The sequence below is a fragment of the Myroides pelagicus genome (genome assembly GCF_009711055.1).
GTDB classification, from domain to species: domain Bacteria; phylum Bacteroidota; class Bacteroidia; order Flavobacteriales; family Flavobacteriaceae; genus Flavobacterium; species Flavobacterium pelagicum.
Map to the genome: position 1 here is coordinate 1 of NZ_WMJY01000009.1, position 57,671 is coordinate 57,671.

The 57,671-nt window shown below is 34.3% G+C and carries 54 protein-coding genes and 1 tRNA gene (1 of these 55 running past the window's edge); 37 read left to right on the forward strand and 18 right to left on the reverse strand.

Annotated elements, in window-relative coordinates; genetic code table 11:
• Positions 1–98 precede the first annotated feature (98 nt).
• On the reverse strand, positions 99–1,448 hold the full coding sequence (gene rseP / locus GJV77_RS05430; protein ID WP_155035346.1) for an RIP metalloprotease RseP: 1,350 nt from the start codon (positions 1,446–1,448) through the stop codon (positions 99–101).
• Between the two features lie 250 nt (positions 1,449–1,698).
• On the opposite strand from rseP, the gene serS reads away from it, so the two are divergent.
• From serS to GJV77_RS05455, 5 genes are all read left to right on the forward strand, one after another.
• Entirely contained in the window at positions 1,699–2,970 is a 1,272-nt protein-coding gene (gene serS / locus GJV77_RS05435; protein ID WP_155035347.1) for a serine--tRNA ligase, read from the forward strand.
• Positions 2,971–3,084: 114 nt separating this feature from the next.
• Positions 3,085–3,396 (forward strand): DUF4286 family protein, encoded by a 312-nt coding sequence (locus tag GJV77_RS05440; RefSeq protein WP_155035348.1) that lies wholly within the window; start codon positions 3,085–3,087, stop codon positions 3,394–3,396.
• Positions 3,397–3,406: 10 nt separating this feature from the next.
• Complete coding sequence (rsmA, locus tag GJV77_RS05445) at positions 3,407–4,186, forward strand: 16S rRNA (adenine(1518)-N(6)/adenine(1519)-N(6))-dimethyltransferase RsmA (RefSeq protein ID WP_155035350.1); 780 nt, start codon at positions 3,407–3,409, stop codon at positions 4,184–4,186.
• A complete protein-coding gene (mgtE, locus tag GJV77_RS05450; protein ID WP_155035351.1) occupies positions 4,176–5,528 on the forward strand; it encodes a magnesium transporter in 1,353 nt (450 codons plus the stop codon). The genes rsmA and mgtE overlap by 11 nt, the downstream gene beginning before the upstream one ends.
• Before the next feature lie 21 nt (positions 5,529–5,549).
• A complete protein-coding gene (locus tag GJV77_RS05455; protein WP_155035352.1) occupies positions 5,550–6,491 on the forward strand; it encodes a 2-hydroxyacid dehydrogenase in 942 nt (313 codons plus the stop codon).
• A 96-nt stretch (positions 6,492–6,587) separates the two neighbouring features.
• On the opposite strand, the gene GJV77_RS05460 is transcribed toward GJV77_RS05455, so the two are convergent.
• Positions 6,588–8,432, reverse strand: coding sequence for a GNAT family N-acyltransferase (locus GJV77_RS05460; protein ID WP_155035354.1), 1,845 nt, complete (start codon positions 8,430–8,432; stop codon positions 6,588–6,590).
• A 187-nt stretch (positions 8,433–8,619) separates the two neighbouring features.
• On the opposite strand from GJV77_RS05460, the gene GJV77_RS05465 reads away from it, so the two are divergent.
• From GJV77_RS05465 to GJV77_RS05475, 3 genes are all read left to right on the forward strand, one after another.
• Positions 8,620–9,381 carry an exodeoxyribonuclease III gene (locus tag GJV77_RS05465; protein ID WP_155035355.1) on the forward strand — a complete coding sequence of 254 codons (762 nt, stop codon included), beginning with the start codon at positions 8,620–8,622 and terminating at the stop codon, positions 9,379–9,381.
• Between the two features lie 33 nt (positions 9,382–9,414).
• Positions 9,415–10,320, forward strand: coding sequence for an OmpA/MotB family protein (locus GJV77_RS05470; RefSeq protein WP_155035357.1), 906 nt, complete (start codon positions 9,415–9,417; stop codon positions 10,318–10,320).
• A gap of 123 nt (positions 10,321–10,443) precedes the next feature.
• A complete protein-coding gene (locus tag GJV77_RS05475) occupies positions 10,444–11,748 on the forward strand; it encodes a mechanosensitive ion channel family protein (protein WP_317162547.1) in 1,305 nt (434 codons plus the stop codon).
• A 40-nt stretch (positions 11,749–11,788) separates the two neighbouring features.
• Here GJV77_RS05475 and xseB read toward each other — a convergent pair whose 3' ends face one another.
• Together xseB and xseA are read right to left on the reverse strand one after the other, a co-directional pair.
• On the reverse strand, positions 11,789–11,983 hold the full coding sequence (gene xseB, locus GJV77_RS05480; protein WP_155035358.1) for an exodeoxyribonuclease VII small subunit: 195 nt from the start codon (positions 11,981–11,983) through the stop codon (positions 11,789–11,791).
• Entirely contained in the window at positions 11,941–13,431 is a 1,491-nt protein-coding gene (gene xseA / locus GJV77_RS05485) for an exodeoxyribonuclease VII large subunit (RefSeq protein WP_155035359.1), read from the reverse strand. Before xseA ends, xseB begins: the two co-directional genes overlap by 43 nt.
• A gap of 827 nt (positions 13,432–14,258) precedes the next feature.
• Between xseA and dut the strand changes: the two genes are divergently transcribed.
• From dut to amaB, 6 genes are all read left to right on the forward strand, one after another.
• Positions 14,259–14,696, forward strand: a complete 438-nt coding sequence (dut, locus tag GJV77_RS05490; RefSeq protein ID WP_155035361.1) for a dUTP diphosphatase — start codon at positions 14,259–14,261, stop codon at positions 14,694–14,696.
• A gap of 21 nt (positions 14,697–14,717) precedes the next feature.
• A complete protein-coding gene (locus tag GJV77_RS05495; RefSeq protein WP_155035362.1) occupies positions 14,718–15,728 on the forward strand; it encodes a sugar phosphate nucleotidyltransferase in 1,011 nt (336 codons plus the stop codon).
• A gap of 81 nt (positions 15,729–15,809) precedes the next feature.
• The gene (locus tag GJV77_RS05500) at positions 15,810–16,592 is read left to right on the forward strand and encodes a DUF4292 domain-containing protein (protein ID WP_155035363.1); all 783 of its coding nucleotides are present in this window, start codon (positions 15,810–15,812) and stop codon (positions 16,590–16,592) included.
• Between the two features lie 16 nt (positions 16,593–16,608).
• Positions 16,609–17,865, forward strand: a complete 1,257-nt coding sequence (locus GJV77_RS05505) for a murein hydrolase activator EnvC family protein (RefSeq protein WP_155035365.1) — start codon at positions 16,609–16,611, stop codon at positions 17,863–17,865.
• 17 nt (positions 17,866–17,882) lie between these two features.
• Positions 17,883–18,416, forward strand: a complete 534-nt coding sequence (locus GJV77_RS05510) for a 3-hydroxyanthranilate 3,4-dioxygenase (protein ID WP_155035366.1) — start codon at positions 17,883–17,885, stop codon at positions 18,414–18,416.
• A gap of 257 nt (positions 18,417–18,673) precedes the next feature.
• Positions 18,674–20,221, forward strand: a complete 1,548-nt coding sequence (gene amaB / locus GJV77_RS05515; RefSeq protein WP_155035368.1) for an L-piperidine-6-carboxylate dehydrogenase — start codon at positions 18,674–18,676, stop codon at positions 20,219–20,221.
• A gap of 91 nt (positions 20,222–20,312) precedes the next feature.
• Here the strand turns inward: amaB and GJV77_RS05520 are convergent, their stop codons facing one another.
• The 3 genes from GJV77_RS05520 to GJV77_RS05530 are packed head-to-tail and all read right to left on the reverse strand — an operon-like array spanning position 20,313 to position 22,793.
• Positions 20,313–20,870: a DUF3575 domain-containing protein gene (locus tag GJV77_RS05520; protein WP_155035369.1), complete on the reverse strand. Its 558-nt coding sequence runs from the start codon at positions 20,868–20,870 to the stop codon at positions 20,313–20,315.
• Positions 20,871–20,913: 43 nt separating this feature from the next.
• Positions 20,914–21,648 (reverse strand): metallophosphoesterase family protein, encoded by a 735-nt coding sequence (locus GJV77_RS05525; RefSeq protein WP_155035371.1) that lies wholly within the window; start codon positions 21,646–21,648, stop codon positions 20,914–20,916.
• A 5-nt stretch (positions 21,649–21,653) separates the two neighbouring features.
• Complete coding sequence (locus tag GJV77_RS05530) at positions 21,654–22,793, reverse strand: DUF5929 domain-containing protein (protein WP_162521571.1); 1,140 nt, start codon at positions 22,791–22,793, stop codon at positions 21,654–21,656.
• A 166-nt stretch (positions 22,794–22,959) separates the two neighbouring features.
• On the opposite strand from GJV77_RS05530, the gene GJV77_RS05535 reads away from it, so the two are divergent.
• From GJV77_RS05535 to GJV77_RS05570, 8 genes are all read left to right on the forward strand, one after another.
• Positions 22,960–23,964, forward strand: coding sequence for an AAA family ATPase (locus tag GJV77_RS05535; RefSeq protein WP_155035373.1), 1,005 nt, complete (start codon positions 22,960–22,962; stop codon positions 23,962–23,964).
• An 86-nt stretch (positions 23,965–24,050) separates the two neighbouring features.
• Complete coding sequence (locus GJV77_RS05540) at positions 24,051–24,914, forward strand: DUF58 domain-containing protein (protein WP_155035375.1); 864 nt, start codon at positions 24,051–24,053, stop codon at positions 24,912–24,914.
• A gap of 2 nt (positions 24,915–24,916) precedes the next feature.
• On the forward strand, positions 24,917–26,539 hold the full coding sequence (locus tag GJV77_RS05545; RefSeq protein WP_155035377.1) for a BatD family protein: 1,623 nt from the start codon (positions 24,917–24,919) through the stop codon (positions 26,537–26,539).
• Positions 26,540–26,541: 2 nt separating this feature from the next.
• Positions 26,542–27,543 carry a vWA domain-containing protein gene (locus GJV77_RS05550; RefSeq protein ID WP_155035379.1) on the forward strand — a complete coding sequence of 334 codons (1,002 nt, stop codon included), beginning with the start codon at positions 26,542–26,544 and terminating at the stop codon, positions 27,541–27,543.
• A gap of 6 nt (positions 27,544–27,549) precedes the next feature.
• Positions 27,550–28,593, forward strand: a complete 1,044-nt coding sequence (locus GJV77_RS05555) for a VWA domain-containing protein (RefSeq protein ID WP_155035381.1) — start codon at positions 27,550–27,552, stop codon at positions 28,591–28,593.
• 12 nt (positions 28,594–28,605) lie between these two features.
• Positions 28,606–30,084, forward strand: coding sequence for a tetratricopeptide repeat protein (locus tag GJV77_RS14800; RefSeq protein WP_193563672.1), 1,479 nt, complete (start codon positions 28,606–28,608; stop codon positions 30,082–30,084).
• Position 30,085: 1 nt separating this feature from the next.
• The gene (locus GJV77_RS05565; protein ID WP_155035383.1) at positions 30,086–31,870 is read left to right on the forward strand and encodes a BatD family protein; all 1,785 of its coding nucleotides are present in this window, start codon (positions 30,086–30,088) and stop codon (positions 31,868–31,870) included.
• A 6-nt stretch (positions 31,871–31,876) separates the two neighbouring features.
• Positions 31,877–32,638, forward strand: a complete 762-nt coding sequence (locus GJV77_RS05570; protein WP_155035384.1) for a tetratricopeptide repeat protein — start codon at positions 31,877–31,879, stop codon at positions 32,636–32,638.
• A gap of 38 nt (positions 32,639–32,676) precedes the next feature.
• Here the strand turns inward: GJV77_RS05570 and GJV77_RS05575 are convergent, their stop codons facing one another.
• Positions 32,677–33,219 carry a CvpA family protein gene (locus tag GJV77_RS05575; RefSeq protein WP_155035387.1) on the reverse strand — a complete coding sequence of 181 codons (543 nt, stop codon included), beginning with the start codon at positions 33,217–33,219 and terminating at the stop codon, positions 32,677–32,679.
• A gap of 401 nt (positions 33,220–33,620) precedes the next feature.
• Here GJV77_RS05575 and gvpC point away from each other — a divergent pair, with 401 nt between their 5' ends.
• The 3 genes from gvpC (at position 33,621) to pheS (ending at position 35,554) form a co-directional block, all read left to right on the forward strand.
• Positions 33,621–33,710: a gas vesicle protein GvpC gene (gene gvpC, locus GJV77_RS15060; RefSeq protein ID WP_155035389.1), complete on the forward strand. Its 90-nt coding sequence runs from the start codon at positions 33,621–33,623 to the stop codon at positions 33,708–33,710.
• A 377-nt stretch (positions 33,711–34,087) separates the two neighbouring features.
• A complete protein-coding gene (locus tag GJV77_RS05585) occupies positions 34,088–34,444 on the forward strand; it encodes a hypothetical protein (RefSeq protein ID WP_155035391.1) in 357 nt (118 codons plus the stop codon).
• Between the two features lie 93 nt (positions 34,445–34,537).
• A complete protein-coding gene (pheS, locus tag GJV77_RS05590; protein ID WP_155035393.1) occupies positions 34,538–35,554 on the forward strand; it encodes a phenylalanine--tRNA ligase subunit alpha in 1,017 nt (338 codons plus the stop codon).
• Positions 35,555–35,711: 157 nt separating this feature from the next.
• Here the strand turns inward: pheS and GJV77_RS05595 are convergent, their stop codons facing one another.
• Positions 35,712–38,204, reverse strand: coding sequence for a DUF5686 family protein (locus GJV77_RS05595; RefSeq protein ID WP_155035395.1), 2,493 nt, complete (start codon positions 38,202–38,204; stop codon positions 35,712–35,714).
• A 142-nt stretch (positions 38,205–38,346) separates the two neighbouring features.
• Here GJV77_RS05595 and GJV77_RS05600 point away from each other — a divergent pair, with 142 nt between their 5' ends.
• Positions 38,347–39,399: a ferredoxin--NADP reductase gene (locus GJV77_RS05600; protein WP_155035396.1), complete on the forward strand. Its 1,053-nt coding sequence runs from the start codon at positions 38,347–38,349 to the stop codon at positions 39,397–39,399.
• A gap of 37 nt (positions 39,400–39,436) precedes the next feature.
• On the opposite strand, the gene GJV77_RS05605 is transcribed toward GJV77_RS05600, so the two are convergent.
• The 4 genes from GJV77_RS05605 to GJV77_RS05620 form a co-directional block, all read right to left on the reverse strand.
• The gene (locus GJV77_RS05605; RefSeq protein WP_155035397.1) at positions 39,437–39,676 is read right to left on the reverse strand and encodes a DUF6327 family protein; all 240 of its coding nucleotides are present in this window, start codon (positions 39,674–39,676) and stop codon (positions 39,437–39,439) included.
• Between the two features lie 9 nt (positions 39,677–39,685).
• The gene (locus GJV77_RS05610; protein ID WP_155035398.1) at positions 39,686–40,036 is read right to left on the reverse strand and encodes a hypothetical protein; all 351 of its coding nucleotides are present in this window, start codon (positions 40,034–40,036) and stop codon (positions 39,686–39,688) included.
• 15 nt (positions 40,037–40,051) lie between these two features.
• Entirely contained in the window at positions 40,052–40,393 is a 342-nt protein-coding gene (locus tag GJV77_RS05615; RefSeq protein WP_155035399.1) for a YtxH domain-containing protein, read from the reverse strand.
• A 115-nt stretch (positions 40,394–40,508) separates the two neighbouring features.
• Positions 40,509–42,191: a glutamine--tRNA ligase/YqeY domain fusion protein gene (locus GJV77_RS05620; RefSeq protein ID WP_155035400.1), complete on the reverse strand. Its 1,683-nt coding sequence runs from the start codon at positions 42,189–42,191 to the stop codon at positions 40,509–40,511.
• A 129-nt stretch (positions 42,192–42,320) separates the two neighbouring features.
• On the opposite strand from GJV77_RS05620, the gene folB reads away from it, so the two are divergent.
• A complete protein-coding gene (folB, locus tag GJV77_RS05625; protein ID WP_155035401.1) occupies positions 42,321–42,677 on the forward strand; it encodes a dihydroneopterin aldolase in 357 nt (118 codons plus the stop codon).
• Between the two features lie 87 nt (positions 42,678–42,764).
• Positions 42,765–42,835 (forward strand) — tRNA-Cys (locus GJV77_RS05630).
• A 114-nt stretch (positions 42,836–42,949) separates the two neighbouring features.
• Here GJV77_RS05630 and GJV77_RS05635 read toward each other — a convergent pair.
• The 3 genes from GJV77_RS05635 to rnr form a co-directional block, all read right to left on the reverse strand.
• Positions 42,950–43,633 (reverse strand): LysE family translocator, encoded by a 684-nt coding sequence (locus GJV77_RS05635; protein WP_155035402.1) that lies wholly within the window; start codon positions 43,631–43,633, stop codon positions 42,950–42,952.
• An 88-nt stretch (positions 43,634–43,721) separates the two neighbouring features.
• Positions 43,722–44,396: a head GIN domain-containing protein gene (locus GJV77_RS05640; protein WP_155035403.1), complete on the reverse strand. Its 675-nt coding sequence runs from the start codon at positions 44,394–44,396 to the stop codon at positions 43,722–43,724.
• Positions 44,397–44,398: 2 nt separating this feature from the next.
• The gene (gene rnr / locus GJV77_RS05645; protein ID WP_155035404.1) at positions 44,399–46,576 is read right to left on the reverse strand and encodes a ribonuclease R; all 2,178 of its coding nucleotides are present in this window, start codon (positions 46,574–46,576) and stop codon (positions 44,399–44,401) included.
• A gap of 349 nt (positions 46,577–46,925) precedes the next feature.
• Between rnr and GJV77_RS05650 the strand changes: the two genes are divergently transcribed.
• The 3 genes from GJV77_RS05650 to GJV77_RS05660 all read left to right on the forward strand — a co-directional run bounded on the left by GJV77_RS05650 (position 46,926) and on the right by GJV77_RS05660 (position 49,604).
• Positions 46,926–48,539: an AMP-binding protein gene (locus GJV77_RS05650; protein ID WP_155035405.1), complete on the forward strand. Its 1,614-nt coding sequence runs from the start codon at positions 46,926–46,928 to the stop codon at positions 48,537–48,539.
• Between the two features lie 48 nt (positions 48,540–48,587).
• Positions 48,588–49,019: a ribose 5-phosphate isomerase B gene (rpiB, locus tag GJV77_RS05655; RefSeq protein WP_155035406.1), complete on the forward strand. Its 432-nt coding sequence runs from the start codon at positions 48,588–48,590 to the stop codon at positions 49,017–49,019.
• A gap of 444 nt (positions 49,020–49,463) precedes the next feature.
• On the forward strand, positions 49,464–49,604 hold the full coding sequence (locus GJV77_RS05660; protein ID WP_155035407.1) for a hypothetical protein: 141 nt from the start codon (positions 49,464–49,466) through the stop codon (positions 49,602–49,604).
• Between the two features lie 182 nt (positions 49,605–49,786).
• Here the strand turns inward: GJV77_RS05660 and GJV77_RS05665 are convergent, their stop codons facing one another.
• A complete protein-coding gene (locus tag GJV77_RS05665; protein ID WP_155035408.1) occupies positions 49,787–50,050 on the reverse strand; it encodes a DUF1294 domain-containing protein in 264 nt (87 codons plus the stop codon).
• A 56-nt stretch (positions 50,051–50,106) separates the two neighbouring features.
• On the opposite strand from GJV77_RS05665, the gene GJV77_RS05670 reads away from it, so the two are divergent.
• A complete protein-coding gene (locus GJV77_RS05670) occupies positions 50,107–52,230 on the forward strand; it encodes a Tex family protein (RefSeq protein ID WP_155035409.1) in 2,124 nt (707 codons plus the stop codon).
• A 268-nt stretch (positions 52,231–52,498) separates the two neighbouring features.
• Here GJV77_RS05670 and GJV77_RS05675 read toward each other — a convergent pair whose 3' ends face one another.
• Positions 52,499–52,711: a twin-arginine translocase TatA/TatE family subunit gene (locus GJV77_RS05675; protein ID WP_155035410.1), complete on the reverse strand. Its 213-nt coding sequence runs from the start codon at positions 52,709–52,711 to the stop codon at positions 52,499–52,501.
• Between the two features lie 192 nt (positions 52,712–52,903).
• On the opposite strand from GJV77_RS05675, the gene GJV77_RS05680 reads away from it, so the two are divergent.
• From GJV77_RS05680 to rfbD, 5 genes are all read left to right on the forward strand, one after another.
• Positions 52,904–53,785 carry a murein hydrolase activator EnvC family protein gene (locus tag GJV77_RS05680; protein ID WP_155035411.1) on the forward strand — a complete coding sequence of 294 codons (882 nt, stop codon included), beginning with the start codon at positions 52,904–52,906 and terminating at the stop codon, positions 53,783–53,785.
• 6 nt (positions 53,786–53,791) lie between these two features.
• Positions 53,792–55,285 (forward strand): GH3 auxin-responsive promoter family protein, encoded by a 1,494-nt coding sequence (locus tag GJV77_RS05685; RefSeq protein ID WP_155035412.1) that lies wholly within the window; start codon positions 53,792–53,794, stop codon positions 55,283–55,285.
• Positions 55,286–55,300: 15 nt separating this feature from the next.
• Complete coding sequence (locus tag GJV77_RS05690; protein ID WP_155035413.1) at positions 55,301–56,980, forward strand: DUF6909 family protein; 1,680 nt, start codon at positions 55,301–55,303, stop codon at positions 56,978–56,980.
• 99 nt (positions 56,981–57,079) lie between these two features.
• Entirely contained in the window at positions 57,080–57,628 is a 549-nt protein-coding gene (gene rfbC, locus GJV77_RS05695; protein ID WP_155035414.1) for a dTDP-4-dehydrorhamnose 3,5-epimerase, read from the forward strand.
• A protein-coding gene (rfbD, locus tag GJV77_RS05700) for a dTDP-4-dehydrorhamnose reductase (protein WP_155035415.1) crosses the window boundary here: on the forward strand, positions 57,625–57,671 show its 5' portion. Its footprint extends 724 nt past the window's final position; only the first 47 of its 771 coding nucleotides appear in the window; it begins with the start codon at positions 57,625–57,627; the stop codon falls past the right edge of the window. The genes rfbC and rfbD overlap by 4 nt, the downstream gene beginning before the upstream one ends.

Consider the following 57,671-nt stretch of genomic DNA (forward strand, 5'->3'; position numbering starts at 1 on the left):
ACTGAGCTAAGGAGGAAGGTGTGTTACCTTTATTGCGGTGCAAATATAAAACGTTTTTTAATATCTACAAACACAACAAGCATTTTTTTACATCTTTTTTATTTGACAAATATAGCTTTATAAATATCATTTCCATTTGCAAAGAGTAATAAAGCAATAAGTATAAAGAAACCAACCATTTGCGCATTCTCTAAAAATTTATCACTTGGTTTGCGGCCTGAAATTATTTCATATAATAAAAACACCACATGTCCTCCGTCTAAAGCTGGAATAGGCAATAAATTCATTACCCCTAGCATAATTGACAACATCGCAGTGATATTCCAAAATACTTCCCAACTCCAATATTGCGGAAAAATATCATAGATAGCCTTGAAACCACCAACCCCTTTATAAGCACCTGTCTCAGGTTTAATCATCTTTTTCAGCTGATCTAAGTACCCTAATACTTTTTCTTTACCTTTCACTAAACCGACAGGAATAGCCTCTAATAAAGAGTATTTTTCTTGAACAATTTTATAATACCCTAACTTTTCGTGATTACTAATCGGCAAAACTGGAGGGAAAGACACCGCTAACTTACCTTCTTCATTGATAACTAAATTAGTAGCTACTTCTGAACCATCACGCTCGACAACAGCAGCAACGGTTCTTCCTTTATTAATAGTCAATTGATCCATAACTACGTCAGCAAATGGTGTTGGCATACCATTGATACTAATGATGCGATCCATAACTTTTAAATTTGCTTCATTTGGAGAGTTTTCAGCAAAACCATTAACCACAAAAGGTACACGTAAACCAAATAAAGGTCCAGACTTCGCACTACTGCTTAATTGCCCTAAAAAATCCGTCGGTAAATCAATCGTAATCCTTTCACCACGGCGATCTACTTCAAGAGTATGCCCCATCAATACAGCATAGCTAACATCGTTAAAATGCTCAAACTCCTTACCATCCACACTAGCGATACGGTCACCATTTTTTAGACCAACCTCTTTCATCAAATCAGACTGAACCCAAACACCATGCTTCATATCTTTATTTGAAACATACAAATCACCATAAGCGTAAGTCATTCCAATATAAATAATAAATGCTAGCACAAAGTTAACAAAAACTCCCCCTAACATAATGATAAGACGTTGCCAAGCAGGTTTTGATCTAAACTCCCAAGGTTTTGGTTCGCTCGCTAATTGATCCGTATCCATACTCTCATCAACCATCCCAGCTATCTTCACATATCCTCCAAGCGGAAGCCATCCGATACCATAAACTGTTTCACCTATTTTCTTTTTGAACAAAGAAAACTTAATATCAAAGAATAAATAAAACTTCTCTACACGTGTTTTAAAGAGCTTAGCTGGGATAAAGTGTCCTAACTCATGCAAAATAATCAGTAGAGATAAACTCAATAAGAATTGAGATAATTTAATAAGTATTTCCATTTCGTACGTTTAGTAACTTAAATATAAGTAGACAAAAATAGAGTTTTACTTTTAGTAATTCATATTTTTTAGGTAAGAAATAGTTTTTATAGAGTAGAGAGTAAAACAATTCCAGATATACCACCTTCTCAACAGATAAAAAGTAACCTAAAAGGATAAATACAATAAAATAAAGTGATAGACTTAGACAAAAAGGCCTTTAATCGAAAACTATTTTCTAAATTTGCTTTATTAATTAATTACAATATATATGTTACAGATAGCTTTTATTAGAGAAAATCAAGAGCAAGTAGCTAAAGGATTAGCCAAAAGAAATCTTGATGTTACGGCGTTGCTAGAGGAAGTGTTAGCTTTAGATGAGAAAAGAAGAAGCACACAGGTGGAATTAGACAATGTATTAGCTGAATCTAACAAGCTATCCAAAAGCATAGGTGAATTGATGAAAAATGGTGAGAAAGCGAAAGCGGAACTTATCAAAGAAAAAACATCTAACCTACGCGAGCAAAGCAAAGAATTAACTGAAAAGTTAAACTCAATAAGTGCTGAGCTTAACGAAAAACTATATACACTACCAAACGTACCAAATGATATTGTCCCAGCAGGAAAAGATGCTGATGACAACTTAAATGTGTTTGAAGCAGGAGAAGTTCCAACACTTCACGAAGGAGCTATGCCACATTGGGAATTAGCGAAAAAATACGACATCATTGATTTCGAATTAGGTAATAAAATTACTGGAGCAGGATTTCCAGTATATAAAGGCAAAGGAGCAAGGTTACAAAGAGCCTTAATCTCATATTTTTTAGACAAAAATACAGAGGCAGGTTATAAAGAATACCAAGTACCGCACTTAATCAATGAAGCATCAGGCTATGGAACAGGTCAATTGCCAGATAAAGAAGGTCAAATGTACCATGTAGGAGTTGACGACTTATACTTAATTCCAACAGCTGAAGTACCTGTAACTAATATGTTTAGAGATGTAATCTTACAAGAAAGCGAATTGCCAATTCTATGTACAGGATATACACCATGTTTCCGTAGAGAAGCAGGATCATATGGAGCACATGTAAGAGGACTAAACCGTTTACACCAATTTGACAAAGTAGAGATTGTTCGCATCGAGCATCCAGACAATTCATACAAAGCATTGGATGGAATGGTTGAGCATATCAAAGGAATACTAGATGAATTAAAATTACCCTATAGAATTTTACGTCTATGTGGTGGTGATATGGGATTCACATCAGCCTTAACATACGATTTCGAAGTATTTTCTACAGCACAGGATAGATGGTTAGAAATTAGTTCAGTTTCCAACTTTGAAACTTTCCAAGCAAATAGATTAAAATTACGATTCAAAGACAGTGAAGGTAAAAATCAATTAACGCATACCTTAAATGGTAGCTCATTAGCATTACCAAGAGTACTAGCTGGGATTTTAGAAAATTACCAAACACCTGAAGGTATCGTAATTCCTGAGGCATTGAGACCTTATACAGGATTTGATATTATTGACTAATCTTATTAGTACAATTTCAATACAAAGCACCAAATCCTATCAAGAGCGACTTTGGTGCTTTTTTTGTCCTAATACTAACTGAAAACACCAACAAAAACTCAAACAAGAATACAAATGATTATATACAATATCACAATCAATATACATGATACTGCACATGATACTTGGATGCAGTGGATGGAAAACGCTTATATCCCTGGAATTTTAGCAACTGGAAAATTCGACAAAGCCAGAATGGTAAAAGTCTTGATCGAAGAAGAAATGGGGGGGCAGACTTATTCTGTACAGTTTGAAACGAAAGATAAAGCACATCTAGAACAATTCTACAAAGAAGACTTTGATAAATTTGAGAATGAAGCAAAAAAACTATTTGGTGAAATGATGCTTACATTTAAAACAGAACTAGCATTAATCAAAGAATACTAAACTAACCACAATGGAAAAAGTAAGAGCAAAAAAGCATCTAGGACAACACTTTTTAACTGATGAGAGTGTCGCTAAACGCATAGCAGATACACTATCATTAGATGGGTATAATAAAGTGCTTGAAATAGGTCCAGGAATGGGAGTATTAACCAAATACATTTTAGACAAGCCTATTGAAACATTTGTGGTAGAGATAGACACAGAATCAGTAGATTATTTAAACAAACATTACGAAAAACTACACGATCATATATTTGGACAGGACTTTTTAAAGTTTGACATCGTAGGAGCATTCAACCAAGAAGCATTTGCTGTTATTGGAAACTTTCCATATAACATATCAAGTCAGATCGTGTTTCGCGTACTTGAATTAAAAGACTACGTACCCGAATTTTCAGGAATGTTTCAAAAAGAAGTAGCCGAACGCATCTGTGAAAAAAAAGGAAGTAAGACTTACGGTATACTATCAGTATTAACACAAGCGTTCTACGACACAGAATATTTATTTACAGTATCAGAACATGTATTTAACCCGCCACCAAAAGTAAAATCGGGAGTAATGCGCATGAGACGTAAAGAAGATTACTCGCTACCGTGTAGTGAACGATTATTCTTCAATGTTGTTAAAACAGCATTTAATCAACGCAGAAAAACTTTGCGCAACAGCTTAAAAGGGTTTAATCTACCCGATGAAATTAGAGAACAAGAGATATTTAGCTTGCGACCAGAACAGTTAGACTATCTTCAATTTATAGAAATCACAAAAACAATAGAAGCTAATGGAGTTTAAAATCTGTAAAGAATCTATCGAAGCAATCGAAAGCTTAATCGCAGAAAAAAATGAGAAAGAGCTATTACTAATCCTCGAAGATTTGCACTATGCAGATATTGCAGAGATAATGAATGAGCTATCTGGTGATGAAGCAATTTATATATTCGATATACTTGATAGTGAAGTTACAGCAGAAATACTACTTGAGCTAGACGAAGGTATTCGTGAGAAGATCTTAAAAAGCTTGTCCCCAAAAGAAATTGCTGAAGAACTTGATGAATTAGATACGGATGACGCTGCCGATATTATCTCAGAATTACCAGATGATCGAAAAGAAGAAGTCCTATCGGAATTAGAAGATTTAGAACACGCTAAGGACATTGTAGAATTATTAAGATACGATGAAGATACAGCTGGGGGGTTAATGGCGAAAGAGTTTGTATCGGTCAATGAAAATTGGTCGGTACTAACATGCGTCAAAGAAATGCGAAAACAAGCAGAACACGTCTCAAGAGTTCACTCCATATATGTCGTAGATGATGAGAATCGATTAAAAGGACGTTTATCCCTAAAAGATTTGCTTACGAGCTCAACAACTACTCATATCAGTGATGTCTATATCAGTAACGTAGACTATGTAAAAGTAGATACTGAAGATATAGAAGTAGCACGTATCATGCAAAAATACGATTTGGAGGCAATTCCTGTTGTCGATGAAATGGGAAGATTAGTCGGGCGAATTACGATTGATGACATTGTAGATGTCATCAAAGAAGAGGCCGACAAAGATTACCAATTAGCAGCAGGTATCTCACAAGACGTAGAAGCGAATGATAGCATTTTAGACTTAACGAAAGCAAGATTACCATGGCTTGTATTAGCGATGATTGGAGGGTTCGTAGCGGTAAATGTTTCCAGAAGTTTTGAAGGAGCAATGGAAAAATTTGGTGTACTCTTCTTCTTTACACCATTAATTGCAGCTATGGCTGGGAATGTAGGAGTACAATCCTCTGCAATTATTGTACAAGGACTTGCTAATAATACTATAACAGGCTCGATATGGAAGCGCTTAGTAAAAGAAGTTCTACTTAGTTTACTCAACGGTTTTTTCTTAGCTATTCTTATGATGATAGGAAGTCATTTCGTACTTGGAGTAGATTACCTCATTGGAATAACAGTATCTATCGCATTAGTCAGTGTTATTATAATTGCCAGCTTGATCGGAACCTTTGTTCCTATCTTACTGAATAAATATGGTATTGACCCCGCTTTAGCTACAGGTCCATTTATCACAACGAGTAATGATATCTTTGGAATCTTAATATACTTCTCCATCGCGAAAGTAATATTGGGATTTTAACTAAACAAAAAGCGTACAACTATGTATACAAAAAAAGTATTGCACCTCGATAGTAACCACCCCTTAATGGTAGAGGAGCTAACTCTAATGGGATATACGAATATCGAAGATTATACCTCATCAAAAGAACAAATAGAAGAGCGTATAGACGAATATGTAGGAATCATTATACGTAGCCGTTTTAAGATTGATAAACAATTTCTTGATCGAGCAACTAATCTTAGATTTATTGGACGTGTAGGTGCAGGACTAGAAAATATTGATTGTGAATATGCCTCAACTAAAGGTATTAAGCTAATTGCTGGTCCTGAAGGTAACCGAACTGCAGTAGGAGAACATGCTTTAGGAATGCTCTTAAGTCTAATGAACAAGCTCAATTTAGTTGACCAAGAAATAAGAAATGGTATTTGGATACGTGAAAACAACAGAGGTGTAGAAATAGAAGGAAAAACTATTGGCATTATTGGTTATGGAAATATGGGAAATGCCTTTGCTAAACGCTTACAAGGTTTTGATTGCACAGTTATCTTTTACGATATACGTGAAGGGCTGACCAATCAATATGCCAAACAAGTTTCCTTAGCAGAACTACAAGCGCAAGCGGATATTATCAGTCTTCATACCCCTCAAACCTCTGAAACAATTGATATGATTAACAAAGAATTTATCAACATATGTAAGAAGCCTTTCTGGTTAGTCAATACTGCTAGAGGTAAATCAGTTAATACTAAAGATCTTGTTGATGCTTTGCAAGAAGGCAAAATAAAAGGGGCTGCACTAGATGTTTTGGAATATGAAAAATCAAGTTTTGAAAATATGTTTTCTGACCAGAGTTTACCAGAACCTATGAAATATCTAATACAAGCGAAAAATGTTTTACTATCACCTCATATTGCGGGGTGGACTGTAGAAAGCAAACAAAAATTAGCTCAAACAATTATTGATAAAATAAGAGATCTATAAAAAGAGAAAAGACCATGCTAATAAATGCATGGTCTTTTCTCTTTTTATATAAATATACCTTCTGATTAGAAGTTGTTTTCCATTATTTATACACAACTACCTATTAGCACTTTTTTCCTCACACTCCTTTTGAAGTATTTCCTCTTGAATTTTGCGCTCTAACTCGGCTTCAAATTCCTCCATCACAGGCTTTACAGTACTCTCTGGCAAATCTGCTATCTTGATATACATTAGCCCATCAATAGCATTATTAAATAGCGGATCTACATTAAAAGCGATGACTTTTGCATTCTGTTTAATGTATTTTTTAATCAATACTGGAACCCTTAGTTTTCCAGGCTCCACGTCTTCAATAATTTTATCAAACTTATTCAAATCCGCTTCTGTCTCATTGAATATTAAATCGCGATCAGACTCTTTCAAGTTCACTTTATACTCCATTTTTGGAGTAACGTACTGCGCAATAAAAGGATCAAAATAATGAGAACGCATAAACTCAATCATTAATGACTTAGAAAAATCAGAGAATTGATTGCTAATACTTACTCCTCCAATCAAATATTTATGCTCAGGATAACGTAATGTTGTATGTACAATACCTTTCCACAACAAGAATAATGGCATTGGTTTTTGTTGATATTCCTTAATAATGAAAGCTCTTCCCATCTCGATAGACTGAGCCATCATAGGGTAAAGTTCAGACTCAAAGCGGAATAATTCATTCAAATAAAAACCATTAATACCATGTTTCTTATAAATTTCTGATCCTAATCCCATACGATACGCTCCACAGATTTTCTCAGCTTCAACATCCCACAAGAACATATGGTGGTAGTAATCGTCATATACATCTAGATCTGTTGAATTATTCGTTCCTTCACCTACTTCCCTAAAAGTAATTTCCCGTAAACGACCTAATTCATTCATTATAGTAGGTATCTTATCTGCCTTACTTAAGAAAACCTCATAGTTTTTTGATTGCAATAAGCGACAGTTTTCTTGTCTCAACCCTTCAACCTCAGCCTTTATTCTATCAGTTGGGAATGGATCAGCAATATCTTTAACAGCTTTTGGAAATTTAAAATTAAATGAAGGCACTTTTATCCAGCGATTACTATCTCCTTTATAGGCATTAGATAACAAATAGGTCTTGAATCTTAAGAAGTTTCCGTAATCAGATAGGTCATAGTGTTCATTCTGTTCCTCAACAGATATAGGACGACCTATGCGAATCTTTATCGTTCTATTCTTTTGTGTCAATAATTCAGAGGGTAACTTGGCAGTACGTAACGTTGGATTGATTTTAGACAATGAGTAAAACAGCTTACTATTTTTTGCATGAAAATAAATAGGTACGACTGGGACATTGGCTTTTTTAATCAACTTAATTGCCCCTTCTTCCCATGGTTTGTCTACAACTAACTTACCATCTTTATATGTAGATACTTCTCCTGCAGGAAAAATACCTAACGGTTTACCATCACTTAAATGTCGAAGTGTTTCCTTCAGCCCAATTACACTAGACTTTACATCCTTGTTGTTCTCAAAAGGATTGACAGGCATAATATACGGCTTTAAAGGTTCAATACGATGCAATAAAAAATTAGCAATAATCTTGAATTCAGGATCATGCTCTAGCATCAATTTAAGTAATAGTATACCATCTATACCACCCAATGGGTGATTAGATATAGTGATATAAGGACCTTTTTTAGGTAGTCTTTTAAGTTCTTCTGGATCTATTTCAAAGTCTATTTGAAACTCCTCTAATATGGAATCAATAAATTCTAAATCACTTAAATGCTTATTACGGTCGTAGATCTTATTTAATGTAGTAATCTTAAGCGTTTTCATTAACATCCAACCCGTAAAGGTTCCTAAAAACCCATATTTATCTGCATTAATTGCCTTAGCTACTTCCTTAGCTGTTACTAAACCCATTTAACAATTATAATTAATAATACAAATATACTATTTTTTTTAGGCAATCTCTTTTCTTTCAACATTACGGAATGTTATTTACTTGTAAACCATTTAAAAAAAATATAAATATCTGATTAAAGCATACATAAGATATTATAATCCCAAACACATTTTTTCTATTTTTGAAGAATTAAAACAAACCGCAATGAAAATAATATCATATAACGTGAATGGCATACGTGCCGCAATAAAAAAAGGTTTCCTAGATTGGATTCAAACAGAAGCGCCAGATGTAATCTGTATACAAGAAACAAAAGCCAAAGAAGATCAAGTCCCTGTTGAAGACATTAAAGATGCTGGCTATCCATACCAATATTACTATTCTGCCAATAAAGCAGGCTATAGTGGAGTTGCCATTTTTAGTAAACAAAAACCTAAACAAGTAGTTTATGGTACAGGTATCGATTATATGGACTTCGAAGGACGTAACGTTCGAATTGATTTCGATGATATCTCTATCATGTCATTATATTTACCTTCTGCATCTAATATTGATCGCTTAGATTTTAAGTATAAATACATGGATGACTTTTTCGATTATATTACCCAACTAAAGAAAGAAATCCCTAATCTTGTTATCTGTGGAGACTATAATATCTGTCATACAGCCATCGATATTCACGATCCTGTACGCAATGCTAAAGTTTCAGGATTCTTACCTGAGGAAAGAGCTTGGTTAGATAAATTTATCAATAGTGGATTTATCGATAGCTTCCGTATGTTCAACAAAGAACCTCATAACTACAGCTGGTGGACCTACCGAGCAAATGCAAGAAACAATAATAAAGGTTGGCGTATTGACTATAACTTAGTCACAGAGTCTTTAAAAGACCGTATTCAGTCTGCTGCAATTTTATCTGATGTTGTTCACTCAGACCATTGTCCTATTGTTGTAGTAGTTAAATAAAAAAAAGTATCAACCTAAACTTATCATTACCCCATGAACATTCGTCCCCTATTAATTGGCTTATTAGTACTTCCTCTAGTATCATCATGTGTTACGCGCAGACTATACAATGATCTTGACGCACAATATCAAAGTATTTTAAGTGAAAATGACAATCTTACCAATGAATTAGCACTGATGAACTCTTCTAACTCAGAACTAGAAAACATAAAAAAAGATCTAGCTAAACAATTAAAACAACTCCAACAAGAGCGTAAAAATCTTGCTGCGGAAATAGCAACTGCAGAAAAACAACTTCTTGACCTAGAGAAGTCAAATAAAGAATTAGCTAGAACAAACAAAGAAGCTTTAGCTATTGAAGCTGAAAGACTTTCTAGAGCGAAGAGCGAACTAGCCGACAAGTCACTGCGCATTGCAGAATTAGAAGCTATCTTAGAGGCAAACGACAAACAAATGCGAGCGCTTAAAGATAATTTGTCTACTGCTTTGAATGCTTTTGAAGGAAAAGGGCTTACCATTAAACAAAAGAATGGCCGTGTATATGTCTCTATGGAGAACAAGCTATTGTTTAAATCTGGAAGCTGGTCTGTTAATAAAGAAGGGGAATTAGCTGTCGTAGAATTATCCAAAGTATTAGCTAACAACCCTCAAATTACAGTTTTAATTGAAGGACATACTGACAATGACAAAGTACTGGGTGACCTTGGTGAAGGTGTGAAAAACAATTGGGATCTATCTACAAAAAGAGCCTTGGCAATCGTAGCTATAATAACAGCAAATCAAGATATTATAAAAAGTAATATTACAGCTGCTGGTCGTAGTGAATACGCTCCTCTAATGTCTAATGATATTCCAGAAGGAAAAGCGAAAAACAGAAGAATTGAAGTTATTCTTACACCTAATCTAGATAAAATCAACTCCATGTTGAATCAGCTATAGTTCTAAAGGAAGAGATAACAATTGTTATCTCTTCTTTCTTTTACGCGTAAGGCTTTAAGTTTTTGTATTTAGAAAAAAAATCCTAAACTTGTGTAACCATACAATCCTAAAATATCCACAACAGTGAACACTGATACAATTGATCAAATACTTGATCCCGAAAATTTCAATGGCTTTTATAACTGGTTTTTTAATCTTTTATTAAACTTAGGTCTCTCTGAATACCAAACACACATTGCTACGACTATTGCTTTGTTATCAAGCTTTACCGTAGTTATGCTATTTATTGATTACATCATAAAAAACATCTGTATTGGACTAGTTAAATCATTTGCTATAAAAAGTAAAACCAAGTTCGATGACATTCTCATCGAAAACAATTTACTACAGAATGTAACGCATTTAATCCCTGTGTTTGTTGCCAAATTACTCTTTCCTATTTTCTTTAGAGGTTTTCCTAATCTCACAAAGTTTATGATGGGGATAACTGATATTTTTTTTATTGTTACCATTACATTAGTTCTTCGATCTATTGTATTGAGTTTCAGAGACTACTCTAAGACTAAACCTAGTCTAGCAGATAAGCCTATTGATAGCTATTCACAAGTAGTTAATATCTTTATCTACTTTTTTGCAGCAGTCTTTATTTATTCTACAATTACTGGTGACTCACCGAATAACTTATTTATATCACTAGGAGCTGCTTCTGCTATCTTAATGCTAGTATTCAAGGATACAATTTTAGGTTTTGTAGCAAGTATTCAAGTATCTACAAATGATATGGTACGCGTAGGAGACTGGATAGAAATGTCCAAATTTGGAGCTGATGGTACTGTTTTAGAAATCAATTTAAGTACCGTGAAGATTCAAAACTTTGATAAAACAATCACAACGATCCCAACCTATTTCTTAATTAGTGATTCTTTTAAAAACTATAGAGGAATGCAGAACTCTGGTGGTCGACGTATCAAGCGAAGTATTAATATCAAAATGTCTTCCATTCGATTCCTTGAAAAAGAAGAAATTGAAAACTTAAAGAAAATACAATTACTAGCACCCTATATTGAAGAGCGACAAAAAGAAATTGACGAATTCAATAAATCAACCAACGCTGATCAATCGATGCCTGTCAATGGTCGGAGAATTACCAATATAGGAATGTTTAGAGCATATGCTCTGCGCTATGCCCAACAGAACCCAAATATTCACAAGGAATTCTTTCTAATGGTTAGACATCTACAACCTACAGAACATGGACTACCTGTAGAACTTTATATGTTTACCAATAGTACACAATGGGTATTCTATGAGAATGTAATGGCTGATATCTTTGACCACCTCTTAGCCACAGTTACCTACTTTAATCTAGAAGTGTTTGAATTACCTTCATCAGATGATGTAAGGCATGCTTTCGGAAAGACAAATTAATCATAAACTAAAAACTCTCCTTTTTAAAAGGAGAGTTTTTCTATCCTAATTTATCGATAATTTCTTCAACCTTTCTTTCTGTATTTGTAAGCTTCTCCTTACAGTATACGATCAACTGAGATGCTCGTTCAACTTTCTCCGCCAAATCATCTACTGTTACTTCATCATTTTTTATAGCCTTTAATATCTCATCTAGTTCATTTGCGGCTTTTTCGTATGTGATTTTTTCATCCATTCCTCTACTTCTTTTATATTATCAATCGTTATCTGATATCGTTTATTGTATATTTCTACTTCTATTTCATCTCCTGACTCTAATGAAGTATGCTCTTTTATTGTCTCTCCATTAAAACGTATTATTGCAAAACCTTTTTTCAACAGAGAATCGAAATTAAAATAAGTAGGTATACTTTCTAAGTGCTCCAACCTTTTTTTTTCTCTATCAATAACTGATTTAGATTGCAAAAATATTGCTTCTTCCTTAGAAATTAATTCTCTTCTCGACGTCTGTAACTTCTGTTCCATAAAGAATGACAACAAGCTACCTTTTTCTCTTAACCTAACCTCTTCGGCTTGCAACTCTCTTAAGGGCTTATACTTTAATACTTGCTTTGCCACTTCTATTGTTGAAGTTTCCACGTGCAATCTATTCTTAGAATACATGACAGTCTCATTCATTGCTGCTAATAGCTTTCGCCTTTTTTCCAAAACCCATTGTCTTGTATAGGTATTAAAACTAATAGCCATATTATTCATTTCTAGTCGTTCCACTTCCAAAATATGCTTACTAGAAGATAAAATATGGTCAAAACTTTCTTGAATATGCACACTAAATTGATAAGCCTTTTCAACTATAAAAGCTGCAACAGCACTTGGTGTTTTAAATCGAGTATGTGCTACACAGTCTGCTATAGTACTATCTATCTCGTGTCCTATACCTGTAAATACAGCTGTGTGCATCTTGGCAATCGCTTCTGCCAAATTATAGTTATTAAACTCACTAAGATCTAATACAGACCCTCCTCCTCGAATAATAACAATTACATCGTAAATATCCTTAGGTATTTGTGATAGTTTTTCAATTATCTGTATATGTGCATTATCTCCTTGTACCCTACAATTGAAATAATCTATTTCAAATACAAAACCATAATCATTTTCTTCTAATTGATTGACAAAATCAATAAAACCTGCTGTATCTACCGACCCTACTAAAGCAATACGCTGGATTACTATTGGATAAGCTAACTGTTTGTTCAAGTCTATTAACCCTCTTTCATTTAACAACTTTAAGGTCTCCTGCTTTATCCTTTCAATCTCCCCTAAAGTAAAGCTAAAATCAACATCTAAAACATTAATAGACATACCATAGATAGGGCTATAAACCAATTCACAAAAGCACAAAACCTCTGTCCCTACCTTTAATACCTCACTAACTTCTTCTCCTAGCTTCCCGTATAAGTGGTTAACCGTTTGACTCCAGATTGTAGCCCTTGACTTAGCAACTATATAAGCACCGTTGTGCTCGACGAGATCTAAATAAATATGCCCTTTTCGGTCTTTCTTAAGCTGAGCAATTTCAACCTTTATCCAAAACGAATGTGCAGAAATCTGTTCATCAAATATCTGCTGTACACGTCCCAAGATTTTACTGAGTGTAAACCACTTATTCTCCTTCTTCACAATGCAATAACTTAAAAAACAAAGCTACGACCTTTCTTAGCAAAAATCAAAAACACTATTGCTAGTTTCCATAGCATAATAAAACGGTGTATAACTGTTAGCTGTTATAATAGGAGATCAGATGATATTTCTGCAACTAAACAACCTAGGGTAATTTAAAAAAACACGGTATGCTATCCTTTTTACTTCTCGAAAAACTACTACTATTTCTATTAATTTAGTAGTATGTGACTGAATGAGAAAACAATTTTTTGAAAACAAGCACCTTGTTTTAACTCATCAAAAAGTTAGAATAATAATATTTAGGGCCAAGCTACTGCAATAAGTGCAGTATACGTGCACTTATTGCAGTAGCCTGATTTATTAAAAAAACAACAGTAACTAACGTATTAGACAGCCTGATTGATAAAATACCTATAGATATCCCTGTGAGCTATGAAGGGAGATAGGTTAATTTCTCACAATAGAGATAATATAGAACGACTTATTATTGAAGTCTGTATATAGTTATGATAGTAAATGGAAATCCATTAAAAACTTAACATCAATTAGCACACAAATACCCTTTTGTACCCTATTAGTAGTTTATCGTATTACTTTATTCTATTAGATATACTATCTCTTAACTCCTCAAAAATCACATCGTCTATGATACCCCAATTATAAAAACTAAGAATTGTGTATAATTATTCCTTTATTGTCATTTACTATGACAGATTATCAACTAACCTTCCCTCTAGATAATCTATATTTCACACTAGAATCGAGTAATTGTTCTTTAAAGAGGCATATCTTTTTTATATTTGTAATCTATATAGTGAAAAAATATGACTACAATAAAAATTATCAATAAATCACAACACGCTCTTCCAAATTACGAAACAGCACAATCCGCAGGAATGGATTTACGAGCAAACTTAGAAACATCCGTAACCATAGGAAGTCTTGAAAGAGCTATTATTCCAACAGGCCTATACCTAGAGTTACCTGATGGATACGAAGCACAAATCCGTCCAAGAAGTGGATTAGCTGCCAAAAAGGGAATCACGTTATTAAATAGCCCAGGAACTATTGATGCTGATTATAGAGGAGAAATAGGAGTAATCCTAGTAAACTTATCTAAAGAGCCTTTTACCATTGAAAATGGTGAGCGAATTGCCCAGATGGTTATTGCACAATATGAACAAATAGAATGGAAACCTGTAGAAATCCTTTCAGAGACATCGCGTGGAGAAGGAGGTTTTGGTAGCACAGGACATAAATAAGATTAGTTAAAAAAAATATATATGAAAATTATTGTTCCAATGGCAGGAAGAGGTTCTCGACTACGTCCTCATACACTTACCGTACCGAAACCATTAATACCTATCGCAGGGAAGCCAATTGTTCATCGATTAGTAGAAGATATAGCTAAAGTATTAAATGACACAATTGACGAGATCGCCTTTATTATCCATGAAAGCTTCGGAAAAGACGTAGAAAAGGATCTTGTAGCCATAGCAGAAAAGTTAGGTGCTAAAGGTACAATCTGCTATCAAAATGAAGCACTAGGTACAGCTCATGCTATCCTATGTGCAAAAGAAGCAATGCAAGGACCAATCGTAGTTGCTTATGCAGATACACTTTTCAGAGCTGACTTCAACTTAGATAAAAATGCTGATAGTGTTATTTGGGTAAAGCAAGTAGAAGACCCAAGTGCATTTGGCGTTGTAAAAATGAATGAGCAAAAACAAATCATTGACTTTGTTGAAAAGCCAAAAGACTTTGTTTCTGACTTAGCGATTATTGGTATATACTATTTCAAAAGTGGGGAAACCTTACGCAGTGAATTAGAATACTTATTAGACAACAACATTATCAAAGGAGGAGAATATCAATTGACTGATGCTTTAGAAAACATGAAGCAAAAAGGTATGTTGTTTATGCCTGGGCAAGTAGATGAGTGGATGGACTGTGGAAACAAGAATGTAACCGTAGACACTAATAACAGAATGTTAGGTTTCTTAGAAGCAGAAGGAGCTAACTATGTATCTTCAACAGTTGTTAACGAAGGAAGTACGATCATTCCTCCATGTTATATAGGGGATAACGTAGTCCTAAAAAATGCTACTGTGGGACCAAATGTATCTCTAGGAAATAATACCGTAATAGAGAATGCTACGATTAAAAACAGTTTAGTACAAACTAATAGCATAATTCGAAATGCAAATCTAGATAATGCAATGGTAGGAAATCATGCTGTCTATGATGGAAAACATACCAGTATCAGTATTGGAGATTATTCAGTATTAGAATAATAAAAATATTAAATCCGTTTTAAAAACAATTTAAAACGGATTTTTTTTACCTATCTTGGTTGCAAAATCGATGCAATTACCATGAAAAAGTATATTACACTATTCTGTTGCCTTACTCTGTTGGTCGGATGTAAAAAAGATAAAACAGCTTTTAACCTTACTGAAGGCAGTGCCTCAACGAGTAAAACAGCAATTACAATACTCAATGAGCACAATAAAAATATAGCAGACTTCAAAACAGCAATAATTCGTAGCTCTGCCACCTATGACAGTGATAAACAAAGTCAAAAGTTTAGCATTGATATTGCCATCGAAAGAAACAAACAAATTGTTGTCAATATCAAATATATTGGCTTCCCAATTGTCAAAGCACTTATCACACCTGGACAAATCCAATACTATGACAAATGGAATAAAGAGTACTTCAATGGAAATTATGAAGTACTTAGTAAATGGTTGGGAACTGATCTTGATTTCTACCGTTTTCAAAACCTTCTGCTAGGTCAAGCAATGGATAACGAAACTAACAATAACAAATTATTGGTCTCGATAACAGAAGGATTGCACAAATTAGAATCAACAACTGAGACTGATATTCAATCAGCTTACTACTTCGAAGACAAGAATGCATTACTAAAAAAAGAAGAAATAACTGAAGCCACTGGAAATCGAAGAGTAACTATCAGCTACCCAAATTATCAGAAAATCGGCAAGTATACAACACCTACAGAAATTAATATTAAAGCTGAACAAGAAAAAAGCATAAATTTGAACATTCGTTACGATAAGGTCTCTTTTAATGAAGAAGCTAATTTCAACTATAAAGTACCTAATGGATATAACGAAATCAGTTTAAAGAATTAAGGAATCTCTACTATCTATGAAAACAAAATATATTACGCTATTACTACTATGCACCTCTACCTTTGCTTGGAGTCAACAAAAAGAGACACAGGTTCAACTAGAACGTAGAAAGCAACAGATCATGATAGAGATCAAATCTGTACAAAAACTATTACAAGTTGAAAGAACCAAAGAGCGTAATATCTTATCTGAAATAGGAGAATACAACCGTAAAATATCCTTAAACAAGCAGTTGATTAAAAATGTTCAACAGCAAATCAACACAACGAACAATACAATAGCAAAGACACAAAAAGAGATAAATACACTAACCGCTGAATTAGAAAAACTCAAAGCGGACTATGCAGATATCATCGAGAAATCATATAAAAATAAGTCTTCACAAAGTCGTATGATGTATATTCTTTCTTCTGATAATTTCTTACAAGCTTATAAACGCGTTCAATATTTAAAACAATATGCTGAATACAGAAAAGAGCAAGGTGAAGAATTAAAAGAAAAAACAATTGTACTCAATGAAAAGGTCGATAAATTAAACCTTGAACGTGAAAAACAGAAAGTCTTACTAAACGAACAACAAGCAAATCAAAAAGAGCTAGAACAAGACTTAATCGCTCAGACTGACTTAATGAACATCGTCAAAAAAGACCAAAAAAAGTATAACGAAGAAATCAAAAAGAAACAGCAGGAGACCAAAGAAATTGATCGAAAAATACAACAGCTAATTCGCGAGGCAATTGCTGAAGCCAATAGAAAAGCTAGAGAAGCAGCAGCGAAAGCAGGTAGTAAAACAACAAAGTCAAAATCGAGTAGTACATCTGCAGCATTTGAGCTAACACCTGAAGGTAAGTTAATTGCTGATGACTTTAAAGCTAACCAGGGAAAACTCCCTTGGCCTGTAGAAAAAGGGTACATTTCACTTCCGTATGGTGATCAGCCTCACCCAGTTCAAACACATTTGACGATTCACAATAGTGGTGTAGAGATAACAACCGAAAAGGGAACTAATGCGCGAACAGTATTCCAAGGTGAAGTACTTCAAGTACAAGTACTGCCAGGAGGTAATAAAGCCATTCTTATCCAACATGGAGATTATATTACTGTATATCAGAACCTAAGCGAAGTCTATGTGAAAAAAGGAGATAAGGTTAGCTTAAAACAAAGCATTGGTATTGTCAATACCAATAGCAGTAATAAGACAATATTAAAGTTCTTATTGACACAGAATGCGGACATAAAAAATCCTCAATCTTGGTTGAGCCGAAGTAACTAAAACCAATAGAAAAACAAATGACCACGACACAAAGTATCAATATATTCAAATGGATCAAAGAGAATAAAGATCTTCTTCGACCACCTGTAGGAAACAAGAACATTTACCCTTTGTCAGAGGACTATATTGTCATGGTTGTTGGGGGACCAAATGCGCGAAAAGATTTTCATTACAATGAAGCTGAAGAATTTTTCTTCCAACTTGAAGGAACCATCTATATCGATATTCAAGAGAATGGTAAACGAAAACGCGTTACACTTGAAGCTGGTGATATATTTCTATTACCTGCAAAAGTACCTCATTCTCCAATACGCACAGAAGGTTCTGTAGGACTAGTTGTTGAAAAAAAGAGAAAAAACAATGCATTAAAAGATGGGCTTATCTGGTATTGTGATCACTGTAATCATAAACTTTATGAAGTATATTTTGAATTAAACAATATTGAAACGGACTTCTTACCACACTTCAGAGATTTTTACACTTCAGAAGCACTGAGAACCTGCAGCAAATGCAATCACACTATGGAAAGTGATCCAAAGTATGTCAAATAATAAATCGCCATTCAATCACATTATCATTATAAAGGTCGTTCTTCAATAGAATAGACCTTTTTTCATATCCATACATTTGAAAGACGGAAGATATCTAAGTCTCCCCCAAGAAACAACTAACTAAAAGCATTTTCACGATACTGTTCTTAGTGATGGACACAAACATAAAAAAAGAAGTTAGCCCTTAAACGTACAAAACAATTGGCTATATTTTTTTATATTAGCATATAATCAACTATAAACTAATAAATTACAAAATGACCAATCTAAATAAAGAATTCAGTATCGATGAAGTTCTACAGCAACTAGGCTTAAAGGAGGTAAACCTTGGTTCATCAACGGGAGTTGATAATTTTGCTAATGGAACCATTTTAGAATCATATTCCCCAGTCGATGGAAAACTTATAGGTAAAGTACAAATAAGTACACCAGAAGATTACGAAAGAGTAATGCAAACGGCAACCGAAGCTTTCAAGTCTTGGCGATTAGTACCTGCTCCAAAACGAGGAGAAATAGTCCGTCAAATTGGGGAAGAACTACGCCAAAACAAAGAAAACTTAGGTAGATTAGTTTCCTATGAAATGGGGAAAAGCTTACAAGAAGGACTAGGAGAAGTACAAGAGATGATAGATATCTGTGACTTTGCAGTAGGATTGTCACGCCAACTATACGGATTAACAATGCACTCTGAGCGACCACAACATCGCATGTACGAACAATGGCATCCTATAGGCGTAGTCGGTATTATATCTGCTTTTAACTTTCCAGTAGCTGTGTGGAGCTGGAATACCATGTTAGCTTGGGTTTGTGGGGACGTCTGTATTTGGAAACCAAGTTCTAAGACACCTCTTTGTGGTGTAGCCTGTCAGCATATAATCGCGCGCGTGTTTAAAACAAATAATATTCCAGAGGGAGTGTGTAATCTTGTGATTGGAAATACTTGTGGAGATTTGATTAACAATGACAAACGAATTCCTTTAGTATCATTCACAGGGTCAACACGCATCGGAAGACATGTGTCTCAAGCAGTGGCTACACGATTTGGAAAAACAATTCTCGAATTAGGAGGAAACAATGCTATTATAGTATCGGAACATGCAGATATCAATATGGTTTTAGTAGGCGCTGTATTTGGTGCAGTAGGAACAGCTGGACAACGTTGTACAACTACAAGAAGGCTTATTGTACATGAAGATGTTTATGACAAGACGATTGACATCTTACAAAAGGCTTATGCACAATTAAAAATAGGAAATCCCCTAGATGCTTCCAATCACGTCGGTCCACTGATTGACCAGTCAGCCGTAAAAGATTACTTAAATGCTATTGAAAAAGCAAAACTTGAAGGAGGTAATATTATAGTAGAAGGAGGTGTATTATCAGGCGAAGAATATGAAAGTGGTTGCTATGTCAAGCCTTGTATCATTGAAGGAGAAAACCATTTCGAAATTATACAAGCAGAGACCTTTGCTCCTATCTTATACATTATGAAATATAAAGATCTAGAGGAAGCTATTGCTTTTCAAAATGATGTTCCTCAAGGATTATCCTCTTCTATTTTCACAACTAATATGATAGAAATGGAATTATTCCTTTCCCAAGCAGGTTCTGATTGTGGTATAGCAAATGTAAATATTGGAACATCTGGAGCAGAAATTGGAGGAGCCTTTGGCGGAGAGAAAGAGACAGGTGGTGGAAGAGAATCAGGATCTGATGCATGGAAAGTATATATGAGAAGACAAACGAACACGATCAATTATGGCACTGAATTACCTTTGGCTCAAGGTATAAAGTTTGATTTTTAACCCAGAAGACAATATATGCTCTATAAACAGAAAAGCAAAGGGGCTCTACAGTGTAGGAGCCCCTTTGCTTTTCTATTCTACTAATTCCTGATTAGAATCTATATCCAATATTTACACCTGCATTGAATTCAATTGCAGAAAAACGGTCGTTCACCTCACTACTGAAATTACGTGCTATGTTCGCAAAAGGATTAATGGTAAATGAATCACCTAAAGCCCATTTATAACCAAACCCCATACCGAAGATAAAGCTATTCATATCTACTTTATCCATATAAGCTTCATTATTTACATCGTTCCATTTTGTCTCTTCAAAATCACCAAAGCGGTATTTCATAAATGGCGTTAAAACATAACCACTACCATTAGCGTCATCCTTTCCACCAAAATAATAGTTATAATTCACTGCTAAGCTGTTTGTTTTAAACTTCTGATTTCTGCTTTTCTTTTCTGCATGATAAGAAAAACGATCATTAATATTAAAGTTTGCTCCTATTGATTGGTTATGATCAATAAAATGTTCATATCCCAACTCTACAGACGCCAGTACTAATGTATTCAAAACATTAACCTTAACCTCATTAACTGCTTGTGCTTTTGCACCAAAAGAACCAGCTAAAAATAACAGACCTAAAAGTACTCTTTTCATATTCAAATTTATTTTTAAAGCGCAAATATAATAAAATGCGAAGTTAATTGTGATTTCTTCCTACTTCTTCTGGATATAATGTATACACAGGGTCACTTTGCCAATACTCCTTCGAATCAACATCTAATATGGAAATCACTCCTTTGAATGCCGCTCCTGTATCAATATTCCAGACATTAGCGAAATGCTGTGGCTCAGAAAAACCAAATAACGTAACGGGTGTATGACCAATAAAAATCTCCGAATAATGTTTTAACCTTCTCGGATACAATTCATCTTTAACCGTTAAGTTGGGGTCTTTTGCCATTGCTAATTCCCAAAGTGTACGATCCCAATACAAATACTCTTCAAAGAACTCAGCATCAATTCCTTTAGGATTCGTAAAGCCCGCATGAACAAAAAGTCGATTATCACTATCAATATAATAGCGCTCTAATGACTCAAAAAAATCCATATGGCGGTCCACACTCAAAGGCTCCATCTCCTTGTAAACTTTCAACGTTGCATCTCCACCATGAAACTCCCAGAGCTTATTTACCTCCTTAGTAATTAGCCATTTGACCAAAAGAGTTTCATGGTTTCCTCTTAAAAAAACACAAGATTGTTTCTCCTTTAACTCAAGCAAGTAATCGACTACTTTATCAGGCTCACTCCAGCCATCAACATAGTCTCCTAAAAATATAAGTTTATCCTCTATTGTTACTTCTGCACGTGATAATACCTGACGTAACGCCTTGTATCCACCATGAATATCACCAATAACTAATGTTCTCCCCATAGACCTTATTCCATTTCATATTTAAGCTTACGCAAGATACGCATAACTTCCTTAAAACCATTAAACAACTGAGGGTCACGGTGTGCCTTTAAATAATCTTTAACCTCAATTAACTCATCAATAGCCTGCTCAAAACCGTTGAGATAACACAACATCATATTATAACATAACTTGTTTAATATACGCCCCTCCTTAGAAGTAAGCTTTAAGTTATTTTGGATTTTATAGATAACATTTAAACTATTCCTATAAATATGTCCCAATATATTTCTGTTATATGTTGGAGGTTCAAACAATACCGTGTTGTAAATCGCATAGGTACCATTTTCGAAAAAGTGAATAGCAACCTCTTCAAAAGGGTAATAAGAGGTCTTGTCATTTAGTCCTAAATTCAGGTACTCAGTAATAACAAACTCATTATCATCATAGTAAATAGTAACAGCATCTAAATCCGAGTAAAAGAGTTGTATTTGCTCATTGACAAATAAAATATCAACTCTAGAATAGAAAGGAGTTCCCCGTACCACCTTCTTCTTACCTGCCCAACAAATAATAAATTGCTCTTTAAACACACTATACTGTGCTTTCAAATCCTTATGTGTTCCAGCAATAAAACTAACAACCGTGTCCAGCAGCGTCTTGAAGTCAATCTGAGATACATTCTCTAAGCTCGTCACTACTTTACTATTATCTTCTCCTATGACTTCCTCATTGGGAACAGAAGTACTTCCTACTCTATAGAAAAACATACCTTCTTCTATATCGCTAATACTTCGCTTGAAAGAAGTCCGCAAATTATTCGGTTTAATAGTCACCAACCCGACCACTTTATCCTTTGGCAATAAATCAAAAGGAACATTGTCATAAACAATACTTGGTGCATTATCTAAATAAGCATTCACCAAGTTCTGAATTTTACTATCATCATAAAAATCTACGCCGATTATATAATTATCAGTATCTTCAATGCCGACAAGCAAATAGGAATTATTCTGAGGATTGGAGTTAGATAGTGCACAGATGTGCTTGAGAAACTTAGCTTTTCCTGATTTGGTGTGTAGGTTAAGTTGTCTTTTCTTATCGTAAAAGCTATTTTCATCATAATAGCCCAATATATTTTTGATAAGTAAACGCTTGTTAATCACGGCTAATTAATTTTAATTCTTAAAATTATAAAAAGAAAGTCACAATTGACACACAATTAAAAAAGAAGTATTTTAGATTTAACCATATATTAACAACTGTATAAAGAATATTTTTCCAATTTGCGTAAAGGTTTAAAAAAGAGTCTATTTAACAAAACAAATAAGTATGAATAATACAGCTTCAAATTATGATATCCGAGAATTAAATGAGTTAATAGAAAAAGAAAGTGCTTTCATTGATCTATTAACAATGGAGATGAACAAAGCTATCGTAGGGCAAAAGCATATGATTGACCGACTATTGATTGGATTAATAGGTAAAGGTCATATTTTATTAGAAGGGGTTCCTGGTCTTGCGAAAACCTTAGCGATAAATACACTCTCTAAAGCAGTACATGGTAGTTTCAACAGAATACAGTTTACACCTGATTTACTACCCGCTGACGTTATCGGAACAATGATCTACAACGTAAAAGAAAATGACTTTAGTATACGTAAAGGACCTATATTCGCTAACTTCATCTTAGCTGATGAGATAAACCGTGCTCCAGCAAAAGTACAATCTGCATTATTAGAAGCAATGCAAGAGAAACAAGTAACAATCAGTGACGAGACTTACTTATTAGATCAACCATTCTTAGTAATGGCAACACAAAACCCAGTAGAGCAAGAAGGGACATATCCATTGCCTGAAGCACAAATGGATCGTTTCATGCTTAAGACTGTTATTGACTATCCTAAACTAGAAGAAGAGCGATTAGTAATACGTCAAAACCTAGCAGGAGAAAAACCACAAATAAATCCGGTAGTTACACTTGATCAGATCAGAAGAGCACAAGAAGTGGTCAAACAAGTCTATATGGATGAAAAAATAGAAAAATACATTTTAGATATAGTATTTGCTACACGTTTCCCCGAAGAGTTCAAACTAGAAAAACTAAAACCAATGATTAGTTTTGGAGCTTCTCCTCGTGGTAGTATTAACTTAGCAACAGCTGCAAAATGCTATGCCTTTATCAAACGTAGAGGTTATGTAATTCCAGAAGATGTACGTGCCGTGGTCGTAGATGTACTAAGACACCGTATTGGGGTAACTTATGAAGCTGAAGCAGAGAATATTACTTCATTAGACATCATCAACCAAATTGTCAATGAAATTGAAGTGCCTTAATCAATAACAGCTTGAAGATAAAAAAGAACCTATTTATAATTTACTATGAATAGGTTTTATAGGTTAAACACTTTGAAAAACTAATTATGGAGACCAAAGACATTTTAAAAAAGGTCAAAAAAATCGAAATAAAGACAAAGCGATTAAGTGATCATATCTTCTCGGGTGAGTATCATACTTCCTTTAAAGGAAGAGGTATGACATTCTCTGAAGTGAGACAATATCAGTTTGGTGATGATGTTCGAGCGATTGATTGGAATGTTACTGCTCGATATAATGAACCATACATTAAAGTCTTTGAAGAAGAGCGTGAACTGACGTTAATGCTTATGGTTGATGTCAGTGGATCAGAAAACTTTGGTTCTACTGATACCTTCAAGAATGAAATAGTTACTGAAATAGCTGCAACTTTAGCCTTTTCGGCAACACAAAACAACGATAAAATTGGACTTGTCTTATTTTCTGATCAAATTGAGTTATTCATCCCACCTAAAAAGGGAAAGACACATGTCTTGCGTATTATACGTGAATTACTAGATTTCAAACCCAAAAGCCAGCAAACCAATGTATCATTAGCTCTTGAATACTTAACTAAAGTACTCAAGAAAAAGGCCATTGTATTTGTATTGTCTGATTATATTACACCTGACTTCGAATCTACCTTGAGAATATCTGCCAAAAAACATGATATCACAGGAATTAGAGTCTTTGACAAGCGAGAACGGCTCATTCCTAACGTAGGACTAATCAGCGTTTTGGATGCTGAAACAAAGGAAGAAACACTATTAGATACCTCTTCCAAAACAGTAAGAGATGAATACAAAGCTTACTTTGATAAAAAGGAACAAAAATTCTTCAAAGTATTTCAAAAGTGTGGGGCAGGAACCATCAATATAGAGGTCAATGATAGTTATGTAAAAAAACTCTTAGGCTACTTCAAATCAAGATAAGGATGATTAACAAGAAAATATTATATATACTAACTAGTTTACTATTCTTTAGTACAGCAATACAAGCTCAACCTATCATTGAGTCAAAAGTTGATACAACAGCAATAAAAATAGGAGGTAATATTCACTATACCATCACTGCCCTAGCAGATAAAGGTACACGTGTCCACTTCCCTGAAAATAATCAACTAGGAGCATTTGAAATAACTCAAAGTTATCCAACAGATACGATTGTTAAAAATGGCAAAGTAGAATTAGTTAAGAGCTATGACCTAACTAACTTCGATGAAGGGGCATACACTCTACCACAATTACCAATAATAGTAGACGCTTCTGTATTCAAAACAGATTCTATAAAGATCAATGTCTTAGGAGTTCAAGTTGATACTCTAAAAACACCGTTATACGATATTAAAGGGATTTCATATAATCAAGCTTCTTTTTCTACATATTGGTATTACATCATATTTGTTATACTCTCACTAGCCATTGGATTAGCTCTATACCTATTTATCAAATATCGTCAAGAAAAAAATCTTACTGAAGATGATAAATACAAGACACCTTATGAAAAAGCTGTAAAAAAGCTCAAAAAACTAGAAGAGAAGAAGAACTGGACACGTGGTGATGCTAAACCGTATTACTCTGAAATGAGTATTATCGTAAGAAACTTTTTAGAAGACACCTTTGACATCTCAGCTCGCGAGATGACAACACATGAAATAATGATGCTTCTGAAAAACACCTTGAATATCAAAAAGATAAAGCTAAAACCTGAAGTAGTTAAGGAGTTTAAACGTATTCTAGAAACTTCTGACCTCGTGAAATTTGCTAAGTCTCAGCCTTCAGAGAATGAAATAATTGGGGATACAAACAAAATTCAATCAATTATAGACAACTTAAATGAGGCTTACCCAATATCGGCTGCTACCCAGACTGAAAGAATTCGCTTAAGAGAAGAAAGAAAAAAACGTCGTATGCGATTTCGTATTTGGGTACCTGTAGGTGTATCAGTTGTATTAATGCTTATTACTGCAATAGGGTACTACTTTACAAGTGCTGGTGAAAGGGAATATAACTTATTCACTTTCAACAAGACAAAACGATTACTAGAAAAAGAGTGGATAACTAGTACCTATGGTTCAAACCCAGGGATAACGATCTCCACGCCAACCGTTCTTGTTAGGAAAAATGAGACAGTATTACAAGAAGCAAAGTTTGAAGGTTTAGAATCAATTCAACAATTCAAATTCAATACACTTGAAGACCCTTTCTGTATTATGCTAAACAATTCAATAACAAAGAAAGAATTCAAAGCAAAAGAAAAAGATATTATTGCAAATGCAATTAAAATGATTACTCAAAACTACAAAGTGACAGACATCGAATATGACACTAGTGATTACGACAATGCAAACGGAGTAGTTGGAACAATCATTGAGGGACACTTCAAGATAGAAATCGTAAACTCTGGTAAAATAGAGGAGAAACTATTTGAAGGTGTATTAACTCAATATGGTGAAAACAGAAGCCTTATCTTTGGCTTTTATCAGAATAATGATGAATTAGGATCCGAATTACTTCAACGAGTATTCGAGTCTATTCAATACAATTCAGAAAATTAAAAATGACAAACGTAACTTTCTTAAATCCAGAACTGTTTTGGCTTTTACTTTTACTACCCGTATTATTTTACGTGTGGTTTAAAACAAAAACAAAACAACGCCCAACCATAAAGCTTAGTTCTATCAAAGGAATTAAGAGCATTAAATCTTTCCGTATAAAGTTATTACCATTAACCATTGTATTACGCTTATTAGCTTTTGCTGGATTGATCACTGCTTTAGCACGTCCTCAAATCATCAGTGTAGAACATCAGGTTCATTCCACACATGGAATTGATATTATAATGGCAATGGATATCTCAGGAAGTATGCTTGCTAGAGATCTTCAACCAAATCGTTTGGAAGCATTAAAACACGTTGCATCAGACTTCGTACAACAACGTGTAAATGACCGTATTGGCATTGTAATTTATGCAGCTGAAGCTTATACAAAAACACCTGCTACAAGTGACAAACCACTTATTTTAAATGCCCTACGTTCTATTAAATACCGTAATGATATAGAAGACGGTACTGCAATAGGTGTAGGGTTAGGTACGGCTATAAATCGCTTAAAAGAAAGCCCTGCTAAAAGTAAAGTCATTATCCTATTGACCGATGGGGTAAATAACACTGGAGCTATAGATCCTATCATGGCGGCTAAAATTGCTGAAGAATACAAAGTTAAGGTCTATACAATCGGAATCGGAACAAATGGACTAGCTGATTCACCCGTGGGAATAAAAGCAAATGGAGAGATTGTATATGAAAAAATACCTGTAGAGATAGACGAAGAACTAATGAAAGAAATTGCTAAAATGACAGGGGGTAAATACTTTCGCGCAACAGACACTGAAAGCTTAAAAAGCGTCTATGAAGAAATTAACACACTGGAAAAAACAAAAATAGACGAACAAAAGTTTGTGAATACAGAAGAAAAATTTCATCTATTTGCTTTAATTAGTTTCTTCTTACTAAGCATCGAAATAGTTCTAAGAAAAACATTATTTAGAGGATTTATATAAGTCATTATGTGGGAATTAGATAATAAAAAATACTTTCTATTACTTATCATTGTAGCAATTGTCATTTTACTTATTGTTGCAGACTTTGTATGGAAGAAAAAAAAACAAACAACATTCGCCTCTAACAAAGCGATAAAAATATTGGCACCTAACCAATCTAAAAACAAAGCTATTATTAAAGCAAGTATTTATACCTTAGCCTTAATTTCGATTGTATTTGGATTAGTAAATCCCAAAATAGGTACTAAGCTCATTACTGTTAAGCGTCAAGGAATAGATATCGTGTTTACTTTAGATGTATCAAAAAGTATGCTCGCTCAAGATATGGCTCCTGATCGCCTATCTAAAATGAAGCAACTTGTATCACAGATCATCAGTAACCTAGGCCCTGATAGAATTGGTATTGTAGGATATGCTGGTACGGCTTTTCCGATGCTGCCAATCACTACTGACCACTATGCTGCTAAAATGTATTTGCAAACGATGAATACAGATATGGTTTCTTCTCAAGGAACTGCTTTTGAAGACGCTATTTTTCAAGCCAGCAATTTCTATGACAACCCCAATACTAGTAAAGTCATGATTCTAATTTCTGACGGAGAAGACCATGGAGAAGAAATGGATGGAGCGATTGCGATTGCTAAACAAAAAGGAATTAAAATAATTACTATTGGTGTCGGTACTGAAAAAGGAGGTCCTATCCCCATTCGAACTGCAAAAGGTACTGAATACAAAAAAGATTGGAACAATGAAATCGTTATTACTAAGTTGACACCAAATACCTTAAAACATATTGCAGAAAAAACAGGAGGAAAATATTATTACGGTTCAAATACACAAGAAATCGTAGACCTAGTAAAAAATGATTTGAACAAAATACAAAAGACTGATTTCGAATCACAACAAATATCAGAATACCAATCTCAATTTCAATGGTTCTTAGCCTTTGCATTACTCCTTCTAATGATTGATTTATTTATCTTAGAAAGAAAGACACTTTGGATGAAGAACTTGAATTTATTTAATGAAAAGGACGATGATAATGCTTAATGAAATTCTATAATGAAAAATACTCTTTATATCATAATCACCCTTGTTTTCTCAGTATCCGCTCTTGCTCAAAGTGCAGGTAGAGCATTAAGCAAAGGAAACGAAGGCTACGAACACAAACAATATATACAAGCAGAAGCTTCATACAGAGTGGCTAATGCTAAACTAACAGATAGTGCTACAGCTGAGTACAATTTAGGAAATGCGCTATTAAAGCAAGGTCAAACCAAAGAAGCTATTTCTGCCTTTCAACGTGCAATAACTAAAACAGATAAAAAAACAGACAAACACCTTGCTTATCACAATATTGGTAATGCTTATATGAAATTGAAAGATTATAAGAACGCTGAAGATGCATACAAAAACGCTCTACGCAATAATCCTAATGATGAGGAAACTCGTTACAATTATGCAGTTGCTAAAAAACTAAACGAACAAAACCAAGACAAGCAAGACCAAGATAAGGACAAGCAAGACCAAGATAAGGACAAGCAAGACCAAGATAAGGACAAGCAAGACCAAGATAAGGACAAGCAAGACCAAGATAAGGACAAGCAAGACCAAGATAAGGACAAGCAAGACCAAGATAAGGACAAGCAAGACCAAGATAAGGACAAGCAAGACCAAGATAAGGACAAGCAAGACCAAGATAAGGACAAGCAAGACCAAGATAAGGACAAGCAAGACCAAGATAAGGACAAGCAAGACCAAGATAAGGACAAGCAAGACCAAGATAAGGACAAGCAAGACCAAGATAAGGACAAGCAAGACCAAGATAAGGACAAGCAAGACCAAGATAAGGACAAGCAAGACCAAGATAAGGACAAGCAAGACCAAGATAAGGACAAGCAAGACCAAGATAAGGACAAGCAAGACCAAGATAAGGACAAGCAAGACCAAGATAAGGACAAGCAAGACCAAGATAAGGACAAGCAAGACCAAGATAAGGACAAGCAAGACCAAGATAAGGACAAGCAAGACCAAGATAAGGACAAGCAAGACCAAGATAAGGACAAGCAAGACCAAGATAAGGACAAGCAAGACCAAGATAAGGACAAGCAAAACCAAGATAAGGACAAGCAAAACCAAGATAAGGACAAGCAAGACCAAGACAAGGACAAGCAAAACCAAGACAAGGACAAGCAAAACCAAGACAAGGACAAGCAAGACCAAGACAAGGACAAGCAAAACCAAGACAAGGACAAGCAAGACCAAGACAAGGACAAGCATAATAAGAAAGATAACAAAAAGGATAACGAAGATAAAGGAGAAAAGGATAACGAAGATTCAAAAGGCAAAGAACAACCATCAGCTTCTAATCCTAATAACCAACCTCAGCCGATGAGTGCCTCACAAGCACAAATGAACCAAATATTAGAATCTTTAGAAGCTAAAGAAAAACAAGTTCAACAACGTATTCTAAACAAAGGAAAAGCTGGTGAAACACCAGTTGGAGGAACTAAGAAAAAAGAAAACAAAAAAGATTGGTAAAATGAAATCACTTCTGAAATACATACTTTTACTATGCTTGTTTATTGGTAGTCAGCATACCTGGGCACAATATACATTTGAAGCTAAAGTTAGTAGAGAAAGTGTGCCTTTAAATGAATCTGTACGTATTGATTTTACAATGAATGGTGATGGTGATAATTTCTCACCACCTTCATTCAATGGTTTAAAAATCGTGGGAGGTCCAAATCAATCCGTCAGTCAATCGTGGATACAAGGAAAGCGTACGTTTTCCAAAACATACTCTTATTTCCTACAATCGACAAAAAAAGGAAAGATAATATTAGGAACTGCTTCAATTGAAATAGAAGGCAAAACCTATAAAACATCACCTATAGCCATTACCTTTACAGATGCAGTGCAGAAACAGCCTCAACAAAGCCAGCAAAGAGGGCTCAATAGTATTCAACAACAGTCCCTTGAGCATATACACTTAGTGACTGAAGTTAGTAATACAAACCCTTATATTAATGAACCAATAAATGTTTCTTATAAAATCTATTTCAGAGATGGTCTTTCAGGTTATGCAGGTAAAAAAATACCAAAATACGAAAGCTTTTGGGTTCACAATATTAGCCAACCTGCGCAACCTGTCTTAAAAAAGGGCAAATATAAAGGGGAGGAATATAACTACATAGAAATCAAGAGAGATGTCATCATGGCGCAAGAGTCTGGTAGTTTTACAATCGACCCTCTAGTGCTTGATGTACAAGCACAAGTCTATACTGGTAGACGTGATTTTTGGGGATTCCCTGAAGTAGGTCACATCGAAAAAGAAATAGGAACAAATAAGGTTACCATTAATAGTAAAGCATTACCTGAAAAAGGAAAGCCTCAAAACTTCAGTGGCGGTGTAGGTAAGCTACAATTTAAAGCTATCCCATCAAAAACCGAAACGAAAGCAGGAGACGCGATTACATTAAAAGTTCAAATATCTGGACAAGGAAACTTAGATTTAATAAGTATCCCTACCCCAGAAGCACAATCTGCACTGGAGTTATACGATCCTGTTTATTCAGAAAAAACGATACCCGGTGTAAATGGATTACAAGGTCATCGCACTAATGAATACACTATCATACCTCAGTACAAAGGCGATTATTACATTCGCCCTATGGAATTTTCCTATTTTGATTTAGCTTCTAAATCATATAAGACGATTATCACAGATAGTATTAAGATAGCAGTATTAGAAGGTCCCACTCTTCCTACAAACAAAGAAGCTCAAGAAGTACAAGGAACTGATAATACAGAAGAGAGTGAGCTTTTTCAACCTATCGAAGAAAAAGCAACATTTATAAACAACTTAGATACAAATAGCTATTGGCTTTCAAATACTCATATTGCATTAACCTTATTACCTTTAATTGCAATACCTTGCTTTGTTGTTTTCATACATAAAAAACGAGAGTTAGACGGAGATATAGAAAGTATTCGCTCACGGAAAAACAATCGATTAGCACGTAAATATCTAATTGATGCTAAGAAGTGTATCCTTGATAAAGACCGCTTTTACGAAGCTCTAGAACGTTGTTTACACAACTTTCTAAAAGCGAAATTAAAAATAGAGACTACTGAAATGTCTAACGAGACAATTCAAGAGTTATTACATGCTAATCAAGTTTCTGAGGAATTATCCGCTTCTTTTCTTTCGTTAAAGAACGCATGTGAATGGGCTAGATACACTCCTTCAGATCAAGTAGACCAAAACAAAGATTACAATACTGCTGTGCAAGTAATTAGTCAATTAGAAAAACAATTAAAGTAAATCCAAATGAACTATTTTTTTTACATATTCTTATTCCTCTTGCCTATCAGTATTAATGCTCAAGATAAGGAGCATTGGGATGTGAAGTTCGAAAATGCTAATAGCTTATACGTAAAGGAAAACTATGCAAAAGCAATAGAAATTTATCGTGATTTAATTAAAGAACGTGATAATTCTCCTGAGGTGTATTACAACTTAGCAAATGCTTATTATAAACTTCATAGTTATACTGAATCGATCTATTATTATGAAAAATCGCTTAAGTTAGACCCTACAAAACAAGCATATACGACAAACCTCAACTATGCTCGAAAAAACTTACAAGACGATATTTCAATAACAAAAGACTATACAGAAAAAGACATTGTACACCAAGGATTAAGTCTATTCACCGTAAACCAATGGACCGTAATTAGTACTATTGCCACCCTTCTTATTTTTGCTGTTTTTGTTCTTTATTATATCTCAACGACAAGTGCACTTAAAAGATTATGGTTTACCTCTCTCATCATACTTGTGATTGTTAGCATAGGTTCTGCTTATAGCGCCTATTTTGAGAATAACTACAAAAAATACGAGTACTCTGCTATTATTTTTGATTCAGAAATCGACTTTAAAACAGAGGCGAAAAACACATCTGAAACAATCCAACAACTACACGAAGGTACTAGAGTGCATATAATTGGAGAGAAAGGAATTTGGATAAATATTAAACTCGACAATCAAGAAGAAGGCTGGATAGAAAAAAGTTCTATTAGAAAAATATAAGTACAAAAAAGGGCATCAAATGATGCCCTTTTTTGTACTTATATTGATTCTGTTTCTATTGGTGTGGTCAAAATATCAACACTCTGTTCAAACAAAGTCTTCACCATAGCATAAAGGCTAGGCAACAATTCCTCAGATAAAACCATATAAACTTGATAACTATAGGACAGAAGTAACGTATCTTGGTTAACTAACTGAACAGCCTTATTTAATTCATCAAAAAAAGATAGTAATACACTACCTACTAATACAACAACCAATACCTGAAATACAGCTCCAAAAAGCCGATTAACAAACCCTAAATAAACTGATTCAAATACCTTCGTTAGCATATTTGCAATAAACTTGACTACCAATATAGATATAAAAAAGGCAGCTACAAATGAAATAATTGGCAATAAAGAAGTATTCCACCCTAATTCAGTATACAACCAAGCCTTAAGTACATTAGAGAATTTTAAAGCTCCTATAACACCAATTAAAATAGACAAAAAAGCCGCAACAGAAACAAATAATCCCTTCTGAAAACCAATATAAATACTATAAACTAAAGCTATTCCAACAATTATATCTAATATCATGTACTTAATTTTAATACGAATATATTACAATTCACTCATTTATTATTAACTTAAGTCCATCAATTAGACTATTATTGTATCACCTTCCAGAGTTATACGAGTTATTTGGAGAGGTAAACATTATCCTTTCCAAATAAACCAATATCAATATACAACCATTCCAAAAAAGTAGTTTAGGTTGTTTAGTTAGAGAAATACTAATTCACCTTTCTTTAATACAGGAGATAGCCTTCCATTTACATATTTATTAGCATTACTAATCACAAACAAAATACACAATAAGCATTGATTATCAATTTTTTAATAAATAATGTTTTTTTCAATTCTTATTTAAAATTAATTTAGGCTACTGCGGTAGATAACATCCTTACCTGCTCTCTTGACCTATAGTTGCAGTATTCGTGCACTTTCCTTGCCAAGAGTCTACTCCTGGACTACTAAACTGCACAGCTACTGCACGTATAGCAGTAGCTCAGCACCAAATACTGTAATTTTGAAACCTCTATGAGCTAAAACAAGTAACTTGTTTTCAAAAAATTATTTTTCTATTCAGTCTCATACTGCTAACATCATAGAGAAAATAGTGATTTTTGGAAAATAAATAAGGATAACATACCGAATTTACTTTTAAATAATCATAGGTTGTTTAATTATAGAAATATCATCTTATCCCCTATTATAACACCTAATGGACATACATGAAATATAATTATCGATTTGGCGATACAACTTATACAATACCTAAGTACCATTAACCCAAACCATCTTAATCGAAAACTATAGGCATGCCACAAAAAATTGTAAAACAAATACAGGAAATTGTATAACAGAGGAAATTGTATCTTTGCATCACTCATTAAACAATAATATGGCTAGAGATGAACAATTAAAGCAACGCTGGGAGGCTGTTGTCACAAAAATATCTGACCGATTTGGCGATGGAGAGACGCTTGATTTAGAAGCGATCATCTATCTAATCGGTGTACAAGAACTAGGTAAGATAAAAAAGAAATACAAAAAAGACGAAAAAATTAATCTAATGCACATAGCAATATGTAAATTGCTTGAGCCTTACGGCTACTATGAATTCGAATACTTTGACGAAGATGGTTGGCCACATTACAAAACACTAGAACACCTACCAGCACTAAAAGCGGGAGAACAAAGTGTACTGATGAAAGAAGCAATTGTTAACTATTTCTTGGAATCTAAATTTATTGAATAAAGTTTTACGCCGAACAATTATAAAAATAATAAGGTTTTAAAATTTTATTGTCTAATTGAAAAGCAGTAAATTTGCACTTTACTTTTACTTAAAATGATAGATAAAATAAAAGAATACATCGGTGAAGCCGAAGCATTTCACACCGATAGTAAAGAGACACTTGAAGCATTTAGAATAAAATTCTTATCAAAGAAAGGGATCTTAAATGACTTGTTTGCGCATTTTAAAACTGTGCCAAATGAGCAGAAAAAAGAATTCGGTCAAATCATCAACTCATTAAAAAATATTGTTGAAGGAAAAGTAAAATCAATCCTAGAAGAGTTAGAATCTAAAGATGTACAGGGCTTATATGGAGACCTAACAAGACCTGGATACCCAATCGAGATAGGCTCAAGACATCCTATATCTTTAGTAAAAAATCAAATAGTTGATATCTTCAATAGTATTGGATTTAATATTTCTGAGGGACCTGAAATCGAAGATGACTGGCATAACTTCTCTGCATTGAACTTTCCAGAGTACCACCCTGCTAGAGATATGCAAGATACTTTCTTCGTGCAAACGAATCCAGAGCACCTATTGCGTACACATACATCATCTGTACAGGTGCGTTATATGGAAAAAAATGCACCTCCTTTAAGAACAATATCTCCAGGACGTGTATTTAGAAATGAAGCTATTTCATCTCGTTCACATTGTATCTTCCATCAAGTTGAAGGTCTATATATTGATAAAGATGTTTCTTTTGCCGACTTAAAACAAACATTGTTGTATTTCACTAAAGAAATGTTCGGAAAGTCTAAGATTCGCTTACGTCCTTCTTATTTCCCTTTTACTGAGCCTAGTGCTGAAGTAGATATTTATTGGGGATTAAAAACAGAAACTGACTACCGTATTACGAAAGGTACAGGTTGGTTAGAAATCGGAGGTTGTGGAATGGTTGATCCTAATGTACTTAAAAACTGTAATATCGATCCAAACATTTATAGCGGCTTTGCTTTTGGTATGGGAATTGAGCGTATTGCTATGCTATTATACCAAATCGGAGATATCCGTATGTTCTTTGAGAACGATGTTCGTTTCTTAGAACAATTTAAATCGAATTTCTAAGTAAATTATTTACTTGATATAAAAAACAAAAGGTCACCTCAATGAGGTGACCTTTTTACATACTACTAACCAAGTTATATAATAACCTTTGTTTCGTATCACTGTTACTTAAATTTATAAACAACAGTTTCCTTACAAAGTACTATATCAAAATCTTTTAAAAGTCTGTCTTGATTCCTATCATTACACCATCTTTGATGAATGAAGTACCATTATATGACCTTACATAATCGATTCTAAAAAACTTAAACTGACCAAAACCTACATTGGAAAATCCAACTGTAAACTCTTGATAGGGCTTATTATCACTCACAGAAGCGTGATGATAACCTAATACAGTATTCCATCCTGTCAGACGCAACAATGGAACTTTGTTCATTAGAAATCCTTTAAAATCATATTGTAGATGTGTTTCTACAAATGACTTATTTGTACTTAACCTATAATAAGGCAATAAATTAAATGACGACAAATAATTTGAACTTAAATTCAAATGCGACTCATTCCCAGTAAAGTGAACCCTATCAACAAAAGAAATATGCTCTCCTCCAAAGTAGTGTCCTCCTCGAATAGTATAAGCAAACTCCCCTTTATTACTCAATTCAACATTTTGTTTGACCTTTAACTGTACGTAATCGTAATTGTACTTTCTCTCACTTCCACCAAAGCCCTTCTCATATGCTATATTAATAAGTGGATATTTTCTATTTGGCACATAATATCTCGTTTCTGGATAAGTAATATACTTCTGTCCTAAATAGATATTTGCATTCAACTTAAATTTGAAAATAGAATGATCACTAATAGCTGCATTGTGGTAATCAGTCAGTGCTAAGGGGTTATTTGATGTATAGTTTCTGTTCCCAGTATAGAATGAACCATTTGCATTGTTATAGAGCGGCTTTCTCTGCTCATACCCTATTAGGGTATTAAAACGCAAAGAACGATCAAAAAATGAGCTCCTAACACCTACATACGCATTTTCATTATTATAATACTTTGCATAATTCTTGCGCATTAACAATGAAAATGCCGTATTCAAATACTCTTCTATATTCTGCTTATGGAATTGGCTAATCTGAGTTCCTCCATACGCATAGATAGAAGTACGTCGATCATCGCCAAAATAATGCTCAACGCCTCCATATGCACGAAATCGTTCAGAAGCCGTTCCATAATTAAATGAGCTACTTAATTTCGTTAAGGATTTTTTCTCTCTATTATGGAATGACAGTGATATATTAGTTCCCATATAGAATCCTTGTACAGTGTTAAACCCAATTTTGTTTAGATCAAGGATACCTCCATAATTAAAAGTTACTTTATCCTCTTTTGATTTATATGTATATCCTAACGCAATATCTTCCCAATGAAAAGTATTGTATTTACGGCGGATACTATCTATATAGACTGGAGATTCTTTAATCTTCAATATACTATCTTTCACCCTATAATCATTCATCTCCTCAGTTGTCAATGAGAAATATCTGTTATCTTCCCAATAATCATCTGGTTTCTTATTGACATCTTTTGCAAAAGATAGAAGCTCTTTACCAAAAGTTGACTGAGTAAACTGAGGGTTAAAATTGTAATTATTAAATACACTCAAAAAAGCACCTTTCCCTTTTACCCCTAATACGTTAAACATCAATTCTATGTTTTGACTTTTCTTAATCCACTGCCTTACTTTTTCATCATATACAAAAGTCTGACTAATACTAACCGTCTCATAAAAAGGCTGTTGTAAACTCGTACCTGTAGCTTCTAAATCTAAACCATATAATGCTGCTCTCTCCTCTTCAATATAGATATACCCCGTAAACACAGGTTTTGTTCGAACCTTTGGGATTACCTTAACCTTATTAATTTTTTTACCATTATCTGTGAATATGGCTTCTATCTTGTAAGTATAATATGAAAGTGCTTGGTCAGCTATCGGAGAAATCATTTTAGTCTTCACATCTCCAACTTCCACAATATTGTCATAGAAATCATAGAAAGACTCATCTGCAGTATTGAAACTATACCCGTTATTAGAACCGCTCACTTTAGATGCTACGATATGCTCTCTAAGTTTATTTGGCTTTTGATACTTCACCTTCGATACAGTCTCTGACAAGTACAAAATACCCTTTCCTACAGAATCGATCCCTTGATTCTTAACTTCTCCTTCTTCTAATTTATTCAACAGTACTTTAGGGATTTTTAGCGACTTTATCATTCCCTTTGAATAAAAGTCAACCTCAAAAGCACTTACTTGACTCGTATTTGTCTTCTTACTTTGAATCGCTCTACGTATCAAAGCCTCACCTGAATCATTAACAACTTGAATTTCAATATCCGATAAAGCAATAGATTCTTCCACAAGTACAACATTTTTTTCCTCTACACCACTTTTTATATTTACGTTCTCTCGCTTAGTTTGATAACCAATTAATTGATAAACTATCGTAGCAATATCTTTATTTATCCCCTTTGTAGATAAGGTATATTCACCCTTTTCATTACTTAGCACTCCTTGTTGTGTATCTTCTAAAACAACAGTAACAAAAGATATTGGCTTGCCTTTACTATCTGTAATTATTCCTCTCACCTGAGCAGAAGCAAGCTGAATACTTAAGACAAAAATTATAGTCAAAATATATTTCATAGAATTATCCTTAATAAGATATTACAATTTAATTAGACGCACTTTATAGTTAATTGTTACACATCAAGACCAATAACTTAAACAAATAAACTTCCTTTTACTCAATCACTTTCGTATTTTTGTGCATCAAACTAAACTAACTATGTCTAAATTCAACCGTTTAACTGTAAAGGAAGTTCGAAAAGAAACTCCTAATGCAGTTTCGATAGTTTTTGATATTCCTTCTAATCTAAAAGATGAATATCAATTTAAAGCAGGTCAATACCTAAACATTAAACATCTGCACGAAGGGAAAGAAATCCGAAGAGCTTACTCAATCTGTTCAACTCCAAATAGCGGCGAAGTTCGAGTAGCAGTCAAAAAAGTAGAGCATGGGGTATTTTCTACTTACGCAAATGACGTGCTAAAAGCTGGTGATCAATTAGAAGTTGAAGCTCCAGAAGGTAGATTTATATTTGAGCCTAAAACAGACAATGTAAAGAACTATGCAGCATTTGCTGCTGGTAGTGGAATCACTCCAATCATGTCGATCTTAAAATCTGTACTTGAACAAGAACCAAATAGTCAATTTGTTCTTGTCTATGGAAATAAAAATGCTGAGGAAACAATCTTTCACGATGAACTTTACAAACTTCAAGAACAATATGCCGAACGTTTATTCATTCATTTCGTTTATTCACGTATAAGAGAGAATGACTCTATCTTTGGACGTATTGATAAAGCAGCTATAAACTTTGTTGTGAACAACAAACACAAAGAAAAAGAATTTGCAAAATTCTATATCTGTGGGCCAGAAGAAATGATTAATACAGTTAATGATACATTACAAGAACGAGGGGTTTCTAAGGATCATATCGCTTATGAAATCTTTACTCCTAATACAGATGGTGTAAATCCTGTAGAAGCAGAAGGTGGCTCGACAAAGGTGACTGTTTTAGTTGATGACGAAGAAACGAGCTTTGAAATGCCAAAAAGCGAAGTGTTATTAAATGGAGTACTCAAAGAAGGTATTGATGCTCCTTATTCTTGTCAAGGAGGAATATGTAGCTCTTGTATGTGTAAAATTGTCAAAGGTTCTGCTATTATGAAAAAGAACAGCATCTTGACAGACGAAGAAATTGCAGACGGATTAATACTTTCATGTCAGGCAATTGTTACTTCAGATGAAATCTATATTGATTACGACGATATGTAAAATAAAAAGGGCTATCTACATGGATAGCCCTTTACTTTTATTTTCTTTTAAAGAAACGCTTCAAGATATAGGTTATAAGAAATGCTTGAATGTTACCCGAGCTCTTCACATAAGAAGCAACTGATCCAACAGAATTTCTGACTAATCGATCAGGAGACAACTCTTCTTTAATGTTTTCTACTGACCTAAAGACCTTTTGGTAATGCAGCTCTCGTTTAACCTTTAATATTTCTAAATCCGAATTGACTTGATCAATTGATGTATACATCTTTCCCATATATTCGAATTAATCGTTAAATACTATTTCTGATAGTTTTTTGATAAAAGGTCTTTCTACAATAGAGCGACGACAAGCATAAGCTAATATCGTTACTAATATGTAAACCAATCCGACAATCAGAAATCCTACAGACAGACTACCACACATTTCTCCAATGGCATAAGCAGCAAACAAAGATATAAACAACATTGCCATCATTGAAAACAATGCTACTAACAACAACGTCATAAAGATTGTACCCGCTTTGACACTTACCTTAAAGCCCCATAAACGATAATACTCTAACGTTGATTGGATAAACTCTTCAGAGTTTTCCTTTATGTTTGTCATCTCTGACTTTACCTCGTTAAACGCCATAAATCAATACTTGGATTATTTGTGTTTATCCTCTGTTACCTCATTAGCTTGACTTTTTAGCGCTGCTAACTTCTCTTCTAGTGAAGCTATTACTTCATCTCTTTTCTTTCCTGAAGAATGAACGAAATGATCTAAACTTTCTTCAATATCGTGTTTTTTCTTATTAACTACGGTACGAACTTGTTTTTTCAGTTCATCAATTTTGTCTTCCAAGTCCTCTTTTGAATCGTCAAAAGTCTTTTTGATTTTTTTTCTTGTTTTTTTTCCTTCTTCTGGAGCAAATAGTATTCCTAAACTAGCTCCCACGGCTACACCAGCCAATACTGCTAACACAGTTCCTCCTACTTTATTTGACATAACAAATGTTTTTTTGATTATTCCTTATAAAGTTATAAAAAAAGCACTCAATTAACCGTTAAAAATAAGTTAATCGAATGCTTCTTTTTAAATATATAGGAAGATTTACACTATCCTATTTTTGTTCTACCTTTGCCCAAGTATCTCTTAGGCCTACTGTTTTATTAAAAACTAAGGCTCCATCTGTACTTTCTTTATCTACACAGAAATAACCTAAACGTTGAAATTGGAACTTATCACCTTCACTAGCTGTTTTTAAACTTGGTTCCAAATATCCTTTAACTATTTCTAATGAGTTTGGATTTATATACTCTAAAAAGTCTACCTCCTTATTTCCATCAGGGTTTTCATTAGTAAACAAACGATCGTAAATTCTAACTTCTGCTTCTATTGCATGTGGAACTGAAACCCAATGAATCGTTCCTTTTACTTTTCGTTTACTCGCCTCTGTTCCACTTCCACTTCTACTATCCGGATCATATGTAACATGTATTTCAGTAATACGACCATTTTCATCTTTCACTACTCCCTCTCCTTTGATAATATAAGCATTTTTCAGACGTACCTCTTTCCCGATAGTTAATCTAAAGAACTTGTTGTTTGCCTCTTCTTTGAAGTCTTCTCTTTCAATGTATAACTCTTTAGAGAAAGGAACCTCTCTATAAGTCATTACTTCTTCTTCTGGATTGTTCTCTGCTTCTAACCACTCTTCTTTCCCTTCAGGATAGTTCGTAATAACTAATTTTACAGGATCTAATACAGCCATTACTCGTGGTGCTATTTTATTTAGATCTTCTCGTACACAGAACTCTAGTAAGGATACATCGATTAAGTTATCGCGTTTTGCAATACCAATTGTTTCTGCATAATTTTTTATAGAAGCTGGTGTGTACCCTCTTCTTCTTAGCCCTGAAATCGTAGACATACGTGGATCATCCCATCCCGTTACATATCCTTCTGCTACAAGTTTAGCCAATTTACGTTTACTAACTACTGTATGAGATAAGTTCCTACGGGCAAACTCACGTTGCTTTGGTCTTATATTTTGCTCTTCTACCACTTGATCTAAGAACCAATTATATAGTTCTCTGTGAGGCAAAAACTCTAATGTACAAAAAGAGTGAGATATACTTTCAATATAATCACTTTCTCCATGTGCCCAATCATACATTGGATAGATACACCATTGATCTTTTGTTCGGTGGTGATCTTTTTTCATGATTCTATACATAATTGGATCACGCATCAACATATTTTTTGCTGACATTGATATTTTCGCACGTAGAATATGGCTACCTTCATCGAATTCTCCATTTTTCATCCTTTCGAACAAATCTAGGTTCTCTTCTACTGAACGATTTCTATAAGGACTATCCTCTCCTACTGTAGATGGGGTTCCTTTTTGCTGTGCCATTTCTTCTGAAGTTTGACTATCTACATAGGCCTTGTCTTCTTTGATCATCTGAACAGCCCAATCGTATAATTGCTGAAAATAATCAGAAGCATATACTTCATTTGCCCATTTATACCCTAACCACTCTACATCGTATTTGATTGCGTCAACAAACTCCTGTTCTTCTTTTGATGGATTGGTATCGTCAAAGCGCAAGTTAACTGGCGCATTGTACTTCAACCCTAATCCAAAATTTAAACAAATTGAACTCGCATGACCTAGGTGTAAATAACCATTAGGTTCTGGCGGAAAACGAAAATGAAGTTTTTCTGTTGGCAAACCATTTTTGATATCCTCTTCAATGATTTGCTCAATAAAGTTTAATGATTTCTCTTTTGTTGACATGGATTTGATTTATAATATACTTACAAAGGTATCAAAATCTAATCAATTTTGTTTTATTTATTCCTTTACCTTACCCTGTTCCGCAAAAAAATATCGTAATTTTAGCCTTTATTAATTTTTTTGAGACTAATGGGAATTATACGTTTAAATAATATTCGCGTTTTTGCTTTTCATGGATGTATGGAAGAAGAAGCAAAAATTGGTTCGGATTATAGAGTTGATGTAATGGCTAAAGGAACATTTCGAGATGCTGCAACTTCAGACAACTTAATTGATGCTATCGATTACGTACACTTAAACCAAATTGTAAAAGAAGAAATGGCCATTCGTTCTAACTTATTAGAACACGTTTGTGAACGAATCATCAAAAGAGTATTGCGCGAAATCGAAATGGTTAAAGAGATCAATGTTGCTGTTTCTAAAATTAACCCTCCTATCGGTGGTGATGTTGAATCCGTAACTGTTGAAATGCAAGAAGTTAGATAACTCTTGAAAAAATAATTGTTTTTTTAGTTCAAAAGTGTTTTGAACTTGAAAATTATTTGCTAAGTTTGCAGTCCAATTCGGAACAATGGCTTCGTGTCCGAGTGGCTAGGAAGCGGTCTGCAAAACCGTCTACAGCGGTTCGAATCCGCTCGAAGCCTCAAACAAAACGCCTTAGTGTAACTAAGGCGTTTTTTATTTTATATAGATTATCTTAAGCGCTTATTCTAAAAAAACCATAAAAAAACCTGAGTGTAATACTCAGGTTTTCTAATTTATTTCTCTTGCTCTAAATTTGAAAAAGGCAATTTAATCGTTTCGTTTTCATTCTTTGGTAAGACACCTTTTACCATTATAAAAAGTCCAAAGACAATCAAAATTATACTGCTTACCTTTTTAACCTTTAATATGTTCTCTGCTGTCAACTTCCTTCTCAATTGTTTTGCTAAGATGATTTTAATCAAATCTGTAACAAAATATGCCGTGATAGCAAATCCAAAAAACGTAAACATACGCTCAGTGTTCATGTCCATCTTCGGTCCTAACGTAATAATTATAGCTAACCAAAAACCTAATACTCCAACGTTAATGAAATTCAACAAAAACCCCTTAGCAAAGAGGTTTAAATAATCTCTGTGTAAATTAGGAGGTGATAACTGTAAAGTATCAACTTGTACCTTCTTTAACCGCACAAAAGATATTATACCATACGTTAGCATAATAATACCGCCAAATAAAAATAAGGCTGGATCATCTTTGATTGCATTAATTAATCTGAAACTACTGAAAAAGGCTATCGCAAAAAACAATGCGTCTGCCACAATCACTCCTAAATCAAAAGCTACTGCAGCTTTGAACCCTTTTGTGATACTTGTTTCAATAAGAATAAAAAAAACAGGACCAATCATAAAACTTAGGAAAAAACCTAAAGAAATCCCTGTAATAAAATCGTCTAGCATTTTCAATTGTTAAAAAATGCCAATTATAACAATTGGCATTTATTTGATTTTTGCAAGTTACAGCTTTTTGTAACAATATTGAAAAAGCTTATTCAACTTTTTTAATTGTCCCTCCTGCTATTGTCTTTTCGTTTAATGTTTTCGGGTTTCCATATACTGAAATACTTCCTCCTGCTCTTACTTTTGCATCTACTACATCTTTTACATGTACACTCGCTCTTCCTCCTGCGTTTACGGTTATAGTCGTCTGCTTTGTCATTAATTCTTCATTGCGAATATCAGCTCCTGAATTTGATAACGCATCTTGTACATCTGCTTTACCTGTCAAGCGAATTAACGACCCTGCTCCCGCTTTTACTATTACTTTCTCTACATCGATGTCCAACTTTATGGCAGATCCTGTTTTTCCTTGTACTTCAAGTGTGTTTGCTTTAACCTGCTTATCTCCTTCAATCATTGATCCTTCCCCCGCATTAATTTCTTTCAAATTATTATAGTATAGCGTTACTTGAATATCATCTCCTTGGAAGCTATTTGTAAAGTTCATCTTGATTTTTAAGTGCTTGTTCTTATTAATCACATTCACCTCTTTTTGTTTCTTCCCTTCTACTTCTATTTTGGCTTGCCCATTAGTAGGTACCAAAGTCACCCGAATTTGATCGTAAACACTAAGTTTATCAAATGTCCCCACTTCCATCTCTACTTGCTGAGCAAACGTTATATTTGCACAAAGCATTAGAAATAATAATACTAATTTTTTCATACTTAATTTACTTTTTTTATGTAGTTATAATCTAGTTGTTTCTTTACTAAATCTGCATTCTTAACAGTTACAATTACCTCATCTCCTAATTGTAGTACATTCTTAGTTGCCTGACCAACCATAGCATATTGCTTTTCATCGAATACATAATAGTCATCTCTGATCTCTCGTACCCTTACCATTCCTTCACATTTATTATCGACAATCTCTACATAAATTCCCCACTCTGTCACACCAGAGATAACACCCAAAAACTCTTGATCTTGATGCTTTTGCATATATTTGACCTGCATATATTTGATACTATCTCTTTCTGCATTAGAGGCTAAGTTCTCCATAGATGAACAGTGCCCACACTTTTTCTCGTAGTCCTCTACTTTTACTGATGCTCCGTGGTCTAAGTAATGTTGTAATAATCGATGAGCCATTACATCTGGATATCGACGAATTGGAGATGTAAAGTGTGAATAATAATCAAAAGCCAAACCGTAATGTCCGATATTGTTTGTCGAATAACTAGCCTTGCTCATCGTACGAATTGCTAAGGTATCTACTAAGTTTTGCTCCTTTTTCCCGTTTACATCTTTCAACAATTGATTTAAAGACTGTGATATACCAGCCTTATCTCTTAAATTTAGTTTGTGTCCAAATCTCGATATGACATTTTGCAACGCAAATAACTTATCTTGATCTGGTTCGTCGTGAATTCGATAAATAAACGTCTTTTTCTGTTTCCCTATATACTCTGAAACCTTTCTATTCGCCAATAACATGAATTCTTCTATCAAGTGATTCGCTTCTTTTCCTTCTTTAAAGTAAACGCCAACAGGATTGTTGTTTTCATCTAACTTGAACTTCACTTCAATCTTATCAAACGAAATAGCTCCATAACTCATGCGTTTTGCTCGTAAGATATTTGCCAAATCATTAAGGGTCAATACAGCTTGCGCTACCTCTTCACTGATCTCTTGTTTTTCTCCTGTTATTGATATTTCAGCTGGCACTACGCGATCCTTCGTCTCAATGATATATTGTGCTTCTTCATAAGCCATTCGTTGATCAGAATGAGTTACAGTACGTCCAAACCACTGATCTACTATCTCTGCTTTTTTATTTAATTGAAACACTGCAGAGAATGTAAACTTATCTTCGTTTGGTCGTAGCGAACAAGCAAAATTAGACAATACCTCTGGCAACATAGGTATTGTTCTATCTACCAAATAGATTGATGTAGCTCGATTATAAGCCTCTTCATCTAGAATTGTACCTTCCTGCACATAATGAGATACATCAGCAATATGAATACCTATCTCGTAGTTCCCATTCTCTAATACTTGAAATGATAAAGCATCGTCAAAGTCCTTTGCGTCTTTTGGATCTATCGTAAAGGTCAATACTTCGCGCATATCTCTACGCTTAGCAACTTCTTCTTCATTGATTGATGTATCTAGATTATTGGCAAAATCCTCTATCTCCTTTGGAAATTCTGCTGGAAGACCATACTCTGCCAAGATAGCGTGTATTTCCGTATTGTGCTCTCCTTGCTTTCCTAACACTTGAGTTACTCGACCAAATGGACTATCCGCTTTTTTCGGCCAATCTTCTATTTCTGCAATTACTACATCTCCACTCTTTGCTTCGCCAACTTTTTCCTTCGGTATAAAAATATCAGTGTACATCTTTGGATCTGCTGTTGACACAAAAGCAAAGTTCTTGTGTATTTCAATCGTTCCTACAAAGTGTGTTTTATGACGCTCAATAATTTCTACAACTTCTGCTTCTACTTTTTTACCTTTTCGTCTATTGTATATATATGCTTTTACTAAATCTCCATCAAGGGCTTTGCGCAAGTTATTCGTCGGAATAAAAACATCTTCTTCTAATTCTTCACTGACCAAATAAGCCGTCTTACGCGTAGTCATATCAATGATTCCTTCAATGTAATTTGCCTCTGCTACAAACTGATACTTCCCTGGCTCTATCTCTTCTATCTTCCCTTTCGATGCCAAGTGCTTTAGTTCTTTTATAATTTCATTTCTACCTTGAGTATCATTAATTTCTAATACTGCAGATACCTGCTTATAGTTCAAGGCTTTATTCCCACTCATTGACAATGTTTGAAGTATCTTTCTAACAAAGTCAAACTCTTTCTTTTTCTTATTTTTAAATTTTTTAGTCATTTTCTTTTTTTATTTTTATCGAGTAATGAAACCCAATATTTATGCTTAAATGTACAAAATACAAACTGGTTTACTTGTATTTTATCAATTTTTTAAGTCCTATTTAATGATTACTTGACCTAAGGAATAGAATACGAGGAGTAAATTCTATCTAGATCCAACGGAGAGTAATACAAAAGTAAATACATTCTCGTGTATTTGCTAATATTTTCTAATAATTCAACAATTCTTTAATCAAAATATCCTCGTTTATATACGAAAACACATCTTCTAAAGATAATATTTAATCCGTAAAAGTTTTCTCTTAATATTTTTTGTACTTTAGAAAAACCAACAAAAAACTAATTTTATGAAAATGATCTCTTATGTGCATGGAGCTTCTTTAGTTCCACTGCTAGGCGAAACTATTGGTCAAAACTTAAAGAGGACTGTAGATAAATACCCTGACAAAGAAGCCATCGTCAGTGTCGGTCAGCAATATAGAGCAAGCTATAAAGAATTTTACGAACAGACGACTACAGTAGCAAAAAGCCTACTTGCAAAGGGAGTTGTCAAAGGTGACCGCGTCGGTATATGGGCTCCCAACTGCTACGAATGGGTATTGATGCAGTATGCTACTGCTCGAATTGGAGTTATTCTAGTCAATATAAACCCCGCATATCGTGCCCACGAATTAGAATTTGCAATTAATCAGTCCGAAATCTCGCTTATTGTTTCCGCAGAAAACTTTAAGACTAGCGATTATCGTCGTATGATTTCACTAGTTTTCGAGGACTGCCCTAGTCTAAGAGAAGTTGTCTTCTTGGGAGAAGAGTGGAATGCTTTCTTAGTAGAAGCTACCCATGTTTTAGATGACGATCTTCGTTTCATCGAAGACTCTGTTCAGTTTAGCGAACCCGTAAATATACAATATACCTCTGGAACTACAGGATTCCCAAAAGGTGTGACACTTACACATCACAACATACTTAACAATGGATATTTCATTGGTGTACGACTAAAATATTCCGTAAAAGACAGAGTGTGTATTCCCGTACCTTTTTACCATTGCTTTGGTATGGTTATCGGCAATTTGTGTTGTACTGCTCATGCTGCTACTATTGTTATTCCTAGTGATGGATTTGACCCTGAAAAAACACTACAAACTGTTCAAGACGAAAAATGTACTTCCCTCTATGGTGTACCTACTATGTTCATTGCCGAATTACAGTTACCCAATTTCAAAGATTACAACCTGACTTCTCTGCGAACAGGAGTAATGGCAGGTTCACTTTGTCCAGAAAGTGTAATGAAACGCGTAAAAGAAGAAATGCACATGGAAGAAGTAAGTATATGTTATGGTATGACTGAAACTTCTCCTGTATCCACACAAACACATATCGGAATTGATATTCGCAAACAAACAACAACTGTAGGTACTGTACAAGACCACATTGAAATTAAAATTATCGATCCAGAGACTGGTAATATACTGCCCCGAGGAGAAGCTGGAGAACTGTGTACACGCGGATACTCTGTCATGCTAAAGTACTGGAATAACCGTACAATGACTGCTGAAGTGCTAGACGAAAACAGATGGATGCACTCTGGTGATTTAGCTACTATGGATGAAGAAGGTTATATCTCTATCACTGGTCGCATTAAAGACCTCATTATTCGGGGAGGAGAAAATATTTCTCCTAAGTGGATTGAAGATTTCCTTTACACTCACCCTGCAGTAGCAGATGTACAAGTCATCGGCGTACCTAGCGAAAAATACGGAGAAGAAATCATGGCGTGGATCATACTGAAAAAAGATCATACTGTAACACCAGAAGAACTAAAAGCTTACTGTGATCAGAAAATTGCTCACTTTAGAATCCCTAAATATTGGAAATTTGTAACTGAATTTCCGATGACTATCTCCGGAAAAGTTAGAAAAGTAGAAATGAGACAAATAGCTGTAGAAGAATTAGGGTTATAAAAAGGAAAAAGTTTTAACTTTGTCACGTATAACAGAACACAACGTAAAATGAAAATTTCAATCGGAAATGACCACGCAGGTCCAGAATACAAAAAAGCAATTGTCAAATACTTAGAATCAAAAGGAATTGAAGTAACTAACTATGGTACAGATTCTTTTGACTCCGTTGACTATCCAGATTTTGGACACAAAGTAGCAAGTGATGTAGAAGAAGGAAAAGCTGACTTTGGTATCGTTATTTGCGGAAGTGGAAACGGTATTGCTATGACAGCAAACAAACACCAAGGCGTGCGTTGTGCGTTGTGCTGGACGAAAGAAATTGCTGAATTAGCAAGATTACACAATGATGCTAATGTAATTAGTATCCCTGCACGTTATACGTCAATTGAACAAGCAATTGCAATGGTTGAAACCTTCTTAAACACTGAATTTGAAGGTGGTAGACACCAAAACAGAGTTAGTAAAATTTCTTGCTCATAACAAGTAATCAAAACGATAATAATCCAAAATAAGGAGCTGTTTTTATTAACAGCTCCTTATTTTTTTAGCTATTGATTTGTAATGATCGGGATGTGGTCAGGACATGATCGAGATATTTTGTATTAAAAAGTCCCGACCATATCCCAATCATCACTTGACCTAAATAGTATCATAGCGGTAGCGAAGAGAGATTTATTCGTTTACAAAAACGCTAATTCCAAGTTGATCACTCTCTTTACACGTAGGCATACAACAAGAGTAATATACTAATGAACAAAAAAGAATATAATTGACTGTAAATCGAATCTGAGAAAAAAAAGACGTAAATCTGCTGTAAGAATGGTAGAACTGAACAGTTTTTAGTATGTTCGATCAGCATAGTGGCTATTTGTTGCTCAATTAAATAGTTGTGTTTTTCAACTGCATTATAAAAATAATAATTCAATGGAAAGTCAAGAGAAAATATCAATCAATAATTTCGCAGGTGTTGAGGAATTAGAAATGGATATTAAGCTAATCAATATATTGATAGGTCCTCAAGATGTGGGGAAAAGTGTGGTGGTGAAGATGGTGAACTTAGTATAGATATTCTTGGTGGATTAGATGATTTTATAAACGATAAAAATAAAATTAGAAAAGAGTAAAGTACTAATTATATTGCTGAATTAAATATACAAGAGTAAATGTGATTTAGATATAGCATCTAATCAGAGAGAATACCACTATTGATACAGATAGGAATATTTGTAGTATTGTAAAGTAGCCTATTACCTCTTAAACAAAATAAAAAAAACTGCTATTTGTATGGCCACAATAGCAAAAAACTTGACTTTAAAGGAGTCTTTAGAAATCTTATGCCTTAGCTTTTTCATCGCTATCCAACCGCCAAGACTACCACCAAAGAAGCAGAGAGTAAGTAAATTTTTTTCCGCTACACGTCTACCATTTTTTATAGCTTTCTCCTTGTCGTATGCAAACATTGAAAATGCGAGATAGTTTATAATGATTAAGTAGGCTATTAAAAATTTCATAAGATTTAATTATTGAAACAAAGGTAGTATTTTAGCTATTCTTAAAATAATAAATTATGACGTTGATAGAGTTTATTCAACAAGCTGTGAAGGCAAGTGCAAAAAGTATTGAGAGTACCATATTCTTGTTAGGAGAGGGCTGTACAATTCCTTTTATTGCTCGCTATAGAAAAGACAGAACTGGTAACTTAGATGAAGTGGTTATCGAAAAAATAGCTAAATACAGTGAATTATATGAAGGGATAGTCAAAAGAAAAGAATCTATACTTAACGCAATTGAAGAACAGGGTAAATTGACCGATGAATTAAAGACTAAGATTTCTAACAGTTATGATTTGACAGAAATAGAAGATTTATACCTACCTTATAAAAAAACGAGAAAAACAAAAGCTGATACAGCTAGGGAAAATGGTCTAGAACCATTAGCTAAAGTAATTATGTCTCAAAACGCTAATGATATCACCTCTATTGCTGAAAAGTATATAAATGACAAAGTAGGGAGTGAAGAAGACGCTATCCAAGGTGCATCTGATATTATTGCAGAGTGGATTAATGAGAATATGTATCTGCGCAAGTCACTAAGAAGGAAGTTTCAACGCAATAGTATCATTAGCACAAAAGTAGTTAAAACAAAAAAAGAAGAAGAAGGGGCACAAAAATTTGAACAATACTTTGATTGGTCCGAACCAACGTATAAAATTCCCGCACACCGACTATTGGCAATCCTAAGAGCAGAGAAAGAAGGATATATCAAATTTGGTGTAGGTATAGAGCGAGAAGAGGCAATTAGTTTTATCACAGACAATGTGGTGAAAGGAGCAAACCAATGTAGTCAAATTGTAGAAAAAGCAGCAGCTGATAGTTACAAACGCCTATTAGAACCCGCTTTAGCAAACGAAGCACTAGCTGAGGCAAAGGAAAAAGCAGATTTGAATTCGATTGGAGTGTTTGCAGATAACTTAACCCAGTTACTATTAGGCTCTCCTTTAGGCGAAAAACGCATACTCGCAATAGACCCAGGATATAAGACAGGTTGTAAAGTAGTCTGTTTAGACGAGCAAGGCGACTTACTCTACAACGAAACTATATATCCTCATGCGCCTCAGAAGGAAACAACAATGGCCATGAAAAAAATACGTTCAATGGTCAATGCTTATAATATAGAAGCGATTGCTATTGGCAATGGAACAGCCTCTAGAGAAACAGAATTCTTCATCAAGAAGATTGCCTTTGACAAACCTGTACAAGTATTTGTAGTCAATGAAGCAGGTGCTTCTATATATTCTGCCTCTAAAATTGCAAGAGAAGAATTTCCTTCTTATGACGTTACTGTAAGGGGAGCGGTGTCTATCGGTCGCAGATTAGCCGATCCACTAGCAGAACTAGTGAAAATAGATGCTAAATCAATTGGTGTCGGACAATATCAACACGATGTCGATCAAACCTTATTGAAAAAGGAATTAGATAGTGTTGTGATGAAATGTGTTAACTCAGTAGGTGTAAATCTGAATACCGCAAGTAAATCACTACTAAGTTATGTTTCAGGAATTGGAGAAAAAATGGCTGACAATATCGTTCAATATCGTTCAGAAAATGGGCCATTTGAAAGCAGAACAGCACTAAAAAGAGTTCCTAGACTAGGAGAGAAGGCTTTTCAACAAGCAGCAGCCTTCGTTAGAGTTAAAAATAGTACTAACCCTCTAGATGACTCTGCTGTACACCCTGAAGCTTATGGTGTAGTAGAAAAAATAGCCAAAGATATGAAGGTTTCTATAGGAGATATGATTTCAAATAAGGAGCTAATTGCCAGAATAGATACAAAACAATATATTACTGGTGAGGTTGGGATACTTGCTTTACAAGATATTCTAAAAGAGTTAGAGAAACCAGGGCTAGACCCTAGACGCAGTGCTAAAGTTTTTGAATTTGACCCTAATGTAAAGCAGATTACAGACCTTAATATTGGTATGGTTTTACCTGGGATTGTAAATAATATAACCAACTTTGGGTGCTTCGTAGATGTAGGAATTAAAGAAAGTGGATTGGTTCATATATCTCAGCTCAAAGAAGGTTTTGTCTCTGATGTAAATGAAGTTGTTAAACTGCATCAACACGTTCAAGTTAAGGTAACAGATGTAGATTTAGGAAAGAAAAGAATACAATTAAGCATGATTTTATAAAAAAACACAACAAACACCTATCTTGGCACGATACTTGTATTATTCTGAGTATCTAATTTGCACCAGATGCTACAAAAGAGTAGCGTTAATTAGATATTGGTTAAGTAGTGTTTTTATTATGTTTTATAAGTGAAATGCCTTTTTTAATTTAATTAAGAGGGGCATTTTTTCATTTATAACTATTTGCGTGAAATACAACATTATACAAACAAAAAAAGCACTAATACCTAAAGGCACTAGTGCGTAATATCTTCAAAACGGAATAAGTTTATTCTGTTTTACTGTCTTCTTTTGTCTCCTTTTTCGTTACTTGTTGAGCATTTTCCTCTTTAGTAGCATCTTTAAATTCTTTGATACCACTTCCAAGACCTTTCATCAACTCAGGTATTTTCTTTCCTCCGAATAACAATAAAATGATAGCAACAATCAAAATAATTTGCCAAGTACCTACCATACCTAAAAAAAAGTGTAATGCGTTCATAATAATTTGTTTGAAACATTAAGTCCCGCAAATATAGGAAGAAAAATGTAAAATGGTGAAATACGAATAAATTTATTATATATTTAAGAGTGTTTCCGATATTATAAATTACTTTTAGAGTGAATTAAAACAAAGGAAGTTAAAAGGGTAAGTAGTATAATTACTATATTTGTTTATAAAAAGCGGCCACTTATGTCAACAAAAGACAAGAAATCAACTAGATGGAAAAGTAAACTTTTAAATAAGTATCGTATTGTCATTGTTAATGATAAGACTTTTGAGGATGTTAGGTCTTTCAAATTAAATCTACTCAATGTCGTGAGTGCTACTACCGCTTGGATATTCTTACTAATACTATCAACCGTAATCCTGGTAGTTCTAACACCTATAAAGGAGTATATACCTGGATATTCTTCTGCTCAATTAAAGAAAAATGCTATTGAGTTAACTTTAAAAGTTGATTCATTAGAAGCTGAATCAGCGAAGAATAAAGCCTATTTATTAGCTGTAAGAAAGATTTTACTAGGCGAAGTTGAATCAACGCATGGCAATTTAGATTCCCTTAAAAAAGCAGAGGTTCCCGTTGATCAAATTGTTCATAAAGAACCAGGAGAAAATGATTTAAAACTACGTGAAATGGTTCGTCTTGAGGATAAATACAACTTGTTTCCTGAAACCACAGCTAAGGTAAATCAAATTCTCTTCTCCCCAATTGACGGTGAAGTTATAAAGAGGTTTGACCCAGCTACAGAACATTTTGGTTTAGACTTTGTCGCTGCGAAAGGAACTCCAGTTAAAGCTATTTCAAAAGGTATTGTACTCTTTGTGGGCTGGACATTAAGAGAAGGTTATACCATGATTGTGCTACACGAGGAAGGTATTATATCTGTTTACAAACATATAGGTACAATCGTTAAAGAAGAATATGATAGTGTAAGCTCAGGAGAAGTGTTAGGAATATTCGAAGGAGTAAATAAAGAGAGTATACAGCCGAATAATACAGAATATTTTCACTTTGAATTATGGAAAGATACTTATCCGCTAGATGCTTCCATATTTATAGATTTAGAATAAAAATATATGTCATTAAAATCATTTGGAGCAAAAATATTTGCATCAATTATTAATAAAAAGACACAGCGATGGGTTAATAACCCTATAGAGACACAAGCCAAAGTCTTGACATCGCTAATAGAAGAGGCTAAGCACACTAGCTTCGGTCAAGATCATAACTTTGACGAAATCAAAAGTCACCATGATTTTGTTCAACGTGTACCAATCAGAGACTATGAAGGATTACGTCCCTATGTAGATCGCGTAGTAGAGGGGGAAGCAGATGTTTTGTGGAAAGGTAAGCCTATTTACTTTGCTAAAACCTCAGGTACAACTTCAGGTGCGAAATATATTCCTTTGACAAAGGAATCGATGCCTTACCATATTGAAGCTGCCCGTAATGCTATTTTAGCCTATATTCACGAAACAGGTAAAGCAGATTTCGTTGATGGTAAAATGATATTCCTTCAAGGAAGTCCTATCCTTGAAGAGAAAAACGGCCTAAAGTTAGGTAGACTGTCTGGTATCGTTGCCCATTATGTTCCAGCATATTTACAGAAAAACAGATTACCTAGTTGGGAAACTAACTGTATTGAAGATTGGGAAACAAAAGTTGATGCTATTGTAGAGGAAACTGTTGATCAAGACATGAGCGTCATCTCAGGTATTCCAAGCTGGGTGCAAATGTACTTTGAACGATTGGAAGCTAAAAAGAATAAGCCTGTAGGAGAAATCTTCAAAAACTTCAACTTGTTCATTTATGGAGGAGTAAATTATGAACCTTACCGTGCTAAATTTGAACAGTTGATAGGTAGAAGAGTTCCTTCTATTGAATTATTTCCAGCATCTGAAGGCTTTTTTGCTTACCAAGATTCACAAACCGAAAAAGGGTTATTGCTATTGCTTAATGCAGGAATATACTATGAGTTTATAAAAGTTGATGATTTCTTTCAAGAAAACCCAACAAGACACACAATAGGTGAAGTAGAACTAGGCGTCAACTATGTGTTAATCATTTCCACAAACGCAGGACTATGGGGATATAACATAGGAGATACAGTTCAGTTTGTCAATCTTAATCCTTACCGCATAGTCGTTTCTGGTCGTGTTAAGCACTATATCTCTGCCTTTGGAGAACATGTAATTGGCAAAGAGGTCGAGACTGCAATCGAAGAAGTCATGCAAGGAAGTAACGTACAAGTCAATGAATTTACAGTTGCACCACAGATATCACCAAATGAAGGCGGTTTACCTTATCACGAATGGTTTATAGAATTTGGTAACGAACCCGATGACCTAAATAATTTTGCTATGCAATTAGATGAAGCTATGCGCAAGCAGAATGTTTACTATGACGATTTGATCGCGGGAAAAGTATTGCGAACAATTGTTATAAGAAAGATCCCAAAAGGAGGCTTTCAGCAATATATGAAAAGTATTGGAAAACTAGGCGGACAAAACAAATTACCTAGATTGAGTAATGACCGAAATATTGCAGATAAACTAGAGATTATTAATTAAATTATTGACGTAATTATGAAAGAGATAAAGAATACTACGAGAACGAGAGCACAGGTATCGTCAGCAGCAGTGGAACGCATGTATATTACTATGCGCCATTTGTTCAATAGAGGGTTTTATAAACCGATGGGCGTTTCAGGAGATACCTTGAGAGAAGCCCTATTAGAGTTACGTCCAGAAATTTACGGATCTATTGCAGAAGAAAAAGTAGAACTTAATGGACTTCTTTATGTAATAGAGCGCTTACCAGTAGGTATAGAAGAATGCAGATACATTAACTTAACGTCTGATGAGGGTTATTCATTCTCTCATTTTAAAGCGATCGTTCCTCCTAAAAGGAGAAGGAATTGCTACCGCATAGACGATGAGCAAATGAATATTGAAATTACCAGAGGTAGATCTGATATTTATGATGTTCTAACTCACTTAACATTCATCTTTGTTGAATCACATAAAATAAAAGACAAAGTATTGATCGATGAAAATGGTAAAGTAACAAGAGATTGGAGGAAAATAGAAGCAGCAGCTAAGAAAAGAGAACCATTAGAGCTAGAAGAAAAAGAAATAGTGATTTCTCATATGTCTAATGTACTTGGTCGTTCTTTTGTTGAAGTACTAGATATCTACAATAAATTTGCCGTACCAGAAAACGCTGATCGCTTCCTTGACGTCATTTATTGGTTAGGAAAACTAGCTATCGAAGAGGAAATTAGCAATGAAAAACGCACGATTACTTTCAGCCCATTACTAAGAGAACGCTTAGGACATCATATCTATGGTGAAATCTGGTCTGATAGAATTAAAAGAGTTTTAGAATCTAAAGGTTTATTAGATCGACCAATTCACATAATAAGTGCAAATATGCACAGTGTGATGAATTCAATATTTGCTTCTGCTGTAATGAAAGGACAAATTGACAGCAAGAATGAATTGGCTATCTATGAAGAATTGAGTAAGCCCGAAAACAGCGATTTACGTCAACAAGTTAAAGAAAAAGCTGAACGCGAAGGCATGACCTTTCTATTAGATGAATCGGGTACTAATATTGATATACAAATATTCGATACAGCAAAAATAGACTTCAAAAAGACAAGCTTCAACAAAGCCAATATTGAAGGTGAATTTCCTGTGTTAATCGTTATGGACTATGCCTTTGGAGAACAAGCTTATGAAACAATTGATGAATTGTTAAAACCTTACCTTAAGTCCACTAAGATAAATGTACAGTCTGTCTCTATCATGGGGAAAGCTGGTATTTTAGTAGGAGGTAAAGGAGATATTATGATTCCGTTTGCACATATCAATGAAGGAACGGGTGACAACTATCCTTTTGACAACGAATTGACTGTAGATATGTTTAAAGAAAATGATATCCCTGTCTTTGGAGGAACAATGGTAACTGTGTTGGGGACATCATTACAAAATAAAGATTTGTTGAAATTCTTCCACGATTCAACCTGGGGAGTAATTGGGCTTGAAATGGAAGGTGCACACTACCAAAAAGCTATTCAATCTGCTTCTAAAATTAGAAAGAGTATTAATCCAGACGTAAAAGTTAGATATGCTTACTACGCCTCTGATAACCCATTAGAAACAGGGAGTACACTAGCCTCTGGAGGATTGGGAACTACAGGAGTAAAACCAACTTATTTAATTACCATTAAAATTCTAGAACAAATCTTCAACATAAAATAAGAAGCTTTTAATATAATAAAAAGCCTAAGCAATATCTGCTTAGGCTTTTTCTATTATAAATTTAATAGTATTTTTAAGCTCTTAGAAAAGCAGATACAAATGAATATCATTCCTACACCAATAAATAATTGTTTAATTATAGAGCCTAAAGTCTTTCACGACGAAAGAGGATACTTCTTTGAAAGCTTTAATAACGTTGTATTTACCAATGAGACAGGAATAGAAGTCAGTTTTATACAAGATAATCAATCGCTATCGACCAAAGGTGTGTTAAGAGGTCTTCACTATCAGCGAGGAGAATTTCAACAAGCTAAACTAGTTCGCGTCATCGAAGGAGAAGTATTGGATGTTGTTGTTGATTTAAGAAAAGACTCAAACTCTTACGGAAAAACATTTACACAGACCTTATCTGATACTAACTTTAAGCAAGTTTATATTCCTAGAGGTTGTGCACATGGTTTTTTGGTTAAAAGTGATCGAGCAATATTCGCTTATAAATGTGATAACTTATACAACAAGGAATCAGAAGGAGGTATCCTATACAATGATCCTTTTTTGAATATTGATTGGGAATACGATTTAGACAAGGTTATTGTCTCTGACAAAGATAAAATCTTACCATTATTTGAAAATGCTTTACCTTTATGAAAAAAGTACTCGTAACAGGAGCAAACGGACAAGTTGGTCAATG

What these genes read in the sequence shown, in the direction of transcription:
- GJV77_RS05525 (WP_155035371.1), bottom strand. Translation starts at nt 21,648, where the DNA reads ATGGGGAGAACATTAGTTATTGGTGATATTCATGGTGGATACAAGGCG.
- rpiB (WP_155035406.1), top strand. Translation starts at nt 48,588, where the DNA reads ATGAAAATTTCAATCGGAAATGACCACGCAGGTCCAGAATACAAAAAA.
- GJV77_RS05570 (WP_155035384.1), top strand. Translation starts at nt 31,877, where the DNA reads ATGAACTATTTTTTTTACATATTCTTATTCCTCTTGCCTATCAGTATT.
- GJV77_RS05685 (WP_155035412.1), top strand. Translation starts at nt 53,792, where the DNA reads ATGTCATTAAAATCATTTGGAGCAAAAATATTTGCATCAATTATTAAT.
- rnr (WP_155035404.1), bottom strand. Translation starts at nt 46,576, where the DNA reads ATGACTAAAAAATTTAAAAATAAGAAAAAGAAAGAGTTTGACTTTGTT.
- GJV77_RS05565 (WP_155035383.1), top strand. Translation starts at nt 30,086, where the DNA reads ATGAAATCACTTCTGAAATACATACTTTTACTATGCTTGTTTATTGGT.
- GJV77_RS05640 (WP_155035403.1), bottom strand. Translation starts at nt 44,396, where the DNA reads ATGAAAAAATTAGTATTATTATTTCTAATGCTTTGTGCAAATATAACG.
- folB (WP_155035401.1), top strand. Translation starts at nt 42,321, where the DNA reads ATGGGAATTATACGTTTAAATAATATTCGCGTTTTTGCTTTTCATGGA.
- GJV77_RS05650 (WP_155035405.1), top strand. Translation starts at nt 46,926, where the DNA reads ATGAAAATGATCTCTTATGTGCATGGAGCTTCTTTAGTTCCACTGCTA.
- GJV77_RS05610 (WP_155035398.1), bottom strand. Translation starts at nt 40,036, where the DNA reads ATGGCGTTTAACGAGGTAAAGTCAGAGATGACAAACATAAAGGAAAAC.
- GJV77_RS05575 (WP_155035387.1), bottom strand. Translation starts at nt 33,219, where the DNA reads ATGATATTAGATATAATTGTTGGAATAGCTTTAGTTTATAGTATTTAT.
- GJV77_RS05465 (WP_155035355.1), top strand. Translation starts at nt 8,620, where the DNA reads ATGAAAATAATATCATATAACGTGAATGGCATACGTGCCGCAATAAAA.
- dut (WP_155035361.1), top strand. Translation starts at nt 14,259, where the DNA reads ATGACTACAATAAAAATTATCAATAAATCACAACACGCTCTTCCAAAT.
- GJV77_RS05680 (WP_155035411.1), top strand. Translation starts at nt 52,904, where the DNA reads ATGTCAACAAAAGACAAGAAATCAACTAGATGGAAAAGTAAACTTTTA.
- GJV77_RS05460 (WP_155035354.1), bottom strand. Translation starts at nt 8,432, where the DNA reads ATGGGTTTAGTAACAGCTAAGGAAGTAGCTAAGGCAATTAATGCAGAT.
- rfbC (WP_155035414.1), top strand. Translation starts at nt 57,080, where the DNA reads ATGAATATCATTCCTACACCAATAAATAATTGTTTAATTATAGAGCCT.
- GJV77_RS05535 (WP_155035373.1), top strand. Translation starts at nt 22,960, where the DNA reads ATGAATAATACAGCTTCAAATTATGATATCCGAGAATTAAATGAGTTA.
- GJV77_RS05585 (WP_155035391.1), top strand. Translation starts at nt 34,088, where the DNA reads ATGGCTAGAGATGAACAATTAAAGCAACGCTGGGAGGCTGTTGTCACA.
- GJV77_RS05500 (WP_155035363.1), top strand. Translation starts at nt 15,810, where the DNA reads ATGAAAAAGTATATTACACTATTCTGTTGCCTTACTCTGTTGGTCGGA.
- GJV77_RS05440 (WP_155035348.1), top strand. Translation starts at nt 3,085, where the DNA reads ATGATTATATACAATATCACAATCAATATACATGATACTGCACATGAT.
- GJV77_RS05620 (WP_155035400.1), bottom strand. Translation starts at nt 42,191, where the DNA reads ATGTCAACAAAAGAGAAATCATTAAACTTTATTGAGCAAATCATTGAA.
- GJV77_RS05635 (WP_155035402.1), bottom strand. Translation starts at nt 43,633, where the DNA reads ATGCTAGACGATTTTATTACAGGGATTTCTTTAGGTTTTTTCCTAAGT.
- GJV77_RS05540 (WP_155035375.1), top strand. Translation starts at nt 24,051, where the DNA reads ATGGAGACCAAAGACATTTTAAAAAAGGTCAAAAAAATCGAAATAAAG.
- GJV77_RS05665 (WP_155035408.1), bottom strand. Translation starts at nt 50,050, where the DNA reads ATGAAATTTTTAATAGCCTACTTAATCATTATAAACTATCTCGCATTT.
- GJV77_RS05505 (WP_155035365.1), top strand. Translation starts at nt 16,609, where the DNA reads ATGAAAACAAAATATATTACGCTATTACTACTATGCACCTCTACCTTT.
- serS (WP_155035347.1), top strand. Translation starts at nt 1,699, where the DNA reads ATGTTACAGATAGCTTTTATTAGAGAAAATCAAGAGCAAGTAGCTAAA.
- GJV77_RS05470 (WP_155035357.1), top strand. Translation starts at nt 9,415, where the DNA reads ATGAACATTCGTCCCCTATTAATTGGCTTATTAGTACTTCCTCTAGTA.
- xseB (WP_155035358.1), bottom strand. Translation starts at nt 11,983, where the DNA reads ATGGATGAAAAAATCACATACGAAAAAGCCGCAAATGAACTAGATGAG.
- mgtE (WP_155035351.1), top strand. Translation starts at nt 4,176, where the DNA reads ATGGAGTTTAAAATCTGTAAAGAATCTATCGAAGCAATCGAAAGCTTA.
- GJV77_RS05605 (WP_155035397.1), bottom strand. Translation starts at nt 39,676, where the DNA reads ATGGGAAAGATGTATACATCAATTGATCAAGTCAATTCGGATTTAGAA.
- GJV77_RS05520 (WP_155035369.1), bottom strand. Translation starts at nt 20,870, where the DNA reads ATGAAAAGAGTACTTTTAGGTCTGTTATTTTTAGCTGGTTCTTTTGGT.
- GJV77_RS05545 (WP_155035377.1), top strand. Translation starts at nt 24,917, where the DNA reads ATGATTAACAAGAAAATATTATATATACTAACTAGTTTACTATTCTTT.
- GJV77_RS05675 (WP_155035410.1), bottom strand. Translation starts at nt 52,711, where the DNA reads ATGAACGCATTACACTTTTTTTTAGGTATGGTAGGTACTTGGCAAATT.
- GJV77_RS05600 (WP_155035396.1), top strand. Translation starts at nt 38,347, where the DNA reads ATGTCTAAATTCAACCGTTTAACTGTAAAGGAAGTTCGAAAAGAAACT.
- GJV77_RS05495 (WP_155035362.1), top strand. Translation starts at nt 14,718, where the DNA reads ATGAAAATTATTGTTCCAATGGCAGGAAGAGGTTCTCGACTACGTCCT.
- GJV77_RS05510 (WP_155035366.1), top strand. Translation starts at nt 17,883, where the DNA reads ATGACCACGACACAAAGTATCAATATATTCAAATGGATCAAAGAGAAT.
- GJV77_RS05595 (WP_155035395.1), bottom strand. Translation starts at nt 38,204, where the DNA reads ATGAAATATATTTTGACTATAATTTTTGTCTTAAGTATTCAGCTTGCT.
- rsmA (WP_155035350.1), top strand. Translation starts at nt 3,407, where the DNA reads ATGGAAAAAGTAAGAGCAAAAAAGCATCTAGGACAACACTTTTTAACT.
- GJV77_RS05455 (WP_155035352.1), top strand. Translation starts at nt 5,550, where the DNA reads ATGTATACAAAAAAAGTATTGCACCTCGATAGTAACCACCCCTTAATG.
- amaB (WP_155035368.1), top strand. Translation starts at nt 18,674, where the DNA reads ATGACCAATCTAAATAAAGAATTCAGTATCGATGAAGTTCTACAGCAA.
- pheS (WP_155035393.1), top strand. Translation starts at nt 34,538, where the DNA reads ATGATAGATAAAATAAAAGAATACATCGGTGAAGCCGAAGCATTTCAC.
- GJV77_RS05660 (WP_155035407.1), top strand. Translation starts at nt 49,464, where the DNA reads ATGGAAAGTCAAGAGAAAATATCAATCAATAATTTCGCAGGTGTTGAG.
- GJV77_RS05550 (WP_155035379.1), top strand. Translation starts at nt 26,542, where the DNA reads ATGACAAACGTAACTTTCTTAAATCCAGAACTGTTTTGGCTTTTACTT.
- GJV77_RS05670 (WP_155035409.1), top strand. Translation starts at nt 50,107, where the DNA reads ATGACGTTGATAGAGTTTATTCAACAAGCTGTGAAGGCAAGTGCAAAA.
- rseP (WP_155035346.1), bottom strand. Translation starts at nt 1,448, where the DNA reads ATGGAAATACTTATTAAATTATCTCAATTCTTATTGAGTTTATCTCTA.
- GJV77_RS14800 (WP_193563672.1), top strand. Translation starts at nt 28,606, where the DNA reads ATGAAAAATACTCTTTATATCATAATCACCCTTGTTTTCTCAGTATCC.
- GJV77_RS05615 (WP_155035399.1), bottom strand. Translation starts at nt 40,393, where the DNA reads ATGTCAAATAAAGTAGGAGGAACTGTGTTAGCAGTATTGGCTGGTGTA.
- GJV77_RS05555 (WP_155035381.1), top strand. Translation starts at nt 27,550, where the DNA reads ATGTGGGAATTAGATAATAAAAAATACTTTCTATTACTTATCATTGTA.
- GJV77_RS05690 (WP_155035413.1), top strand. Translation starts at nt 55,301, where the DNA reads ATGAAAGAGATAAAGAATACTACGAGAACGAGAGCACAGGTATCGTCA.